The sequence below is a fragment of the Paracidovorax wautersii genome (assembly GCF_031453675.1).
In the GTDB taxonomy this organism is placed as follows: Bacteria; Pseudomonadota; Gammaproteobacteria; order Burkholderiales; family Burkholderiaceae_C; genus Paracidovorax.
Genome location: NZ_JAVIZX010000001.1, coordinates 1,753,569 through 1,809,297 on the forward strand (window position 1 = coordinate 1,753,569; position 55,729 = coordinate 1,809,297).

Below are 55,729 nucleotides of genomic sequence, written 5' to 3' on the forward strand. Positions count from 1 at the left end.
CAGCAGCTCGGGCAGCTGCGCGGTGAAGGATTCCAGGGCCAACTGGCTGGCCTTGCGGCTGGCCACGGTCTCGGCCTTAGTGTGGGCGCCGACGACGGTGTCCACGGCGGTCTGGGCGAAATGCTTGGGCAGGTCGCCGGCCATGCGGCGGGTGAACTCGGAAGCCAGTTCGGGGAAGGCGGCGGAGTAGGCGGCAAAGCGCTCATTCCACGCGGCTTCGGCGGCGGCGCCGGCGGCCTTGGCGTCCCAGTCGGCGTACACCTCGGCGGGCACTTCGAAGGGGGCGCTGTTCCAGCCGATGGCGTTGCGCGTCAGCGTGATCTCGTCGGCGCCCAGCGGTTCGCCGTGCGCCTTGGAGGTGCCGGCACGGTTGGGCGAGCCCTTGCCGATGGCCGTCTTGCAGACGATCAGCGTCGGCTTGTCGGCGCTGGTCTTCGCGCTGGCGATGGCGGCATCGACGGCGTCGGCGTCATGGCCGTCCACCGGGCCGATCACGTTCCAGCCGCTGGCGCGCAGGCGGGCAGGGGTGTCGTCCACGAACCAGGGGGCGACCTGGCCGTCGATGGAGATGCCGTTGTCGTCGTACAGCGCGATCAGCTTGTTCAGCTTCCAGGCGCCGGCCAGCGAGATCGCTTCCTGGCTGATGCCTTCCATCAGGCAGCCGTCGCCCAGGAACACGAAGGTGTGGTGGTCCACCACGGCATGGCCGTCGCGGTTGAACTCGGTCGCCAGCAGCTTTTCGGCCAGCGCGAAGCCCACGGCGTTGGTGATGCCCTGGCCCAGCGGGCCGGTAGTGGTTTCCACTCCGGGCGTGATGCCGTATTCGGGGTGGCCGGCCGTCTTGCTGTGCAGCTGGCGGAAGTTCTTCAGCTCTTCGATGGGCAGCGGGTAGCCCGTCAGGTGCAGCACCGCGTACAGCAGCATGGAGCCGTGGCCGTTGGACAGCACGAAGCGGTCGCGGTCGGCCCACAGCGGGTTGGCCGGGTTGTGCTTGAGGTGGCGGGCCCACAGCGCCACGGCCATGTCGGCCATGCCCATGGGGGCGCCGGGATGGCCGGAATTGGCCTGTTGAACTGCGTCCATTGCGAGTGCGCGGATCGCATTCGCCATTTGTTGAGAATTGGCCATCAGGGGGCTGCTCCGAGGGGCGATTGGGGGAAACCTGGCATTTTACCGGCCCCGTTCCCCGCCGCCTTTCGCGGGCCGGGGTACCCCTGCCGCGGGTTCGCGATCCGGCCGTGGCGCCTGCCGCCTGGCAAGGCGCACCGCCGCCCCCAGGCCCGGCGGCGGGCAGCCAGGCGTGGCTGCGGACCTGCGCTGCCGGCCGCTGGCACGACCGACGGCGCGCTCCTGCGATGCACTACAGTCCTGCCCCATGCAAGGCCTGCACCTCACCGCCGATCTCCATGGCTGCCGCTGCGCGCCGCACTGGCTGCTGGATGCCGACGCCCTGGGCCAGGCCTGTAACGACGCCGTCCAGGCCGCCGGCCTGCTGGCCGTGGGGCAGCTCTTCCACACCTTTCCCGCCACCGGACACGGTCCGGGCGGCGTCACCGCCACCGTGCTGCTGGCCGAGTCGCACCTCTGCGTGCACACCTGGCCCGAGCGCAGCGCCGTGACGCTGGACGTCTACGTGTGCAACTTCGGCGCGGACCATTCCCCCAAGGCCGAGGCGCTGATGGCGGCCTTGCTCGCGCTGTTCCAGCCCGCCCAGGTGCAACGCCATGCGCTGCAGCGTGGCGCCCTGCCGCAAGCGGTGGCCGCATGAGCGGGCCCCTGCCGCTGCCCGCCATGCTGTTGGCTGCCGGCCGGGGCGAACGCATGCGCCCCCTGACCGACGCCACGCCCAAGCCGCTGCTGGCCGTGCAGGGCCGCCCCCTGCTGGAATGGCACCTGGCCGCGCTGGCGGCCGCGGGCGTGGAACGCGCCGTGGTCAACACCGCCTGGCTGGGCGAGCAGATTCCGCAGCGGTTTGGCAGTGTTTTTGCCTCGCAGCCCTTGCTGGATAAGCGCAAGGCGCTATCAATTTCATACTCGCATGAAGGGCGCGACTTCGGCCATGCGCTGGAGACGGCCGGCGGCATCGCCCGCGCGCTGCCGCAGCTGGGCCCGGTGTTCTGGCTGGCGGCGGGGGACGTGTTCGCACCCGACTTCGTCTTCGACCCGGACGCGGCGCAGCGCTTCACCCACGCCGACGCGCTCGCGCACCTGTGGCTGGTGCCCAACCCGGCGCACAACGCGCGCGGCGATTTCGGCCTGGCGGAGGACGGCCGTGCGCTGAACCTGCCGGCCGACCATCCCGGCCCGCGCTACACCTACAGCACCATCGCCCTGCTGCGCGCGGCGCTGTTCACCGCGCCGTGGTGCAACATCCCGGCGGGCAACCCGGGCGGCGCGCAGGCCGCTTTGGGCCCGCTGCTGCGCCGCGCCATGGACGCCGGGCGCGTCACCGCGTCGCTCTACACCGGCCGCTGGACCGACGTGGGCACGCCGGAGCGGCTGGCCGACCTGAACCGCTGAGCCGGCCGCCGCGGTGCGCCGCTAGCGGGCGGGCGCCACCGCCACCGCCGGCGCCGCAGGCTCCACCGCGATGGCCGGGCCCGGCTCGCAGCCGCGCAGCAGCCACTGGCTGGGTCGGAAGCGCGCGGCAGGGCCGTCCGGCGGCGGCTGTCCGATCTCGGCCTGCACGTCGTAGGCGATGTGCGGCACCTCGAACACCGCGATCTGCCCGCGCTTGCAGGCCAGGGCCGGCACCGCCCGGTGGACCACCCAGGCGCGGGTGGCGGCGTCGTAGCGGTAGAGCGGGCCCAGGCGCTGGTCCTGCGCCAGTTCCACGCGCGCCGGCGTCACCTGCAGGGCACTGGCGCGCACACCGGCCACCTCCACCGGCTGCGCGAAACGTACGGCTTCCAGGCCGTGCAGGGCCAGGGGCCGGTGCGGCTCGCCACGGTCGAACGGATCGGTGCGGTTGACGAGGCTGCCGGCGGGAATGACCAGCTCGCCATACGCAAAGTCCTGCGGCAGCACGAACCGCTGGCGGCTGGCGCGCAGCGCGGCGCCGTCCTGCCAGGCCTGCTGTGCGCTGTGCGCCAGGTACAGGCGCGCGGCCAGCACGGCGTCGCAGGCCAGCGCCACGCCCCACAGCACCTGCAGCGCCCGCCGGGTGAGCACCCATTTTTGCGTCAGCGGCGCCCAGCGGGCGTAGACGGCGTAGACCAGCAGCGCCCCGGTCAGCAGCAGCCCGGTGAGCGGCAGGAGCGTGGCGACGATGAAGCGCAGCAGCGAAGAGGCAAGGCCGGACATGGAACGGGGCGGAGGGGCGGAGGGGCGGAGGGGCGGAGTCTGCCATGCGCCGGGGCTTTGCAGATGCAAGCACAATGGCGCGCATGACCGCCTCGACCGCCCTCTACGCCCAGCGCCGCGCCCGCCTTGCCTCGATGCTCGGCGAGGGCGGCATCGCCATCATTCCCACGGCCCCGGAGCGGCTGCGCAACCGCGACACCGACTACCTGTACCGGCACGACAGCTACTTCTACTACCTGACCGGCTTCACCGAGCCGGGCGCCTGCCTGGTGCTGGCGGCCGACGGCACGAGCACGCTGTTCTGCCAGCCCAAGGACCTCGAGCGCGAGATCTGGGACGGCTACCGCCTGGGACCGGACGCCGCCGTGGCCGCGCTGGGCGTGGATGCGGCGCAATCGTCCGCCCAACTGGAGTCGCAGTTGCCGCGCCTGCTGGAGAACCGCAGCCGCGTCTGGTACCCGTTCGCCATCCATGCCGGGCTGGCCGCGCGCGTGGAGGGCTGGCTCAACCAGGTGCGGGCCCGCGTGCGCTACGGCGCGCTGTGCCCGGCGCAGCAGGACGATCTGTGCACCCTGCTTGACGAGATGCGCCTGGTGAAGGACGCGCACGAGCAGGACATCATGCGCGCCGCCTCGGTCATCAGCGCGGGTGCGCACATCCGCGCGATGCAGTGCAGCGCGCGCATGCTGCGCGATGGCCAGGACGTGCGGGAGTACCACCTCGATGCCGAGCTGCAGCATGAATTCCGCCGCCACGGCTCGCAGGCCGTGGCGTACAACTCCATCGTGGCCGCAGGCGCCAACGCCTGCGTGCTGCACTACCGCGCCGACGCCGCTCCAGTGCGCGCCGGCGAGCTGGTGCTGATCGACGCCGGCTGCGAGCTGGACGGCTATGCCAGCGACATCACGCGCACCTTCCCGGCCAACGGCCAGTTCACCGGGCCGCAGCGCGCGCTGTACGACCTGGTGCTGGCCAGCCAGGAGGCCGCCGTGGCCGCCACCCGCGCCGGCGCACGCTTCAATGACCCGCACGACGCCACCGTGGCCGTGCTGGCGCAGGGCATGCTCGACCTCGGCCTGCTCGACAAGAACAAGGTGGGCTCCGCCCAGGACGTGATCGACAGCCGGGCCTACTTCCAGTTCTACATGCACCGCACCGGCCACTGGCTGGGCATGGACGTGCACGACTGCGGCAGCTACGTGGAGCCCAGCGAGCTGGGCCAGGTGAGCGAGCGGCGCGATCCGCTCTCCGGCGAGGCCATCAAGAACCGCCCGAGCCGCATCCTGCGGCCCGGCATGGTGCTGACCATCGAGCCCGGCATCTACGTGCGCCCGGCCGAGGGTGTGCCCGAGGCGTACTGGAACACCGGCATCCGCATCGAGGACGACGCCATCGTGACCGACAGCGGCTGCGAGCTCATCACGCGGGGCGTGCCCGTGAAGGCCGACGAGATCGAAGCGCTGATGCGCGCCTAAGCGCTCGTTTGCTGCCCTTCGCAAGATCGCAAGCAGGCTCTCACGCGCCACTGGGCACAGAACAGCGCGGCATACGCGCACAGTTCCGCCAGTTCCTCCAGGTTCTGCAGCGCCCATTCTTCGGTCCAGGGAATGGACAGGCCCATGTGCCCCTCTGCGGCGGTGGACAGCAGCAGGGCCGCCGCGAACAGTCCGATTTCCGCCAGCGGCAAGGCGCGCCGAAGCCACAGGGACTGCAGGGTGCGGTATTGCCGCGTGCGCACGAACACGGCCAGGCTGAAGGCCGCCAGCATGCCGACCACGGGGGCCACGGCGGGCTTGTAGTCAAGCTGCTGGGTGGAGGAGAACGTGGGCCCCGTCTGTGCAGAGAAGTCGAGCGGCGTCAGCAGGGCCGCACCCCAGCTCAGTTCCCGGCCGACCATGATGAACCAGATCGGTGCCACCATCCACCAGAAGGCGCGCAGGCGCCCGGCTTCGGACTGGGCGGCGCAGTGCAATGCGGAGACGCCGCCCCAGAACAGCAGCGCGGCCTGTGCGTTCTCGACGGGCCCGTTTTCCCAGCCGGTCCAGTGCGGCAGCAGGGGCGCCAGCAGATAGCTGGCGATCAAACCGAAGGCGATGGCGGCGAGGGCGATGGGATTCCGGGGTGATGTGGTGGGCATCGGCGACAGGCAGGGATCGGGCGTTGGCAAGGGGGCGACGGTGGATCAGTCCACCAGCACCAGCTGGCCGCGCATGGGCTCGGCGTGCGTGGGGAACGAGCAGTAGTAGGTGTAGCGCTCGCCCGCCTTCAGCCGCGACACGGGGAAGGTGACGGATGCGTGCTCGCCGCCCGACAGCATCTGCGTGGCGGCGATCACGCGTGCATCGCCCTGGGCGACCCAGGCGCGGTCCGGGCCAGCGCTCAGCCCTGCGGCGATCACGGCATCGATGTCGGCCGAGCGCGCCAGCACCCAGTTGTGGCCGGCTTCCTGCCAGGGCTTCTTGCCGGTGTGCACCAGGTGCACGGTGAAGGTGGCGCACTGGCGGCTCACGCGGATTTCCTGCGCACTGAAGCGCTTGCCGGGCTGGCCCTCGATCGAGGCTTCGCAGGCGCTGGCGGTCGGCGTGTGGCCGGCAGGGTGGGCAGGCTGGGCCTGCGCCAGGGTGGCAAGGGCGCTCAGCGCGAGGCCGCTCAGCACGGATCGGGACCAGGACAGATGGGACATGGATAACTCCTCAGGAGGTGAAAGAAAGGGGGAGAGGGGGCGGGCCGGGCGGCGTCAAGCGGCACGGAGTCCGTCCACGATGACCTGCGGCACCCCGCGCGAGCACGGCTCCACGCGCGCCTGCACGCCATACACGCGCGCCAGCAGCGCGGGGTCGATGGCCCGGGCGGGCGGGCCGTCGGCCTGCAACCGGCCGTCGCGCAGCACCAGCACGCGGTCGGCGTGGCGCAGGGCGACGCCCAGGTCGTGCAGCACCACCAGCGTGACCATCCGGTGGCGCTCGGTTTCCTCGCGCACCAGCGACATCACGTGGAACTGGTGGTTCAGGTCGAGCGCGGACAGCGGCTCGTCCAGCAGCAGCACGCGCGGCTGGCGGATCAGTGCCTGCGCCAGGCCGGCCAGCTGCGCCTGCCCGCCCGAGAGCTCGTCCAGGTGCCGCATGGCCAGGTGGGCGATGCCCAGGCGCTCCAGCAGCGTTGCGCCCTCCTGCACGGCGTCGTGCGCGCGCAGGCCGTCGCCGGTGCGGGCGTCGTGGGGCGAGGCATTGCGCGCCGCCAGCAGCGACTCGACCACGCGCAGGTGCACGGCCGCGGGCAGCGCCTGCGGCAGGTAGACGATGCGGCGCGCGCGCTCGGCCAGGCTGGCGCGCTCCAGCGCCTGGCCTTCCAGCGTCACGCGGCCCTCGGCGCGCACCAGTCCCGCCAGGGCCCGCAGCAGCGTGGACTTGCCACTGCCGTTGGGCCCCAGCACGGCGGTCACGGTGCCCGGCTGCAGCGCAGCGACGCTGAGGCCGTCGATCACGCGGCGGCGCCCGTAGGCCACGCCCAAGCGTTCGATGTGCAGGCCGGCGCTCATGCGCGCCCCCGCGTGCGCAGCACGATGGCCAGGAAGAACGGAATGCCCACCAGCGAGGTGACGATGCCCACGGGAATGACCACGCCGTTGATCAGCGTCTTGGACGCGATGGAGGCCAGCGACAGCACCAGCGCGCCCGTGAGCGCTGCGGCCGGCAGGTAGAAGCGGTGGTCGTCGCCCACCAGCCGGCGCGCGATGTGCGGCGCCACCAGGCCGATGAAGCCGATGCTGCCCACGAAGGCCACCGACAGCGCGGCCAGCAGGCTGATGCGCAGCAGCGCGCCCAGGCGCAGCCGGCGCACGTCCACGCCGAAGCTGGCAGCGCGGTCTTCGCCCAGGCGCAGGGCGGTGAGGCGCCAGGCGTTGGCGAGCGAGAACGGCACCACCACCGCGAGCGCCGCCGCCAGGGCCGCCAGCTTGGGCCAGGTGGCGCGCGACAGGCTGCCCATGGTCCAGAACACCAGGCCCTGCAGCGCCTCGGCCGTGGCCACGAACTGCAGCAGCGACACCAGCGCGTTGAAGCTGAACACCAGCGCGATGCCGAACAGCACCACGCCCGTGGCGCTCATGCCGCCCCAGCGCGCCACCAGGTCCAGCAGCAGGGCCGAGGCCATGGCGAAGAGGAAGGCATTGGCCGGCACGGCCCATGCGGCGGGCACGCCGGGCACGCTCCAGCCGAGCACGATGGCCAGCGCCGCGCCGAAGGCTGCGGCGGACGACAGGCCCAGCGTGAACGGGCTGGCCAGCGGGTTGGCGAGCACGGTCTGCATCTCCGCACCCGCCAGGCCCAGCGCCAGGCCCACGGCCACGGCCATCAGCGCGTAAGGCATGCGGATGTCCCAGACGATCACGCGCAGTGCGGGCGGTGCGTGGGCGGCATCCAGCAGCGTGTCGCGCAACTGCGCGAGGGTCAGGCCCGAGGGGCCGGTCGTGAAGTCCAGCAGCAGCGCCACGGCGATGCCGGTGGCGAGCGCTGCCAGCACCAGCAGGCGCAGCCCGGCCAGGCGGCGGTAGGCCTGTTGCAACGGTGTCTGCGGGGCGGTGGCGGACAGCGGGAGGGCGGGCGTGGTGGCCGCGTTCAACGCGCCGCTCCGCCGGGGGCGGGGCGCAGGTCGCCCCAGTACGCGCCCTGCAGCGGCAGGGCCTTCAGGAAGCGGCGGTTGATCTCGTCCTGCGTGGCTTGCGGATCGAGGTCGGTGAAACGCTCGGGATAGAACCACTTGGCCATGGCCTCGATGGCGAGGATGTTGGTCGGCGCGTCGTAGAAGTTGTGCCACAGGCCATGGGCGCGGCCCTGGCGCACGGCGGGCAGCACCTCGAAACCCGGGCGTGCGGTCAGCGCCTGCAGGCTGGCCGACAGGTCCGCAGGCGCCACGCCGGCACCGGCCTTGAGCATCAGCCGGTTGCCCTGCGGGCGGCTGCCGGTGGCGATGTAGACCGCCGGGTCCTGCGCGATCAGCGCCTCCAGGTGCAGGTCGCCGATGGCGCCCGGCACCTTGCCTTCGGCCACGTTCACGCCGCCCGCTGCGGTGATGAATTCGCCCATGTTGCCCTGGCCCACGGTGTGGCAGCAGCCGTCCCACACGCCGGCCAGCAGCTCGGCGAAGACGCGCGGGCGCTGGGCATCGGGGATGGACTGCACGCGCGAGCGCACGCGCTGCAGGTGCTCTTCATAGAAGCGCGCATAGGCCTCGGCGGCCGCTTCGCGGTGGATGGCCTGGCCCAGGATGCGCATGCTGGCCAGCGTGTGCTGCACGGGCTGGGCGCGGAAGTCGATGAACACCACGGGCACGCCGGCCTTCTCCAGCTCCTTCACCAGCCCGCTCTGGCGTCCCGGGCCGTGGCCGCCCAGGCCGAAGATGGCGATGTCGGGGCGGGTGGAGACGCTCTGCTCCGAACTCACACTGTCCTCCGACGTGCGCCCGATCACGGGAATGCGGTCGATGGCCGGAAAGCGCTTGCGGACGTCGGCATAGCCATTGGGGTCGGCGAACGGCAGCTCGCCCTGCCAGCCGGCGATGCGCGCCAGGGGCTGGCCGCCTTCGATGAGCGCCAGCGCATACAGGAACCGGCCTTCGCCGAGCAGGATGCGATCGACCTGGGCAGGGATCTCGACCGTGCGGCCGACGATGTCGACCACGGTGCGCGGCGGTGCCGCCAGCGAGGGCAGGGCGAAGGAGGCGCAGAGCGCGCCGGCGGTGCACACGCGCAGCAGGGCGCGGCGGAGAAGAGAGCGAGAGGTCATGGCACGGGCCGCGATGCGCGCGGAGGGCATCCTTAGAATGCAAATCGTTCTTGTTGAAAACGGTGCACTCTAGTGAGGCGATCGATCGAACGGGCGGTGTCCCGGGGCCCGAATGCAATGCCATGTTGCAGTGCTGGCGGCCAACATATTCCATTACAAATCCACGCCCGGAGGGGGCCGGCATGAGTGCGCCGACGGGTGCCGAGGGCGCACGCATCCTCATCGTGGACGACGACCCCGAGATCCGCGAGCTGCTGTGCGACTACCTGCGCGCGGCGGGCCTGCGCCCCACGGCCGTGGCCGACGGGGATGCGATGTGGCAATGGCTGGCGCGGCACACGGCCGATCTGGTGGTGCTCGACCTGATGCTGCCCGGCACCGACGGCCTGGCGCTGTGCCGCGCGCTGCGCGAGCGCACGCACATTCCGGTGGTCATGCTCACGGCACGGGGTGCGCTGCTCGACCGCATCCTGGGGCTGGAGATGGGCGCGGACGACTACCTGCCCAAGCCCTTCGATCCGCGCGAGCTGCTGGCCCGCATCAACGTGGTGCTGCGCCGCGCGCGGCAGTTGCCGGCGCACCTGCACGAGCCCGAGATGGCGGCCGCGCTGCAGTTTGCGGGCTGGTGCCTGGATGCACGGGCGCGCCAGCTCGTCTCGCCCGCCGGCGTGGTGGTGGCGCTGGCGCAGTCGGACTTCCGCGTGATGCAGGCGCTGGCGCAGAACCCGCACCGCACGCTCAGCCGCGACTACCTGGCCGAGCACGCCTTCGGCAAGGAACGTTCGGCGCTCGACCGCGCCGTGGACGTGTGCGTGAGCCGCCTGCGCCAGCACCTGGAGGACGACCCGCGCCAGGCGCGCCTGATCCGCACCGTGCGCAACGCGGGCTACCAGCTGGCCTGCGACGTGGTGGCGCAGCCGCAGCCATGAGCGGCGCTGCCGAATCCGCGCTGGAGCCACCGGCCGGCGGCCTGCTGCGGCGCCTGGGCCGTGCGCTGTGGCCGCAGACGCTCACCGGCCGCATCGTCGCCATCCTGGTGGCGGGCATGCTGGCCGCGCAGGCGCTCACCGGCACGATTTGGTGGGACATGCGGCGCGGCCAGTTGCTGGAGGTGCCGCTGCGCGTGGTGGCCGCGCGGGCGGCCGATTCGCTGCTGCTGCTCTCGTCCTTGCCGCCCGAGGCACGCGCCGCTGCGGCGCGCACGCTGGCCTCGGCCGACCACGGGCTGGCGCTGATCGATGACGGCACCGCCGATGCGCTGGCTGCGGCGCCGGTGGCGCCGGATGCCGTTCCCGACGCGGCCGCGCGCCAGATCGTGGCCGATGTGCTGGCGCGGCGCGCCGGGGCGCCCGTGCCGCTGCGCCTGCTGTCGGTGCAACTGCGTGGGGATGGCGGGGACAGCGCCGGCACCGGCGCGCTGCTGACGGCGCGCGAGCCCGAGGCCCAGGTGCACCTGCTGCTGGGCCTGGGCGGCGGCCAGTGGCTGCAGGTGCAGGCGCGCGAGGACGAATCGGGCTACGCCGTGCGGCCGTATTCGGCGCTGGCGGACTATGTGCTGCGCATCTACCTGCTGCGCATCGCCGTGGTGGTCGCCGTGGCGCTGCTGGCCGTGCGCATCGCCATGCGGCCGCTGGCGCGCATGGCACGCGCGGCCGACGCGCTGGGGCAGGATCTGCACAGCCCGCCGCTCGATACCACCGGCCCGCGCGAGGTGCGCCAGGCAGCGCAGGCGTTCAACGCCATGCAGCGGCGCATTGCCGACAGCGTGGCGGAACGCACGCGCTTTCTGGCCGCGGTCTCGCACGACCTGCGCTCGCCCATCACGCGGCTGCGCCTGCGCACCGAGATGCTGGAGCCCGAGGCGCTGCGCGCCAGGTTCCGCGCCGATCTGCAGGAGATGGAAAGCATGGTGGCCGCCACGCTCGACGTGCTGCGCGGCACGGAGGCGCCAGGCCCGCGCCAGAGCGTGGACATGAACGCGCTGGTGGGCGGCCTGGTGCAGGACCTGCACGAATCCACGGGCCAGACCATCGCCGTGCACGGCGCGGCGCAGGCACCTCTGGCGGGCTACGCGCAAAGCCTGCGCCGCGGCCTGCAGAACCTGCTGGAGAACGCGCTGCGCTACGCCGGCAGCGCGCAGGTGTGGATCGAGGACACGCCGCAGGCGCTGCGCATCACGGTGCGCGACGACGGCCCGGGCATCGACGCGGCGCACCTGCCACACGTGCTGGAGCCGTTCTACCGCGTGGAGGGCTCGCGCAATGCGGCCTCGGGCGGGTTCGGTCTGGGGCTGTCGATTGCAGACACCGTGGCGCGCGCCCATGGCGGGCGGCTGGAGCTGGTCAACCGCGTCGAAGGCGGGCTCGATGCACGGGTGGAACTGCCGCGGGTGCCGGCCCGGATGCCAGTATCAAAAAGATAGCTGCTTGCGCTTGCTATGTAAGGAGTTCAAATAGAAAACTATCTGAATCCCTTTGAATACGAGCGCTGACAGCTATCTTTATTGAAGTTCCCCGATCAGGGCGCCAGCACCCGGAAGGTGAGCGTGTAGTTGTGGCCGTACATCGGCGCCGCCGCCCCGACCGGTGCCGTCGCACGGTGGCGGATGAGCGCCAGGTACACGCCGGGCTGCTGCATCGCGTAGCGGATGCGGCCCTGCGCGTCGGTCTTCAGGCTCTCGGCGCTGTGCTGGCTGGCCAGGTCCATGGCCGAGCGGTAGATGTCCACCTTCTGCCCGGCCAGCGGCTGGCCGTTGAACTGCACGGTGAACTCGAAGGTCTCGCCCGCGAACAGGTCGCTCGGGTGCGTGACGGGCACGATCTCCAGGCCCTGGCCCGAAGGCGCCAGCGCAGCCTTGGTGGGCGCGCCGGCGGTCACATAGGCCTCGGAAATGGACAGCGACTGGTAGTGGCTCAGCAGCTTGGCGCCGGCCGGCACGGGCGTGGCCGGGTCGCGCGCCACCTCCACCTTGCCGTTCAGGTCCCAGCTGCGAAAGATCGCGCCCAGGCGCGGGCCCGTGCTCAGGCGGTAGGTGCCCTTGGCGCCGGGCAGCTGCTGCTCGGCCACGGTGCGCGTCTTGAACTGGCGCACATCGCCGAAGGGCAGCACGCTGCCGTCGGGTGTGGTGAGGGCAAAGCGCGTGTCGCCGAAGGCCACGTCGGGCAGGAAGAACTTCTCGGTGAAGCCCGCGTCCACGCTGATCGTCCCGGTGGGCTCGACCTCGAAGCTGGCGGGCAGCAGGTAGGGCGTGTGGGCGTGTGCCGCACCGCCGCCGAGTGCCAGCGCCAGCAAGGTTGCCAGGGCCGCCGCGGCGCGCGCAGGGAACGCAGCCCCGCTCATGGCTTCTTCTTCGCGTCGGCCGCGTCCACCACGCCGTCGCCGTTGGTGTCCGCGTTCTGGAAGGTGCGGTCGGCCATGGCCTGCTCTTCGTCGGCGGACAGGCGGCCGTCCTTGTTCTTGTCCAGCACGCCGAAGCGCACATGCGCCTGCTTCAGCGAGCCGGCATAGGCGTCGTCCGGCAGGCGCTTCTGGTCGGCGTATTGCTGCTGCAGGCGGCCTTGGAACTCGGCCACGTACTCGGCCTCGCTCAGCCAGCCGTCGCCATTGGTGTCGGCCGCCGTGTAGCGCTGCTTGCGCACGGCGTCGTACTCGGCGCGGGTGACGCGGCCGTCGTGGTTGGCGTCGTAGCCGCCGATGAAGGCCGCGTTGCCGTGGCCGCCGGCGGGGCGGGCAGGGCCGGCGGCGCCGGACGGTGCAGGTGCGGACGGTGCGGCGGAGCAGGCCGCCAGCAGGGCCGCTGCGGCCAGGCAGCCCAGGCGGGCGGACAGGGGTCGGGGATGCGTCATGGAAGGGTTCCTTGGGGTCATGGGGGTGGACGGGGAATCAACGGAGAGTTGCCAGCCTGTTCAGAACGCGACCGACATCGACACCGCGACGGTGCGGCCGGCAGAGGTCAGCAGTTCGATGTCGCGCTGGTCGCGTGCCAGCGCCGGCTGCAGGTTGCGGGCGCTGGCGTAGTCCCAGTAGCGCTTGTCGCCCAGGTTGTAGATGCCGGCCTGCAGCCGCACGCTGGGGTTGAGCTGCCAGTAGCCGCTCAGGTCGAAGGTGGCGTAGCCGGGCACGCGGAACAGTTCGGTGCTGGCGTCGCCCAGGGATGCGCCCGGGTTGTTGGTGAAGCTGTCGCGGTTGGTGGCCTCGGCCCGCTTGCCGGCCACGAAGGTGCCGGTGAGGTTCAGGCCCCAGCGGCGCATGGGCGCGTCGTAGCCCACGCCGATGATGGCCTTGCGCGGCAGCACGGAGTCGAGGTCCACCTTGCGGTCGCCGGCGTAGTTCGACCGCGACGTGCCGCGGCTCAGGCCCAGCGCCCAGGTCGTGTACAGGCCCTGGGCGGCGGGGCTCCACTGCCCGTGCTCCAGCCGGGCGCTGAGTTCGAAGCCGTAGATCGTGGCCTCGTCGCGGTTCTCTGCCTGGTAGATGGTGCCGATGTGTGCCGGCACGTTGGTGAACAGGCCCGGCGCGCTGGCGCGCGTGTAGCGCGTGTAGGCGATGAAGTCGCTGTAGCGCGTGTAGAACAGCGCGCTGTGGAGCTGCACACCGGCGGTGGGGTGGCCGGTCAGGCCCAGCTCGAAGGCGTCGCTGGTCTCTTCCTTCAGGTCGCGGTTGCCCACCAGCGCGTACTGGTTGCCGGTGGCGTAGTTGCTGGCCATGTTCCACGAGCCGAAGATCTCGCCAGGCGACGGGGCCCGCCCGGCGCGCTTGTACTGCGCGTAGCTGCGCAGGCGCGGCGCCAGGTCGTAGGTGACGGCCAGGCTGGGGCTGACGATGGTGGTCGCCGGCGGGCTGCCGTAGAGCCGCTGCACATCCTGCTCGGTGAGCACGCCGCCGACGAAGTTGGACAGGTCGCGCGTCTGGATCTTCACGCGGTCCACGCGCAGGGCGGGAATCACGGCCAGGCGCTGGCCCCCGGCGTCGAAGATGATCTCGTCCTGCACGAAGGCCCCCAGGCGGTCGGTCGTGGTGTCGGGCTGGGGCTTCATGAAGCCCTCCACCTCCCACGGGCGGTCCACGTCCTGCGTGGAGGCGTTGGCGCCGAAGCTCAGCAGATGGCGGCCGATGCGCTTGTCCGCGGTGGTGGACAGACCCCAGGTGCGCGTCCGGTTCTCGGAGCGGTTGCGCACCGCGGCGCCGGTGGCCAGCGTGGTGGTGTCGGTCAGGTCCCGGGTGGCCGTGTCCTGGTAGAACAGGCGCGTGTCCGCATGGTCCACCCAGGCGTTGCGCGGCGTCCACTGGTGCGTGAGCTGCAGGGTGTTGCGCTCGGTGTCGCTGGCCTGGCGGGAGGCTTCGGTAAGGGCCGTGCCGGCATTGTTCCAGCCGTGGAAGAAGGTGTCGTTCTGGCGCCGGTACAGGTCGGCCGACAGTTCCAGCCGGTTGCTGCCGTCCACGCGCAGGCCGCCCTTGAGCAGCAGCGCGTTCGAATGCCAGTCGTTGGGATAGCTGTCCACGCTGGGGCTGTGGTTGCGGCTGGCGTGGCCGTCGCGGCGCGAGTAGGCGATGAGGCCGTCGGCGTCGCCGCTGCGCAGCGCGCCGGTGAAGCTTTCGTTCCACGACCGGTCGGCCGAGTCGTAGCCGATCTTGGCCCCCAGGTACGAGGGCTTGTCGTCCCGCAGGTAGTCGCTGGCGGCTTTGGTGCGGAAGCTCACCGCGCCCCCGATGCCGCCTGCCGTGCGCCGTGCCGGGGTGGTGCCGGACTGGATCTGGGCCGACGAGAACATCTCGGGGTCGATGAAGTCGCGCCCCGCGCCGAAGGTGTTGACCCCCACGCGGCTCACGTAGGGGCGGGGTGGTGGCATCGGGCATCTCCACGCCGTCCACGTCCAGGCCCACGCGGTTGCCCTCGATGCCGCGGATGTTGTAGCCCGTGGTGCCCGAGCGGTCGAAGCTGCTGCGGTTGCGGCTGGTACCAGCCACCGTGCCGGGCGCAGCCACCAGCGGCTGATGGCGTACGACGTCCTTCATGCTATTGGCCCGCTCCAGCGCATCGCCGCTGACCGTGGTGAGGGTGCCGGGCTGGCGCTCTGTCTCTTCCACCACGTCCACCTGCGGCAGCTGCGCGACCTGCACCGGGAGTGCGGCCTGGGGCGCGGGCGCCTGGGCCCATGCCGGAGCGGCCAGCACGGCAAGGCAGGCGGCCCAGGCGGCGGGGCGCACGGCGTGGGAACGGGGGAAGAGGACGGAGGCCGGGAGAGCGGCGGGCCGCGGGTGCAGACGGTGAACCATGGAAGTGTCGGAAGGGGTTGTCTGCTGGATACCCCGTGCGTGGCGATCACGCGTGGCCCCGGGCGGCGCCGCCGTGCCGGGTGGTTCTCTGGCTCACCGGCCGATTGTGTCACAAATGAGAATGTATCTCATTAAGATTTTGAGGCGGGTCAAGACGGCAGCCGGGCGGATGTGCAGCCGCGGCGGCCCGCCTGCGCGGCAGCCGAACACCGCGCTGGCCCGGGGTCTCCACCAAGACGGTGTAACCGCTTTTCATGCAGAATTGAAACCCGATTACAGCCAGATGAGAGACCACACCGCCATGCAAATTCGCCGCGCCACCAAGATCGTCGCCACCCTGGGCCCCGCCTCCAGCGACCCGCAGCTGCTTGAGCAGATGATCCGCGCCGGGGTGAACGTGGTGCGGCTGAACTTCAGCCATGGCAAGGCGCAGGACCATATCGACCGTGCCACCGCCGTGCGCGAGGCCGCGCAGCGCGCGGGCCGCGAGGTGGCCATCATGGCCGACCTGCAGGGGCCGAAGATCCGCGTCGGCAAATTCGCCGACGGCAAGGTGATGCTGGTGTCCGGCTCGCCCTTCATCCTCGACGCGTCGCGCACCGAGCTGGGCGACATCAACGGCGTGGGCCTGGACTACAAGGAACTGCCGCGCGATGTGAAGGCCGGCGATGTGCTGCTGCTGAACGACGGGCTGATCGTGCTCACGGTGGACGCGGTGCGCGGCGAGGCCGTGCACACCACCGTCAAGATCGGCGGCGAGCTGTCCAACAACAAGGGCATCAACAAGCAGGGCGGCGGGCTGACGGCCCCGGCGCTGACGGCCAAGGACATGGAGGACATCAAGACCGCGATGAGCTTCCAGGCCGACTATGTGGCCGTGAGCTTCCCCAAGAACGCCACCGACATGGAAATGGCGCGCCAGCTGTGCAACGTGGCTGCGGCCGAATTCCGCCACAAGCCCGGCCTGATCGCCAAGATCGAGCGGGCCGAGGCCGTGCCGCTGCTGGAGGAGATCCTGCGCGTCTCCGACGGCATCATGGTCGCGCGCGGCGACCTGGCCGTGGAAGTGGGCAATGCCGCCGTGCCGGCGCTGCAGAAGAAGATGATCCGCATGGCGCGCGACATGGACAAGGTGGTCATCACCGCCACGCAGATGATGGAGTCGATGATCACCAACCCGGTGCCCACGCGCGCCGAGGTGAGCGACGTGGCCAATGCCGTGCTGGACGGCACCGACGCCGTGATGCTGAGCGCCGAGACGGCGGCCGGCCGCTATCCCCTGGAGACGGTGGAAGAGATGGCCAAGATCTGCGCTGCCGCCGAGGCCGCGGAAGACCCCGAGCGCGATTCCGATTTCATCGGCCAGACGCTGGGCCGCATCGACCAGTCCATCGCGATGGGTGCGCTGTTCACGGCCCACCACCTGGGCGCCAAGGCCCTGGTGGCCCTGACCGACAGCGGATCCACGGCCCTGTGGATGAGCCGCCACCGCATCCACATTCCCATCTATGCCCTGACGCCCAAGGTGGCCACCCAGCGCAAGATGGCCATGTACCGCAACGTGCGCCCGCTGCTGATGGACACCAGCGTGGACCGCGACACGGCGCTGGAGCAGGCCGAGGGCCACCTCAAGACCCGCAACATCGTGCAGCAGGGCGACCTGTACGTGATCACCTGCGGCGAGCCGATGGGCGCGCCGGGCGGCACGAACATGCTCAAGATCTGCCGGGCGAACTGAGCGCCCACTGAGCGCCCCGGCGGCAGGCCGATGCAGCCCGCCCGCCTGCGCCGTCAGTCGAAGCGGAACGACACGCCCGTCACCAGGGCGGCGTCCGTGCGCTTGAGGCCCGTGCCGGGGTCGTTGTTGTAGCGGTAGTTCACGCCGGTTGTCAGGTTCATGGTGGGCGTCATCGCCACGCTCAGGCCGACGTCGAACTGCGCTCTGTACGACGACGAATCCCGCAGGTTGGGATAGAACGTGAACTTCTGGCGCAGGCTCGTGTTGGAGGTGAGCCGGTGGTTGGATTCTTCGGCCAGCACGCCCTCGAGCCGCCCGTAGGTGGAGCGCACGGCGTCCGCCACTTCGGAAGGCTCCACGTAGCGGTCATCGCTGTAGCCCACGCCCACGGACAGGTCCAGGCTGTGGTCCTCCTCGCGGATCACATGCCGGCCCACGCCGGTCGCCACCGAGAACCGGCTGGCGATGTTGGATGGGCGGTCCCGCAGGTAGTCCGCGCTGCCGAAGCCGAAGTTCAGGGGCGAGAAGTCCCGGTTGTACTGTCCACCGGCGTTCATGCGCTGCGTGGTCTTGGCGCCATCGGAGTTGGCGTAGGCGACCTTGCCGGTCAGGCTCAGCTTGTCGTAGTCGGTGAGGCGTACGGCATCTCCCTGGGCATTCAGGTTGGCCGTGTCGCTGTTGCCCGTGGTGGCGTTGGCGCTGGCCGTGAAGAGATAGCGCCATTGGCCGTCCGGTTTCAGCGTGATCTGGCTGTGGGCCAGGCCGGGGAGGCCCAGGGCAGCGGCAAGGCCGAGCGATGCGATGAGTGGCGGGGTGCGGTGCAGCGCGGAATTCCGGGGCACAAGGGTCCTTTCGATGGGTCAAGCCTGAGCAAGATGGTGCCTGCACCCGCAGCAGAGTTCCGTGCAGCAAGCCCGTGGGTTGTAACGAGCCATTTCCCCATCGTGGTGTGGGTCCTGTCCTACAGGGCAAGGCTCCACGGGCGCAGCTTCGGGGCGCCCCACCGGCGGCATACTGCCTGCTTCACCGACTGGCGCGGGGCACCCTTTGGCCCGCGCTGCGATCGGCGCGGGGTGTCCGGATAAAATCCGCGAGTTACCAAGCGGTTACCACCGCGCCGCTTGCCGCATTTGCCGGGCCCCCGGGCCTTCACCCACCTGAAACGGATCCATCCCATGCCTCTCGTCTCGATGCGCGAAATGCTCGACCATGCCGCTGAAAACCGCTATGGCATTCCTGCCTTCAACGTCAACAACCTGGAGCAGGTGCAGGCGGTGATGGCGGCGGCCGACGAGGTCGGCGCGCCCGTGATCCTGCAGGCCAGCGCCGGCGCCCGCAAGTACGCTGGCGAGCCCTTCATCAAGCACCTCATCCTGGCCGCGGCCGAGATGTACCCCCACATTCCCCTGGTGATGCACCAGGACCACGGCACTAGCCCCGAGGTGTGCCAGGGCGCGCTGAACCTGGGTTTCGGCTCGGTGATGATGGACGGCTCCCTCATGTCCGACGGCAAGACCCCGTCCTCGTTCGACTACAACGTCGACGTCACGCAGAAGGTCGTGGCCATGGCCCACAAGGTCGGTGCCACGGTGGAAGGCGAACTGGGCTGCCTGGGCAACCTGGAAACCGGTGACGCCGGCGAGGAAGACGGCATCGGCGCCGTCGGCAAGCTGGACCACAGCCAAATGCTGACCGACCCCGAAGAGGCTGCGCAGTTCGTGCAGGCCACGCAACTCGATGCGCTGGCCATCGCCATCGGCACCAGCCACGGCGCCTACAAGTTCAGCCGCCCGCCCACGGGTGACATCCTGGCCATCAGCCGCGTCAAGGAAATCCACGCCCGCATCCCCAATACCCACCTGGTGATGCACGGTTCGTCGTCCGTCCCGCAGGACCTGCTGGCCGTCATCAACCAGTACGGCGGCAAGATGAAGGAGACCTACGGCGTGCCCGTGAAGGAAATCCAGGAAGCCATCAAGTACGGCGTGCGCAAGATCAACATCGACACCGACATCCGCCTGGCGATGACCGGCGCGGTGCGCAAGTTCCTGGCCGAGAACCCCGACAAGTTCGACGCGCGCGAATGGCTCAAGCCTGCCCGCGAAGCCGCCAAGCAGATCTGCAAGCAGCGCTACGTCGAGTTCGGCTGCGAAGGCCAGGGCGCCAAGATCAAGGGCCGCGGCCTGCAGGAAATGGCCGGCCTGTACGCCTCGGGCGCGCTGGCCCAGGTGGTGAACTGACACCGCACTGATCTGTGGGCCGCTCGGCCCGCAGGCTCACGAACCAAGGCCCGGTGGCATGCAGATGCCGCCGGGCCTTTTGCATGGATCTTCGCCTCCGCCGGGGCATGGAGTAAGCTCCCTCGCCAAACGCCGGCTCCCGTCCGGCGTTCCAGCCCTGGGGGAGACATCATGCAGATCGGTGTTCCGGCGGAGACCTTGGAGGGAGAGACCCGTGTAGCGGTGACACCGGAGACGGTGAAGAAGCTGCGCGCGCAGGGCCATGAGGTCTGCATCCAGTCCGGCGCCGGCGTGCGCGCCAGCGTCACCGACGCAGCCTACGAAGCCGTGGGCGCGCAGCTCGTCGATGCCGCCACCGCCTGGGGCTGCACCCTGGTGCTCAAGGTGCGGTCGCCGCAGACCGCGGAGTGTGCCGCCCTGCAGCCCGGTGCCACGCTCGTCGGCATGCTGGACCCCTTCGACGCCCCCGGCCTGGAGCGGCTGGCCCAGGCCGGCGTGACGGCCTTTGCCCTGGAGGCCGCCCCCCGCACCACCCGCGCCCAGAGCATGGACGTGCTCTCCAGCCAGGCCAATATCGCTGGCTACAAGGCCGTGATGGTCGCCGCCGACCGCTACCAGCGCTTCTTTCCCATGCTGATGACCGCCGCAGGCACCGTGAAGGCGGCGCGCGTGGTGGTGCTGGGCGTCGGCGTGGCGGGGCTGCAGGCCATTGCCACCGCCAAGCGCCTGGGGGCTGTGATCGAGGCCTCGGACGTGCGCCCATCGGTCAAGGACCAGGTCGAATCCCTGGGCGCGCGCTTCATCGACGTGCCGTTCGAGACCGACGAGGAGCGCGAGGCCGCCCAGGGTGTGGGGGGCTATGCCCGCCCCATGCCGGCCGGCTGGCTGGCGCGCCAGCGCGCGGAAGTGGCGCTGCGCGTGGCACAGGCCGACGTGGTGATCTGCACCGCGCTGATCCCCGGGCGCGAGGCGCCTCTGTTGATGACGGCGGAGATGGTGCAGTCCATGAAGCCGGGCTCCGTCGTCGTCGATCTCGCCGCTGGCCGCGGCGCGGCCGGGCCGCACGGTGCACCCGGCGGCAACTGCGCGCTCACGGAAGCGGGTCGCACGGTGGTGCGCCATGGTGTGACGCTGGTGGGCGAAACCAATCTGCCGGCGCTGGTCGCGGCCGATGCCTCGGCGTTGTACGCACGCAATGTGCTGGATTTCCTCAAGCTCATCCTCAATGCCGAGGGAGCCCTCCATGTGGACCTGCAGGACGATATCGTCGCCGCCTGCTTGGTCGCCCGCGACGGGGCCGTGCAGCGTGCGTGACGCTGTGTTGCCGTACCGAGCGGGCTATGCTGCCGCACCCGTGCATGCCAGCGCGCAACCCGGCGGGCTGCGCTGCACGGTTCAGCGGCTTGGCCGCCAACCGATTCAAACCAAGAGAGAGGGAAGGTCCATGGGCGTCGTTCTGCAGATTCTGGGGCTGGTCATCACGTTCACGATGGCCATGGAAGCGTTGCGGCGCTTCGGCATCGATGTGGGGTGGCTCAACCCGCTGACCTTCTTTCGTCGGCGCGCGTGGAAGAAGAAGGTGACGACCCCGCCGCTCTACACGCTGGAGCATCCGGTGGACGTCGTCGCCGTGCTGGCTCTGGCAACGGTTCAGGCGACCGGCTCCGTGAGCGCGCAGCAGAAGGCGGGCGTGCAGGCGCTGCTGGCGGAGCACCTGGGCCTGGCCGAATCCGATGCGTCGGCCCTGTGCATTGCCAGCGGGCACATGCTGCGCAACCGGCCGCTGGCGGTGTCCGAGCTGCCGGCCGTGCTCGGGCCGAGCGCGGACAAGTTCACCGATTACCACCTGCAGACCCTGCAGACCATCATGCGCGCCGCCGCGCAGATCGAGCCGCCGCAAAACGCCGCGCAGCGCGAGCTGTTGGGGGCGGTGGACAGCTACTTCGCCAAGAGGAAGGCGGCCCAGGGTCCCTGGTCCTCCAGCACCTGATTGCCACCTTAGGAGGTTCGCCATGGAAGCCGTCTCTCCCACCATCATCCACCTCATCATCTTCGTGCTGGCCATCTATGTGGGCTACCACGTCGTCTGGACGGTGACGCCCGCGCTGCACACGCCGCTGATGGCGGTGACCAATGCGATCTCGGCCATCGTCATCGTGGGAGCCATGCTGGCGGCAGCGCTCACCGAGACGGCGCTGGGCAAGACCATGGGCGTGCTGGCCGTGGCGCTGGCGGCCGTCAATGTGTTCGGCGGCTTTCTGGTCACCCGGCGCATGCTGGAGATGTTCAGGAAGAAGGACCGCAAGAAGGCCCCGTCCGCGAAGGAGCCGTCATGACCGCGGGGCGCTGGGGCGCTTGGTTTGACAACGCCTGGGATTACGGGCGCTTCGCTCTGCTGGCGGGTGCGGCGGGCGCACTGTTCGGCTCCAGCTACGGAATAGGGGTGGGCGTGGGAGTGGGCACGGCCTTCTTGGCGGCCTGCGCAGGAGTGCATGGGCTGGCGTGGAGCGCCCTTCGTGCCTCCCGGAGGTCTGGCGTACCACAGCGGCGGGTGCCGGGGAGCAACGCATGATGCTCAACATGAACACGGTGACGCTGCTGTACCTGGTGGCCAGCGTCTGCTTCATCCAGGCGCTCAAGGGCCTGTCGCATCCCACCACGTCGATCCGCGGCAACGTCTTCGGCATGGCCGGCATGGCGATCGCGGTGCTGACGACGGCGGCGCTGATCGCGCAGCTGGCCGGCGGCGTGGGCCCGGGCATGGGCTACGTGCTGGCCGGGCTGGTGGTGGGCGGCACCGCGGGCGCGGTGATGGCGCAGCGGGTGGAGATGACCAAGATGCCCGAGCTGGTGGCTTTCATGCACAGCATGATCGGGCTGGCGGCCGTGTTCATCGCGGTGGCGGCGGCCGTGGAGCCGTGGGCCTTCGGCATCACGGCCAAGGGGGCGGCGCTGCCGCACGGCAACCGGCTGGAGCTGGCACTGGGCGCGGCCATCGGTGCCATCACCTTCAGCGGGTCGGTGATCGCGTTCGGCAAGCTGTCGGGCAAATACCGGTTCCGGCTGTTCCAGGGCGCGCCCGTGACATTCCGGGGCCAGCATGGCCTGAACCTGCTGCTGGGGCTGGCGGCACTGGCGCTCATCGTCGGCTACACGGCCACCGAGGCGCGGCCGCTGCTGTGGCTGCTGCTGGCGCTGGCCTTCGTGCTGGGCGTGCTCATCATCATTCCCATCGGCGGGGCCGACATGCCGGTGGTGGTCTCCATGCTCAACAGCTACTCGGGCTGGGCGGCGGCGGGCATCGGCTTCAGCCTGAACAACAGCATGCTGATCATCGCCGGCTCGCTGGTGGGCAGCTCGGGGGCGATCCTGAGCTACATCATGTGCAAGGCCATGAACCGCTCGTTCTTCAACGTGATTCTGGGCGGCTTCGGCGGCGATGCCTCGGCCGCTGCGGCCGGCGGCGCGGCCGAGCAGCGCACGGTCCGCAGCGGCAGCGCCGACGACGCTGCCTTCATCATCGGCCAGGCGGAGTCGGTGGTGATCGTGCCGGGCTATGGCCTGGCGGTTGCGCGCGCCCAGCATGCCGTGAAGGAACTCGCGCAGAAGCTGATCGACAAGGGCATCAGCGTCAAGTACGCCATCCATCCGGTGGCGGGCCGCATGCCGGGGCACATGAACGTGCTGCTCGCCGAGGCGGAGGTGCCCTACGACCAGGTGTTCGAGATGGAGGACATCAACGGCGAATTCGGCCAGGTGGACGTGGCTATCATCCTGGGCGCCAACGATGTGGTGAACCCCGCCGCACTCACCAAGGGCAGTCCCATCTACGGCATGCCCATCCTGGAGGCCTACAAGGCCAAGACTGTGATCGTCAACAAGCGTTCCATGGCGGCCGGCTATGCAGGCCTGGACAACGAGCTGTTCTACATGGACAAGACCATGATGGTCTTCGGCGATGCCAAGAAGGTCGTCGAGGACATCGGCAAGGCTGTGGAGTGAGCGTGCCGGCTTCGACGGGCGCGCACGCACGAATGCGCATTCCCCGCAAGGGTCTAGGGAAAGTACAGACACGGCCTGCGGCACTGCGCGGACACAATGCGCAGGTTCCTTTGGTTACGAATAGAACTCTGGAGAGACAAGCATGAACGAACGCCCGTGGCTGGGTGCCTATCCGCAAGGGGTGCCGGCCGACATCGATACGACGCAGTACCCCTCCCTGGTCGCGTTGATGGAAGAAGCCTTCCGCAAGTATGCGGACCGCGTCGCCTACAGCTTCATGGGCAAGGACGTGAGCTACGCCGAGACCGACGCGCAAAGCCGCGATCTGGCCGCCTACCTGCAGGGATTGGGTCTGGCCCGGGGCGACCGCGTGGCCATCATGATGCCCAACGTGCCCCAGTACCCGGTGGCCGTGGCCGCCATCCTGCGGGCCGGCCTGGTCGTGGTGAACGTGAATCCGCTGTACACGCCGCGTGAACTGGAACACCAGCTCAAGGACTCCGGCGCCAAAGCCATCGTCATCATCGAGAACTTCGCGCATACGCTGCAGGCCTGCATCGCGCAGACGCAAGTGCAGCACGTGGTGCTGGCCACCATGGGCGATCGCCTGGGTTTCCTTAAGGGCCTGGTGGTCAACTACGTGGTGCGCAAGGTCAAGAAGCTGGTGCCCCCGTTCCAGCTGCCCGGCGCGGTGCGCTTCAACGAAGCGCTGTCGCGCGGTGCGGGCGCAACGCTCAAGGCGCCCGAGATCCACCCCGACGACGTGGCGCTGCTGCAGTACACCGGCGGCACCACGGGTGTCTCCAAGGGCGCGGTGCTCCTGCACCGCAACGTGATTGCCAACGTACTGCAGTCCGAGGCCTGGAACCAGCCGGCCATGAACAAGGTGCCGGCCGGCGAGCAGCCCACCAGCGTGTGCGCGCTGCCGCTGTACCACATCTTCGCCTTTACGGTGAACATGATGCTGTCCATGCGCACGGGCGGCAAGACCATCCTCATCCCCAACCCGCGCGATCTGGCCGGGGTGCTCAAGGAGCTTTCCAAGCACACCTTCCACAGCTTTCCGGCGGTCAACACGCTGTTCAACGGCCTGGCCAACCATCCCGATTTCAACACCGTGAACTGGAAGAACCTGGTGGTGTCGGTGGGGGGCGGCATGGCGGTGCAGGGCGCCGTGGCCAAGCTCTGGCTCGAAAAGACCGGCTGCCCCATCTGCGAGGGCTACGGCCTGTCGGAGACCAGCCCCTCGGCCAGCTGCAACCCCGTGGGATCGAAGGAGTTCACGGGCACCATCGGCGTGCCGCTTCCAAGCACCTGGATGAAGCTCATCGACGACGAGGGCCGCGACGTGACCGCCGTTGGTCAGACCGGCGAGATCGTCATCAAGGGACCGCAGGTGATGGCCGGCTACTGGCAGCGCCCGGACGAGACGGCCAAGGTCATGACGGACGACGGCTACTTCAAGTCCGGCGACATCGGCGTGATGGACGAGCGCGGCTACTTCAAGATCGTGGACCGCAAGAAGGACATGGTGCTGGTCAGCGGCTTCAACGTGTACCCGAACGAGGTCGAGGACGTCGTCGCCACGCTGCCCGGCGTGATGGAGTGCGCGGTGGTGGGCGTTCCGGACGAGAAGACCGGCGAAGCCGTCAAGCTCGTCATCGTCAAGAGGGACCCCAACCTGACCGAAGCCCAGGTGCGCGAGTTCTGCCACGACAATCTCACGGGCTACAAGCGCCCGCGCGTGATCGAGTTCCGCACCGACCTGCCCAAGACACCGGTAGGCAAGATCCTGCGGCGCGAGCTGCGCGACAAGAAGTGACCGAGGGCGCAGCCCCGGCGCAGCGCGGGCGGCTGTGGGCCTGGGGGGCCAACCACCTCGGGCAGGTGGGGGCTGGCCCCGGTGACGACCAACTCGTACCCGTGCCGGTGCCCGGTATGCCGCTGGTGCGGGCCGTGTGCGCCAATGCATCCGCGGTGCTGGCACTGGATGGCGACGGGCGTGTCTGGAGCTGGGGTTGGAACACCTGCGACATGCTCGGGCGGGGCCGCCCTGCGGACGAAAAGGCCTATTGGCTGCCTACCGTGCTGCGTGACCAGGGACATCGCAACCTGGACCCGGCGGGCAATCCCCCCGAGCCAGGCATGGTGCCCGCAGGCAATCCCGATGACGACGCAGACGCCGACGCTGCGTTCGACGCCGAACTCAAGGCGCTGCTGGCCAGCATGCCGGTGAACGTCTCGCCTGCTCCCGTGATGGAGGGCGTGTGCCCGCCGGGGCTGGTGCCGGGACTTCCGGCGGTGAGGCAGATCGCGATGGGCGCCGAAAACGGCTTCGCCCTGGACGAACAGGGCGCCGTCTGGGCCTGGGGCGCGGGCGGATGCATGGGCATTCCCCTGTCCAGGAGCCTGGCGCGGCCGCCTCCGGCGCTTACGCCCGTGCGGGTGGCCGGCCTGCCGCCGGTGGCGGCCATTGCCGCCCATCCTGCAGGGGGCACCGTCTACGCCCTCGATGCCGATGGCGTCGTGTGGTCCTGGGGCCATGGCTACGAGGGTGAACTGGGGCAGGGCAAGCGGCGCACGGACCCGGTGCCAGCGCCCATCGCCGGGCTGGCGCCGGTACGCTCCGTCCATGCCCTGGACTTCTCCGCGCTGGCCGTGCTTGCCGACGGCCGGGTGCTGGGCTGGGGGTCGGCCGAAAACGGGGTCGGCTTCGAGGCTGCGCGCAATAACACATGGCGCGTGCCTGCGCCCGTCCCTGTCCAAGGTCTCGCGGGCCCTGTGCGCGCCCTTTGGACGGGTTACGGTTTGGCGGTCTATCGGCTGGAGGATGGCTCGACCTGGGTGTGTGGCGCCGGCTTGCGTGGCATGTACCGAGGGGATTGGAACGACCCGCCCCGGGTGCCGCGCCGGCAACCGGAGCTGGACCCGTTCGTGGATTTCTTTCTTTGCGACAGCCATGGTTTTGCTCTGGACGCTGCAGGCGCGCTGCACGGTTTCGGCCGCGTCGAATCCGGCGCGCTGGGGCAGGGTGAGTGCGAGGTGGATGTGCTGCGCGACTGGGGGCCGATCACCATGCCGCAGCCAGTGCGCACCATGGCAGCCGCAGGTCACCACAGTCTTGCGGTCTGTGCGGCGGGATAATCCCCGCCGCGCCGTCACCCCTGGCCGCGGGCGCTTGCTGCGCGGCGTGCGGTGTTCTCCCGCGCCCATCCTTCCCCACCCGTTGCTCGACTCCTTCACTCCATGACCACCGCCATCCTCAGCGCCCTCCCAGAAGAACAGGCCGGGCTGGTCCACGCGCTCGCGCACCCGCAGCGCATCACCCACGCGGGCCGCGCGTTCTGGCGCGGCGAACTGCACGGCCGCTCCGTGGTGCTGGCCCTTTCGGGGATCGGCAAGGTGGCCGCAGCCACCACGGCTACGGCGCTGATCGAGCGCTTCGGCGTGGCGCGCATCGTCTTCACCGGCGTGGCCGGCGGCGTGGGCGATGGCGTGCAGGTGGGCGACGTGGTGGTCGCGCACGACTACCTGCAGCACGACATGGATGCCTCCCCGTTGTTCCCGCGCTGGGAGCTGCCCGGCTACGGCCGCACGCGCCTGGCCTGCGATGCGCAGGTGACGGACCTGTTGTCGCGGGCCGTGGACAGCTGCCTGCTCGACCTGGGCACCGGCGCTCTGGCGGCGCTGGGTGGCGCGCCTGCGGGTGCGCCCCGGCGGCATACCGGGCTGGTCGCCAGCGGGGATTGGTTCGTATCCACGGCCACCGGCGCCCGCGCCCTGCGGGAAGCCCTGCGCGCCGCCGACCACGTCGTGCTGGCCGTGGAGATGGAGGGCGCCGCCGTCGCCCAGGTCTGCGCGGATTACGGCATTCCCTTCGGCGCCGTGCGCACGGTGTCGGACCGCGCAGACGATGCCGCCCACGTGGACTTCACCCGGTTCGTCGAGACCGTGGCCGCCCGCTATGCGGACCACATCGTGGACCGTTTCATGCGAATGCTATGATTTAAATAGCTTTAAGCGCTTGTGGAATAAGCGCTGCAGGCCTATTTGGCATGAAATCTCTGCCCGGGGCCGTTGCTGTGGCGCCTGCGGCTCCGCACGGGCCCCAGCCAGCCAGCAGACGCCACGGGCGCGGCTGGCCGGTTGGTCGGCGTCGCTTCCGTCCGGGCCAAGTGCCCATATGTCAGGGGCGATCGCTGAAAGCAGCGGTGGCCGCGTGCCGCTCCAATAGGCCGCTCGGACACCTGCCGGGGTGGTTGCAGCACCTCGGCCGTCGGGTGAGCGCGCTCCGCGTTTGCCGACACCACGCCCACCGCGGCCTGTGGTGTTGCGCCCCCTGGCGGGCAGGTGCCCGCTGCATCGTCTTGCCGGACCGGGCAGGCTGAGCGCGGCACCGCTTTCAGGGTTACTTCAACCAGCCCCGCTTGCGGAAGTACCACATCGGTCCCAGGGCGCTGGCCACCATCAGGGCCAGCGCATACGGGTAGCCCAGGGACCAGTCCAGCTCGGGCATGAACTTGAAGTTCATGCCGTAGACGCTGGCGATCAGCGTGGGCGGCAGCAGCGCCACGCTGGCCACCGAGAAGATCTTGATGATCTTGTTCTGGTTGATGTTGATGAAGCCGACCGTGGCGTCCATCAGGAAGTTGATCTTGTCGAAGAGAAACGCCGTGTGGTTGTCCAGCGATTCGATGTCGCGCAGGATCTGGCGTGCCTCCTCGAACTGCTCTGCATTCAGCATCTTGCTGCGCATCATGAAGCTCACCGCGCGGCGCGTGTCCATGACGTTGCGGCGGATGCGCCCGTTCAAGTCTTCCTGGCGCGCGATGGCGCTCAGCACCTCGCCGGCGCGCGCATCGGTCACGTCGCCCGACAGCACCTGCGTGCTGACCTTCTCCAGCTCGTCGTAGATGTTCTCGAGCGTGTCGGCCGAGTATTCGGCATCGGCGTCGAACAGCTTGAGCAGCACTTCCTTGGCGTCCTCGATCAGGCCGGGCGCGCGGCGCGCACGCAGGCGCAGCAGGCGGAAGACGGGCACGTCCTCGTCGTGGATGGAGAACAGCACGCCCTTGCTCTTGAGCGTGTCGTTCACCAGGTTCAGGATGAAGGCCACGCGCACGGAGCGCGGCTGCTCGTCGTCGTCGATCAGAAAGTCGCTGCGGATGTGCAGCTCGCCGTTGTCTTCTTCGTAGAAGCGGGCGGATTCCTCGATGTCCTCGTCCATCGCATCCTCGGGGATGGACAGGCCGTAGTGCTGCTTGATCCAGCGCTTTTCTTCGAGCGAGGGGGATTCGAGGTCCACCCAGATGGGCTGGAACCGCGCGAGTTCTTCCAGGGAATCGATTTCTTCCTGGACCAGCCGGCCATTGGCCAGCGTAAAGATGTTGAGCATGGGCTCACTCCCGGTATGTGTGCGTCGTCTGCGAGGGGGCGGGGGGCGCTTTCAACCCGCGGCAGTCGGCGGCCGGGAGCTGAAAGCTACCAACTGGGGTAGGTTTCCACGGAGCTGTCTCCAAAAAATTGCAAGCGGCGGATTATGGCACCGCCCTGTGTCCGGCGCTGCCGGTCGCAGCCCGGCTCAGGCCGTGCCGGCGGCGCTGCGCACGAGCGCCAGCGCGCGGCACAGATCGGCCCAGGCGGCCGCCTTGGCATCGGGCGCGCGCAGCAGGTAGGCCGGGTCATAGCTCACCACGGCGGGCACGGCCGTGCCGTCCGGCGCGGTGATCTGGTGCACACCGGCGCGCAGCCGGCCCAGGGGTTCGCGGCTGCCCAGCACGGCGCGCGCCGCGCCCAGCCCCAGCAGCAGCACCATCGCCGGCCGTGCCGTCGCCAGGGTGTGCGCCAGCGCAGCGGCGGGCTCGGCACCCGCGGCGGCGCTGCTGCCGGGCTGCGGGCGCTCCAGCGTGGCCACCAGCGTGCGCGGATGGCGGTGCAGGCGCATGGCGCGCAGCATGTTGTCCAGCAGCTTGCCGGCGTCCCCGGCCAGGGGCTCGGCGGGCGTGGCGCTTTCCAGCACCACCAGCCAGCCCGCGCCCAGTTCGGCGGGCGTGCCGGCCGGGTCTGCGGACGGGTAGACCGCCACGGAGGAATGGAGCACCAGGTGCAGAGGTGCCGCTGACGCGACGCCGGTGCCTGCCGGTGCCGCCGCGGGCGTGTGTGCGGCTGCCGGGACCTGTGCCGGCCGGGGCTTTGCGGCTGCCGGCATGGCGGCGGGTTTCGGCGCCCCTCCGGGAGCGGTGGGTGGTTCCGCCGCGCGGGCGGTGGTCGGTGCCCCAGGGGCTGCCATCGCCGCGGCTGCAGGTGACGCCGCTACGGGTGCAGAGGAGGGGGGCGTTTCGCGGGCCACAGGCGCCCAGACGGAGATGCCCATCTCCTGCAGCATGGCGCGCTGGCGCGGGTCGAGGTCCAGGCTCATAGCTTCAGGCTCATCACGATGGCATCCTCGCGCTCGCCGTCCAGCGCCGGGTAGTAGCGCTTGCGCTCGCCGACGACGCGATAGCCATGGGTTTCATAGATCTGGCGCGCGCGCTGGTTGCTCACGCGCACCTCCAGCCACAGCCACTCGGCCCGCTGGCCGCGCGCCCACAGCGCGAGGGCGTCCAGCATCAGGTGCGCCCAGCCCTGGCGCTGGTAGGCCAGCGCCACGGTGATGTTGAGCAGGTGCACTTCGTCCACGCCTTTCATGGCGACGAAATAGCCGATCAGTTCGTCCTGCGCCATCAGCAGCTGGGCTTCGTAGCCCGCGGCCAGGGCGTCGATGAAGTTGCCCCGCGTCCAGGGGTGGGTGTAGGCACTCTCCTCCACCTGCAGCAGCATGTCCAGGCGCGGCAGGGACAGCGGCTCGAAACGGGCCTCTGCAACGGCGGTGGACTGGGGCAAGGCGCTCATGGCGTGGCGGGGAGGGCGGCCGCCCGGCGAGCGGCTTCGCGCTCGGCGGTGGTCTGCGCCACTTTATCGCGGATGTAGCGGGGCAGGGCGGCTGGGGCCGGCACGGCGGCGCCGGCGGCCAGCAGCGCCGGTGCCAGGCGCAGCAGCGCGGCGGCCGTGGGCAGGGCGTGCACGTGCGGGGCGTCCGGTGCCAGCCGCTCTCCGTACGCGGCCTGGGCGTTGCCGGCCACGGTCCAGCCGGCGGGCACGGCGACGGATTCGGGGCGGCCGAGTTCGAAGTCCGCCGGAACGGACCAGGAGCCGCTGTCCTGCCACTCGAACGGGGCCCAGTAGACCTCGTCCATGCGCGCGTCCAGCGTGGCCACCACGCGCGTGCAGCCGTGGGCGGCGCGGGCCTGCTCGGCCACGGCCAGCAGGGTGTCGACCGGCAGCACGGGTACGCCGCGGCCGGCGCGGGCGCCGAAGGCCAGGCCCTGCGCCACGGCGCAGGCCGTGCGCAGCCCCGTGAACGAGCCCGGCCCCCGGCCGAAGACGATCGCGTCCAGCCCGTCGAAACCCAGGACCGCCTGGGCCATCAGCCCGCGGATGGCGGGGATCAGCCCGGTCGAGGCCTGCGCGCCGCCGGGCGCGCTGTGCTCCCACACCGCCTCGTCCCGCTGGACGGCGATGGAGAGGGTGTCGGTGCTGGTGTCGAAGGCAAGCAGGTGCATGGAAGAGAGGAAGGCGGGGCGCCGTGGACAGGGCGGCTGGCCGGCCGGCGGAAGGCGAAGCAGGGATTATCGGCGCAGGCCCCGGGCGCGCGCGGGATGGGGCGATAGACTCGCCGGATGAGTCCGCTTTCCCTGAAGAGCCGGGCGCGCGCCGGCCGCCGTGCCGTCCTGGCGGCCCTGGCGCTGGCCATGGCCGCGCCCCTGGCCGCGCAGCCTGCAGCGGCTCCCGCCGCCCGCGTTGCTGCCGCCCCGTCGTCACCCCTGCCCCCTGCCGTGGAAGCTGCCCTGGCCCGCGCCCAGGTGCCGCGCGAGGCGCTGTCGGTGCTGGTGGCCGATGCCGAGGGCCGGCTGCCGCCGCGCCTGGCCTACCGCGCCGAGGTGGCGTCCAACCCCGCGTCGGTGATGAAGCTGGTCACCACCTATGCCGCGCTGGACCTGCTGGGCCCCGCTTTCGTCTGGGAAACGCCGGTCTACCTGGACGCCAAGCCCCAGGGCGGCAGCCTGCAGGGCAACGTGTACATCAAGGGCCAGGGCGATCCGAAGCTGGTGGTCGAGCGCCTGTGGCTGCTGATGAAGCGGCTGCGGGCGCAGGGCGTGCAGGTGATCGTGGGCGACATCGTGCTCGACCGCACCGCCTTCCAGCTGCCCGAGCACGATGCCGCGCTGTTCGACGGCGAGCCGCTGCGGCCCTACAACGCCGCGCCCGATGCGCTGCTGCTCAACTTCAAGTCGGTCGCCATGACCTTCCTGCCCGAGCCGCAAAGCGGCGTGGCGCGCGTGGCCTACGAGCCGCCGCTGGCGCCCATGCAGCTGCAGGCGACGGTGCCGCTGGCGGCGCCGGGCACCGAGTGTGGCGATTGGCGTGGCGCCCTGAAAGCCGAACTGGGCGACCCGGCCCGCATCGGCTTCCAGGGCGTGTACCCGGCGGCCTGCGGCGAGCGGCAATGGTCCGTGGCGCCGGCCGATCCGCGCGGCTATGCGGGCCCGTGCGGTGGAGGGCATGTGGCGCGAACTGGGCGGCAAGCTCACCGGCAGCGTGCGCGACGGCAAGGTGCCCGCGGGGCTGGCTCCGGCTTTCAGCACCACCTCGCCGTCGCTGGCGGAGGTGGTGCGCGACATCAACAAGTACAGCAACAACGTGATGACCCAGCAGGTCTTCCTCACGTTGGCGCTGCAGAAGACCGGCGTGGGCAGTTTCGAGGGCGCGCGCGACGTGCTCGGCCAGTGGTGGCGCCAGCGCTTCGGCCCGGCCGAGCCGCCGGTGGCCGACAACGGCGCGGGCCTGAGCCGCGGGGCGCGCATCAGCGCCCAGTCGCTCGCGCGCATGCTGCAGGTGGCGTGGGTGTCGCCGCTGATGCCCGAACTGGCAGCCTCGCTGCCCATCGCGGGCGTGGACGGCACGCTGCGGCGCACGCAAGGCCGCGCCACGGGCAGTGCCCACCTCAAGACCGGCACGCTGCGCGACGTGTCCGCCATGGCCGGCTATGTGCATGCGGCCAGCGGCCGGCGCTATGTCTTCGTGGCCATCGCCAACCATCCCAATGCACCGGCTGCCCGGCCGGCCATTGAGGCGCTGGTCGAATGGACCGCGCGAGATCAGTAACCAATAGCACGCTTCAAAAATGAGAGCGCCATGCGCTCGCTGTATCTGGCATCTGAAGTCTTTACATTTGTAAGTCGTCTCCGCGCCTGCGCTGATTGCTCCTTAAATGAGAGCTAACCTCCCGCGCCGGCTGTCGCGCGGTCCGCGTTGCCGTGGCGGGGGCGGGCCCGGCGGGACACCGCAGCGTCGGTGTTTACCCGCACTCCCGGGGCGTTTCAGAGCCCCTACCATGGGCACTCCAAAAAAAGAACGGTCGTTCTAATTCATAACAGGAGAATGCCTATGCAACGATGCTCATCTTGGGCGCTGGCGGTCGTGGCCGCTGCAGCGCTGTCCGCCTGCGGCGGCGGCGGCGCCGACACCACCCCGGCCGTTCAGGTCACGTCCGTCAAGGTCGCAGGCGACAGCCTGGCCGACAGCGGCACCTTCGGCTTCAAGTTCACCGTGCAGGGCACGGCACCCACCGGCGCCGGCTCCACGCCCATCTGGCCCGAGCGCGCAGCCGCCAGCTATGGCCTGTCGCTGTGCCCCCGCTACGTGGCCACCAGCACCACCACGTTCACCGCCAATCCCAGCCCAGGCTGTACCAACTACGCCATCGGCGGCGGCCGCATCAACAACCCGACGGCGCCGACCTCGCCCGTTTCCATCCAGAAGCAGCTGCAGGACATGGGCGCGGCCGGCTTCGGCGCCGGTGATCTGGTGCTGGTCGACGGCGGCGGCAACGACGCGGCGGATCTGATCGGCGCCTACCTGCGTGTGCGCACCGATGGCGGCGCCACTTACCTGACGCTGCTGGGCACCCAGCTGGACGCCGCCACGGTCAACGCCGCGGCCGCCGCGGGTGCCAACGGCCTGGCCGCTGCGGGCGCCACGTACATGAAGGCGCTCGCCACGCAGTTCGCGACCAGCATCCGCGCCCAGACCGTGGCCCGGGGCGCGCCCCGCGTGGCCGTGCTGAACATGCCCGGCATCACGCTCACGCCCCGCTTCCGCACGGTGCTGGCTTCGATCGCCGCCAGCAGCGGCACGGCCGCCGCAGCGTCTGCCGAGGCGCTGTTCGACGGCTGGATCCAGGCCTTCAATGCCCAGCTGGCGACCAGCCTGGCCGGTGATGCGCGCATCGTCGTGGTGGACTTCTACACCTCGTTCAAGGACCAGTCCACCAACCCGGCGCAGTACCAGTACACCAACGTCACCACGCCCGCCTGCCCCGCCACCGGCGTCGGCAGCGACGGCCTGCCGACCTACACCTTCCCGACCTGCACGGCCGCCGCCCTGTCGGCGGCACCGCCCGCGGGCGCCACCGGCGGCGCGGACTGGTGGAAGTCGTACGCCTTCGCCGACAGCTTCCACCCCACGCCCTACGCGCACCAGCAGATCGGACAGCTGCTGTCCCGTTCCCTGGCCACCGCCGGCTGGCTCTGAGCGGCCCGCAACCCCATCACAGGAACAATTTCCATGGTATTCCTCAAGCAGACCGGCGCCGCGGCGCTGGTCCTGGTGGCCTGCGCCACCACCGCCCACGCCCAGGTCGCGGGTTCGTTCTCGGTGCGCGCCGGCGCCACCCACATCGCGCCCCAGATGCGCAGCGGCCACCTGTCGGCGCCCAGCTTTCCGGATACGCGCATCGACGTGAAATCGGACACGGCGCTCACCGGTGGCCTCACCTACATGGTGACCGACCACTGGGCGCTGGACCTGCCCGTGGGCCTGCCGTTCAAGCACAACTTCGTGGGCGACGGTGCCATCGCCCGCACCGGCAAGCTCGGCGAGACCAAGGTGCTGCCCCTGACGCTGTTCGCGCAGTACCGCTTCGGCGAGGCGAACGCCTCCTTCCGCCCCTACGTGGGGCTGGGCGTGACCTATGCCAAGTTCTTCAAGGAGCGCACCACCGCGGCGCTGACGGGCCTGACGGGCGGCACGCTGGCCAACCCCACGACCGCCTCCATCGACGACAAATGGGGCGTCACCCCGCAGGTCGGGTTCGTGTGGGCCTTCAACGAGCGCTGGTTCCTCGACGCCGCCCTCTACAAGAGCTATCTCAAGACCACCGCGCACCTGTCGAGCGGCCAGAGCATCGACATGCGGCTCAACCCGTACGTGGTGGCCGTGGGCGTGGGCTACCGGTTCTGAGCGCTGGGGCCGCGCGGCCCCGCCCGGCCATGAAAAAAGCCGACCTGCGGGTCGGCTTTTGCTTGGGGCGGTGGGCGGCCTGGCCGCCCGGTCTGCCGGCTTACCAGCGGTTGCGCAGGCGGTCGTAGGCCCAGTCGCCGAACTGGCGGTGCGCAGAGGGCGCCGGGTACACGTTGTCCGCGAACACGAACCGGTTGGAGTCGGCAGCGGGCAGCAGCGTGGAAGGCGTGCAGCGGGCCGAGTTGACCTGGCCGGCGCCGGTGCCGATGCCGTTGCCGGGGTCGACCGAGGTGCAGACGGCCGCGGTGCTGTTGTCCATGCTGAAGTTGCCCGGGCTGAACGTCATGTCGTTGAAGTAGGACTCGGCGTCCACGATCAGCACGTTCTTGCCCAGGGATTCGATACGGATCTTCAAGGCATCATTGAACGCGCGGGTGGCTGCATTCAGCGTATTGGTCTGGCCGATGGTGATGGCCCAGGGCGTACGGCCCAGATTGTAGGTGTTGGTTACCAGCACGTACTGCGCGCCGGCGGCCACCAGGCGCTCCACCTGCGCGCCCAGTTCGCGGCCCGCGGTGGTGGCGGCGGCGTTGAACTGGTCCACCGTCGAGGTGCCGGCCGTCACGGCCGTCATGCCGACGATCAGGTCGCTGATGCCGCCGTTGACGATCACCAGGTCCTCGGCGCTGAAGCGGCCGGTATTCAGGAAGCTGGTGATCTGGGCCTCGATGGACGGCGCGGTGCCGCCCGCGGCGTCGGTCGTGGCGGTCACGCGGGCATTGCCTTGCGCAAAGCCCGCACCGCCGCTGACCTGCGGCGTGATCGTGCGCCCGTAGCGGGAGGCCAGCTGGTTGGCCCAGTTGTCCACCGCGCCGGTGCCGTTGACCGTATAGCGCGAGCCGGTCTGCCCCATGTCCGTGAAACCGTCCCCGAACGTGACGAACCGCGAGGGCGAGATGGCCGATTCGGTCGTGCTCGATCCGCAGGCCGCCAGCAGGGTGGCCGATGCGCATGCGGCGACCACCAAGGTGCGGCGCATCCAATTTGCTGCCATGTGTTTCTCCAGAAAAAGTGGATGGGAGTTTAACGACTGTGCCGCCGGCGGGTGCAACAGGGCGGATACACGCGGCGGCGCAGCCGGCTCAGGCCGCGGCGGCCCGCTGCAGACGGTCGCGCACGCCTTCCCAGTCGGGCGTGGCGGGCGGGGTTTCGATCCAGATCAGCTTCACGCCCTCGTCGTCGAAGCTGCGCAGTGCCGCGAACAGTTGCTGGGCCGCGGCAGCGGCGTCGTCGGGCATGCGGCGCAGCACGATCTTGCTGGAGCGCATGCGCAGCGCCGTACGGGCATAGACGGCCAGGTGGGCCGCGTCGGCGCCCAGCACGTCCAGCCCGGCCTGCAGCGCCTGCGCGTCCATCAGGCGCACCTTGGCAGTGGGCGCATAGTGCGCCTCCAGCGTGCCCGAGGCGCGCGGTGTCTGCGCGGGCAGCTCCTCTTTCGAGAGCGGCGCGATGCCGCAGGCGGCAGCGATCTGGTCGCGGCCGATGGCGCCGGGGCGCAGCAGCACGGGCACGCCGCGGGTGCAGTCCACGATGGTGCTTTCGATGCCCACCTCGCAGGCGCCCCCGTCCAGGGTGAGCAGCGCGTCGCCGAACTCGTCCTGCACGTGCTGCGCCGTGGTCGGGCTCACGCGGCCGAAGCGGTTGGCGCTGGGCGCGGCCAGGCCGTGCACGGGCGCGCCACCCAGGTCCGGATCATCGGCGGCGCAGGCACGCAGCACGGCCTGGGCGACCGGGTGCGCGGGGCAGCGCAGGCCCACGCTGTCCTGTCCGCCCGTGGCCGCCGTGGCGCGGCCGGGGAGGCGCGGCAGGATGAGCGTGAGCGGGCCGGGCCAGAAGGCGTCGGCCAGCGCTTGGGCGAAGGCCGGCACCTCGCCGGCGAAGTGGGCCAGGCCGGCCGCATCCGCCACGTGGACGATCAGCGGGTGGTCGCTGGGCCGGCCCTTGGCGGTGAAGATCTGCGCCACGGCCGCGTCGCTGGCGGCATCGGCGGCCAGGCCGTACACCGTCTCGGTGGGCAGGCCCAGCAGGCCGCTAGTGCGCAGCACGCGTGCGGCGGCGTCGATGGAGGTGGCCAGGCGGCCGTCGAGGATCATGGCGTGCCTTGCGCGCTCAGAAGGGCGCGATGCCCAGCAGCGCCGCAGCCTGCAGCGCGGTGGCGCGTGCGGCTTCGGCCGTGGGGGCGGTGATGTTCAGGTGCCCCATCTTGCGTCCGGGCTTGGCCTGGGCCTTGCCGTACAGGTGCAGGTGGGTGCCGGGCAGGGCCAGGACGGCGTCCCAGGGCGGCGTCTGGGGCTGCGTGCCGCCGCGAGCGAACCACAGGTCGCCCAGCAGGTTGAGCATGACGGCCGGGCTGTGCAGGCGCGGCTGCGTGAGCGGCAGGCCGGCCAGGGTGCGCACCTGCAGCTCGAACTGCGACACGTCGCAGGCGTTCTGGCTGTAGTGGCCGCTGTTGTGGGGGCGCGGAGCGATCTCATTGACCACCAGCGTGCCGCCCTCCAGTACGAAGAACTCTACGCACAGCACGCCCACGTACTGCAGGCCTTCTGCTACCGATTTCGCAGCGGCTACCGCTTGCTGCGCAAGCGCTGCGGGCACATTTCCTTCATAAACCTCGGTCACGGCGAGGATGCCCTCGCGGTGCAGGTTGCGCTGCACCGGCAGGTGCACGCAGGCACCGTCGGCGCCGCGCGCCACGATCACCGAGCATTCCAGCGCTAGCGGCAGCCTCTTTTCGAGCACGCAGGGCACCTGGCCCATGGATTGCCAGGCAGCGGCCAGCTCCTCTGGCGTCTTCACGCGGGCCTGGCCCTTGCCGTCGTAGCCCAGGCGGGCCGTCTTGAGGATGCCCGGCAGCAGGGCGGCGGCATCCACCGCGGCCAGCTGGGCGGCCGTTTCGATCACCGCGTAGGGCGCGCAGGGCACGCCGCAGCGCACGAAGTGGGCCTTTTCCTGCGCACGGTCCTGCGCGATGGCGACGGCGCTGGCAGCGGGCGCCACGGGGCGCTCGGCGCCCAGGGTGCGCAGCGCCTGCGCGGGCACGTTCTCGAACTCGGTGGTGATGGCGTCGCTCAGGCCGGCCAAACGGGCCAGGCCCTCGGGGTCTTCGTAGGCGGTCTGGACGTGGTGGTGGCTGACCAGCCCGGCGGGGCTGTCGGCGTCCGCATCGAGCACGGCGGTGAAGTAGCCCATGGCCTGCGCGGCGTGCACGAACATGCGGCCCAGCTGGCCACCACCCAGCACGCCCAGCGTGGCACCGGGGAGCAATGAGGTCCCCACGCTCCCCGAGGGGGCCTTCGCGCCCTGGGACGGCACGGCGGCGCTCATGTCGGGCTGCACGCTCATGCGGCCACCGGGGGCAGGGTCATGGCGCGGGCGACCTCGGTCTGCTCGGCGCGGAAGGCTTCGAGCTTGGCGCGCAGCGCCGGGTCTTCGTTCGCCAGCAGGGCCACGGCGAACAGCGCGGCGTTGGCCGCCCCGGCCGCGCCGATGGCGAAGGTCGCCACTGGAATGCCCTTGGGCATCTGCACGATGCTGTGCAGCGAGTCCACGCCCTGCAGGTGGCGGCTGGCCACGGGCACGCCGAGCACCGGCACCGTCGTCTTGGCGGCGATCATGCCGGGCAGGTGGGCCGCGCCGCCCGCGCCGGCGATGATGGCCTTGATCCCCAGGCCGGCAGCGGCCTCGGCGTAGGCGAACATGTCGTCGGGCATGCGGTGGGCCGAGACCACGCGCGCCTCGTGGGCGATGCCGAATTGCTGGAGAATCTGCACTGCGTGCTGCATGGTGTCCCAGTCGCTGCTGGAGCCCATGACCACACCGATCTGGATGGGTTTCATGTGGAGTGGGGCGCCGCAGGTGCTCCCTGCCCGCCGAAGTGGAACCCGCGATTTTACTTTTTGTGCACGCGCCCCGCGTGCGCACCCCCAACGGGCCTGAACCAATGATCGATGTCACCGTAGAAAATTTTGAAGCCGAAGTCGTCGCCGCGTCGATGCAGATGCCCGTGCTGGTGGACTTCTGGGCGCCCTGGTGCGGCCCGTGCAAGACGCTCGGCCCCATCCTGGAGAAGCTGGAGACCGAGTACGCCGGCCGCTTCAGGCTGGTGAAGATCGACTCGGACCAGGAGCAGCAGATCGCCGGCATGTTCGGCATCCGCAGCATTCCCACCTGCGTGCTGATGGTGAACGGCCAGCCCGTGGACGGCTTCATGGGCGCGCAGCCCGAGGGCCAGGTGCGCGCCTTCCTCGACAAGCACGTGCCGCCGGCGGACGCGGTGGCTCCCGAAGAAGACGACGTGCTGCCGGAAGCGGCGCCCGAGGAGGCCGATCCCGAGGCCGCGCTGGAGACGCTCCAGCACGCCGTTGCCACCGATCCTGCCAACGACGATGCCCGCTTCGACTACATCAAGCTCCTGCTGCAGCGGGGCCGCGACGACGATGCCAAGGTGGCCTTCGCACCCGTCATCGCCAAGGCCGGGCTGTCGCGCAAGCTCGGCGCTCTGAAGCTGTGGATGGATGCTATTGATTCGGTAGCTGGTAGCGCAGATGCAGCAAGCGCTGAGGCCGGTTTTGATGCCAAGATCGCCGCCAACAAGCGCGACTTCGACGCCCGCTACGGCCGCGCGCTGGCCCTGATCGCCTCGCAGCGCTGGACGGATGCGATGGACGAGCTGCTGGAGATCCTCATGCGCGACAAGGCGTGGAACGACGAGGCCGCGCGCAAGGCCTACGTCGGCGTGCTGGAGCTGATCGAGCAGCCGAAGGTGAAGGTGGCCGATGGCCAGATTCCGCCCGAAGACCCGGTGGTGGCGACCTACCGCCGCCGGCTTTCCAGCGTGGTGCTGAGCTGAGCGCGCCGCTGCAGGCTTGCATGCGGGTAGGCAGCCGCCCCTGAACGGGGGCGCTTCCATGAAAAACGGCCCCGAAGGGCCGTTTTTTGTTCCCGCGAGGCCGCCTGTTCAGGCCGCCGTCAGGCGCTCCAGCGCCTCGCGGTACTTGGCGGCCGTCTTCTCCACCACCTCGCGCGGCAGGCGCGGTGCGGGGGCGGTCTTGTTCCAGGGCTTGCCGTTCACCTGGGCCTGTTCCAGCCAGTCGCGCACGAACTGCTTGTCGTAGCTGGGCGGGTTCTGTCCGGCAGCCAGGGCGGCCTCGTAGCCTTCCACGGGCCAGTAGCGCGAGCTGTCGGGGGTGAGCACTTCGTCCATCAGCACCAGTTGGCCGTCGGGCGTGAGGCCGAACTCGAACTTGGTGTCGGCGATGATCATGCCCTTGGTCAGGGCGATTTCCGCAGCCGCTTCGTACAGGGCGATGCTGATGTCGCGGATGCGCGTGGCCAGATCGATGCCGATCATCTCCACCGTGCGCTCGAAGGTGATGTTCTCGTCGTGCTCGCCCATGGCCGCCTTGGCCGCGGGCGTGTAGATGGACTGGGGCAGCTTGGCCGCGTTGGTCAGCCCTTCGGGCAACTGCACGCCGCACACCGCGCGCGACTCCTGGTACTCCTTCCAGCCGCTGCCGGCCAGATACCCGCGCACCACGGCCTCGACCGGGATCGGCTGCAGGCGCTGGACCAGCATGGAGCGGCCCTGCACCTGGGGCACCTCGGCCGGGGTGACCACGCTCTCGGGCGCATCGCCTGTCAAATGGTTGGGGACGATGTGGCCGAGCTTGTCGAACCAGAACAGCGCCATCTTGGTCAGCAGCTCGCCTTTCCCGGGGATGGGCTCGCCCATGATCACGTCGAAGGCCGAAAGCCGGTCGCTGGCCACCATCAGGATGCGGTCCTCGCCCACGGCATAGTTGTCGCGCACCTTGCCGCGGGCCAGCAGGGGCAGCGACGTCAGGGTGGAAGTGTGCAGGGCGGCGGGGCTGGGCTGGGTCATGGAAATAGGAGCTGGGAGCGGTATCGGAAGGCGGGCGGGGCAGCGCGCTGGAAGGCGGATTCTAGCGGGGAGGCCGCTGGGCGACCCCACGCCAACCCCGGGGTGGGCCGGGCCGGGAAACTGGCTGGGAGGTGGGCTGGAGGGCGGGGCGCCAGAACAGGGGCCCGCGGGGAACTCAGCCATTGTGATGGTTTTTTGACCGGATGGCACCTCGCGCCCAGAACCCGCGCGCCCATGGCGGGTACGTTTGCTTTTCCACGGGGTGGCGCGCATAGTGAATCCAACGCGTGAATGCATTCAGGTTCGTCGGACGCTCCCACCCGGTACGGAGCGGCTTTTTTCAACTGTGACTCACAGGAGACCTGTCTATGAACTTGACGATCAGCGGTCATCATCTGGATGTGACCCCCGCCTTGCGCAGCTACGTGACCTCCAAGCTGGACCGGATCACGCGCCACTTCGACCAAGTGGTGGATGTCAAGGTGCTACTGACCGTGGAGAACCAGAAGGAGAAGGAGAAGCGGCAGCGCGCCGAATGCAATATCCATGTGAAGGGCAGCGACCTTTTCGCCGAATGCGCCCACTCCGACCTGTACGCTGCCGTCGATGAGCTGGTCGACAAGCTGGACCGCCAGGTGGTGCGGCACAAGGATCGGCTGCAGAGCCACCACCGCCCTGCCATGAAGCGCGCCCCCGAGGCCATGGGAGCCTCGGCCTGATTGGCACGAGTACCGCGACGCAGCAGCCGCCACGGTCATTCTTAGATGTTACGGCTGACGGCCGCCCGAGAGGGCGGCTTTTTGTTGCTTGTACTTACACTTCGAGGGTTTTGCCGGGCTTGATCGTTGCACGTGCATAATCGTTTTTCTCACTATGAATCGTCTTGCCTCCATACTGCCGCCCGCTCAAGTGCTCGTGAGCGTCGACGCCACCAGCAAAAAGCGCGCTTTCGAAGAAGCTGGGCTGCTGTTCGAGAGCGAGCACGGACTCTCCCGCGCCCTGATCACGGACAGCCTCTTTGCGCGCGAGCGCCTGGGCTCCACCGGGTTGGGCCACGGCGTGGCCATCCCCCATGGCCGCATCAAGGGGCTGAAGTCGCCCATGGCTGCGGTGTTTCAGCTGGCGCATCCGATCGGTTTCGATGCGCCCGATGAGCAACCCGTGGGCCTGCTGATTTTTCTGCTGGTGCCGGAAGCGGCCACGCAGAAACACCTGGAGATCCTCTCCGAGATCGCCGAACTGCTCAGCGACAGCGCGCTGCGCGAGCGGATCAAGTCCAGCACCGATGCCGCCCAGCTGCACGGCCTGATTGCCAACTGGCAGTCTGCGCAGACCGCCGCCTGACGCGCCCTCTTTTTCGCTGCCCGAACGCACTCCAGCGCCGACCCCGTGAAGCCCAACGTCATCAGCGCCGATGTCCTGTTCGAGGAGTTCCGCGGTCCGTTGAAGTGGGAATGGGTGGCCGGCCTCGGCGCCTCCGAGCGGCGCTTCGACGAAGTGGCCGTGCGCTCGGCCCGCTCGGGCGCAGACCTGGTGGGCTATCTCAACTACATCCATCCCTACCGCCTGCAGATTCTGGGCGAGCGGGAAATCGCCTACCTCTCCAACGCCACGCCCGAGGACTGCAAGCGCCGCATCGCCCGCATCGTGACGCTCGAGCCGCCGATGCTGGTGCTGGCCGACGGCCAGGTGCCGCCCGATGCGCTGCTGTCCATGTGCGAGCGCGCGCAGATCCCGATGTTCGCCACCCGCGAATCGTCGGCCTTCGTCATCGACGTATTGCGCGCCTACCTCTCCAAGCACTTCGCCGACCGCACGACGATGCATGGCGTGTTCATGGACATCCTGGGCCTGGGCGTGCTCATCACCGGTGAATCCGGCCTGGGCAAGAGCGAACTAGGGCTGGAGCTGATCTCCCGCGGCAACGGCCTGGTGGCGGATGATGCGGTGGACCTGTTCCGCATCAACCAGACCACCATCGAGGGCAAGTGCCCCGAGCTGCTGCAGAACCTGCTGGAGGTGCGCGGCATCGGCCTGCTGGACATCCGCGCGATCTTTGGCGAGACGGCCGTGCGCCGCAAGATGCGGCTCAAGCTCATCGTGCACCTGGTACGCAAGGAAACGCTGGAGCGGGAATACGAGCGCCTGCCTTATGAGCCTCTGACGCAGGACGTGCTGGGGGTGCCGGTGCTCAAGGTGGTGATCCAGGTGGTGGCCGGCCGCAACATCGCCGTGCTCGTCGAGGCGGCCGTGCGCAACACCATCCTCAACCTGCGCGGGATCGACACCTACCAGGAATTCGTGGAGCGCCACCGGCGCGCCATGGAGCGCGACAGCTCCTGAAAGAAAAGAGGCTCCACGTCGGAGCCTCGTATTCCTGTGGGATCGCCGTTCAGGCCGCCGCCCGCGGCGGCAAGATCAGCGGGCCGTTTTGGCGCAGGCTGCGCACTGGCCGTACAGCGCCATGGAATGGTCTTGCACCACCCAGCCCTTGGACTTGGCCACGATCTGCTGGCGCTTTTCGATCTCGGGGTCGTAGAACTCCTCGACCTTGCCGCAGATCGTGCAGATGAAGTGGTCGTGGTGCTGGCCTTCGTTGAGCTCGTACACCGCCTTGCCGCTCTCGAAGTTGCTGCGGATCAGGATGCCGGCCTGCTCGAACTGCGTGAGCACGCGGTACACGGTCGCCAGTCCGATGTCGGAGCGCTCTTCCAGCAGCACGCGGAAAACGTCTTCGGCCGTCATGTGACGCAGGGCACCCTTCTGGAAGATCTCCAGGATCTTGAGCCGGGGCAGGGTGGCCTTCAGTCCGGTGCTTTTGAGTTCGTCGATATTCGTCATGACAAGGTCTTTCGTGTGCCGCAAGGCGCGTCAAGGCCCGGAGGAACCAGCCGCTACAATGGGTCGATCATATCCTTATGGCTATATCCATGTCTGCTCCCGTCTCTTGCGGCGCCCGTTGGGGCGCCATCGTGTTGATCGGTGCCAGCCTGTCCGCCTGCGGCAGCTTTGACAGCGCCAGCAACCGGGTGGCCAGCATGGTGACTCCGTACAAGGTGGACGTGGTCCAGGGCAACTTCGTGTCGCGGGAGCAGGTCGAGGCGCTGAAGCCCGGCATGGGCCGGCAGCAGGTTCGGGAAGTCCTGGGCACGCCGCTCACGACCAGTCTGTTCCATGCCGACCGCTGGGAGTACGTCTTCACGCTCAAGCGCCCCGACGTGGAGATCCAGACCCGCAAGCTGACCGTGTTCTTCAAGGGCGATCAGCTCGACCGCTACGAAGGCGACGAGATGCCCACCGAGTCCGAGTTCGTGGCGACCCTGGGATCCAAAGCCACCAAGAACAAGGTGCCGCAGCTGGAAGCCACCGAGGCGCAGCTCGCCAAGTTTCCCAAGCCCGCGCCGGTGAAGGATTCCGAAGCCGACGCCCCCACGGCACCGCTGCCCTCCAGCTACCCTCCGCTGGAATCCTCCGCCCGTTGATGCCCGCTGCCGGGCCGCCTGCGCCCGGTACGGCCCGCCCCACCTTGTCTGCCTTCCTGAATCCATGACCGCTGCTGCTTCTTCCGCACCCTGCCGCGTGGCCGTCGCCGGCGCCTCCGGCCGCATGGGCCACATGCTGATCGAGGCGTTGCGCGCCACGGACGACTGCGTGCTGGCCGGCGCGCTGGACCAGCCTTCCAGCCCGGGCATCGGCCTCGATGCCTCCGCGTTCCTGGGGCACGCCAGCGGCGTGACCATCACCTCCGACCTGCGCGAGGGGCTGAAGAACGCCGAGGTGCTGATCGACTTCACCCGTCCCGAAGGCACCCTGGCCCATCTGGCCGTCTGCGCGGAACTGGGCGTGAAAGTCGTCATCGGCACCACCGGCTTCTCCGATGCGCAGAAGGCCGAGATCGCCCGATACGCCGAGAAGACTGCGGTGGTCTTCGCGCCCAACATGAGCGTGGGGGTGAACGTCACCTTCAAGCTGCTGCAAATGGCCGCCAAGGCTTTGTCCACCGGCTACGACATCGAGATCCTGGAGGCGCACCACCGGCACAAGGTGGATGCGCCGTCCGGCACGGCGCTCAAGATGGGCGAGGTGATTGCCGAGGCCCTGGGCCGCGATCTGAAGGAATGCGCCGTGTACGCCCGCGAAGGCGTCACCGGCGAGCGCGATCCTTCTTCCATCGGCTTTGCCGCCATCCGTGGCGGCGACATCGTGGGCGACCACACGGTGCTGTTTGCGGGGACCGGCGAGCGCATCGAGATCTCGCACAAGGCGTCCAGCCGTGCGGGCTACGCGCAGGGCAGCCTGCGCGCGGTGCGCTTCCTGGCGGCGCAACGCACGGGCCTGTTCGACATGTTCGACGTGCTCGGCCTCAACGACTGACGGTACGTCAGCAGTCCATGGACAGCCTCCACTGGTTGCGGCAAGGCGATGCCGTCACGCAGGGCACGGCCCTGGTGCTGCTGGGGATGTCGGTGGCCAGCTGGGTCGTGGTGTTCTGGAAACTGCGCTTCCTGCGCCAGGCCACCGTGGACTTGGCCCGCTGCACGGCGGCCTTTTGGCAGGCACCCTCGCTGCAGGAGGCACAGGACCGCCTAGCCGCCTTTGACCGCCAGGGCGTGGTGACGCCGCTAGTGGCCGCGGTGCGCCCCGTGGTGGATGCCGCCGGCGGCGGCACCCTCGCCACGCGGGGCGGACTGTCGCAGCAACTCACCCGGGCCTTGCGCGATGCGCTGCATCGCTCCGTCGGCAGATTGCATTTCGGCCAGGTGTTGCTGGCCACGGTGGGGTCCACGGCGCCTTTCGTCGGGCTGCTGGGCACCGTATGGGGCATTTACCATGCCCTCACCGCCATGGCCGGCGCCGGTCAGATCTCCATCGACCGCGTGGCCGGTCCGGTGGGCGAGGCCCTGATCATGACCGCCGCGGGGCTGGCCGTGGCCTTGCCGGCCGTGCTGGCCTACAACGTGTTCGGCCGCTTCATCGGCCGGGTCGAGGCGGAGCTGGAAGGCTTCGCCCGGGATGTGCGCGACATGCTGCTCGACGATGCCGGCGTGGCGCCGGCCGCGCGTGCCGCCGACTGACGGCGCATCTTTTTCGCAGGCAGCCGTCCCATGGCATTCGGCCGACTCGAACGTACCTCCGGGCCTCGGCCCTTCAGCGACATCAACGTGACGCCGTTGGTCGATGTAATGCTGGTGCTGGTGGTCATCTTCATCCTCACGGCGCCCCTGCTGTCCAGTGCGATCCGGCTGGACCTGCCGCAGGCTGCGGGCACCGCGCCGGGTGCTCCGGTGCAGCCCGTCCGGCTGGCGCTGGACCGCGCGGGCCAAGCCTACCTCGACGACGAACCGCTGCCGGACGACGCGCTCGCCCGACGGCTGGCGCAGGCGGCGCAGCAGCGCCCCGATGCCGAGGTGCAGTTGCGCGCGGACGCGGCCGTGCCTTATGGCCGCGTGGTCGAAGTGATGGGCGCGGCGCAGGCTGCAGGGCTGCGCCGCATCGGCTTCGTGGCCGAGCCGTCGGATCGCGCGAACGCTCGTTGAGGCCCGCAGCCCGTCCGCGGGCCTTGCACAACCCCGGCGTCGTCGCCGCCGCCGCTCAGGACGCCAGGCTTTCCGGAACAGCAAGACCCGCGCGCAGCCCCAGCAGGCCTTCGCGGATATCGTTGCCGGACGGGCTCTGGTATGCCCGCAGACCAAACTCCGGCAGGATCGCCAGCAGGTGGTCGAAGATGTCGCCCTGGATGGCCTCGTACTCCACCCACGCCGTCGTCGCGGTGAAGCAGTACAGCTCCACCGGGGCGCCCTCGGGCGTGGGCTCCAGGGTGCGCACCATCAGCGCCATCTCCTGGTGGATGCCGGGGTGGGCGCGCAGGTAGGCATCCACATAGGCGCGGAAGGTGCCGATGTTGGTCAGGCGCCGCTGGTTGGCCGGCTCGGCCGCCTGTGGGCCCAGTCGCATCTCCAAAGCGGCATGTGTCTGCGTGATGTCCCGGCGCTTGCCTTCCAGGTACGGCTGCAGCAGCGCGATGCGGGACAGGCGGTCCACCTCCGCGGCTTCCAGGAAATGGACGGAGGCCGTATCCAGCCGCAGCGTGCGCTTGATGCGCCGCCCGCCCGAGCCGAACATGCCGCGCCAGTTGCGGTAGCTCTCGGACATCAGGCGCCAGGTCGGCACGGTGGTGATGGTCTTGTCCCAGTTCTGCACCTTCACCGTGTGCAGCGCGATGTCGATCACGAAGCCGTCCGCGCCCACCTGCGGCATCTCGATCCAGTCGCCCACGCGCAGCATGTCGTTGGTGGACAGCAGCAGGCCGGCGGTGAAGGACAGCAGCGTGTCCTTGAACACCAGCATGAGCACCGCGGACATGGCGCCCAGGCCGGACAGCAGGATCAGCGGAGACCGATCCACCAGCGCGGCCACGATCACGATGGCGCCCACCAGGCCGAGCAGCAGCTTGCCCAGCTGCACGTAGCTCTTGATGGAGCGCCCGGTCGGCTGCTGCGCCGCCTCCTCGCGCTGCTGCTGCTCCAGCGCGGCGTCGAGCAACGCGTGGAGCGTGCGCACCGCATGCAGCACGGTCAGGGCCACCGCGACGTTGCGGATCACCTCGGCGGCGGCGCCCGGCAGGTGCGGTACGGCGGCGATCCCGATCTGGACGGCGAGCGACGGCACGATCTGCGCGGCCCGGCGCAGCACCTTGGGGTGCAGCAGCACACGGGCCCAGCGTGTCGGGGCGCTGCCTTGTTGGGGGCCGCGCAGGCGGCACAGCAGGCTTTGCGCGATGGCGCGCGCCAGGAGCGCCACCAGCGCCAGCACGGCGAGCCCGCAGGCGGTCTGGACCCACGGGTCCCAATCGGAAGGCAACGGCAGAACCACGGAAAGGCATCCTTTCAGTCAAGAGAAAAGGGTAGGAGGGAGGCGGGCAACCGCACAGTGGATTCACGCCGCGGGCAGGCCGGGGCGGGGGGAGCCCCACGGCGCGCGATGGCGCCGGTCATGGGAGCGGCCCGCTGCCCAGAGGTTCCCTGGCGGCGCACCGAGGGCGCCGCCTGCCCTGCGGACGCGCTGACGGCGCAGGGCGTAGCCGCGGCGGCATGCATCCCGCCTAAAATCGCCGCTGACCCGTAGACACCCATCGGGGCCGCATCCGCGCGGCCCGTCCATCCATGCAAGACAAATACATCCACTCCGAAGTCGAGCGCGCCGCCCACAGCCATTGGGCGGCTGCCGATGCCTACCGTGTGAACGAGGACGCGCGCGACGCGCGGGGTGAGCCCAAGAAGAAGTTCTACGCCTGCTCCATGCTGCCCTACCCCAGCGGCAAGCTGCACATGGGACACGTGCGCAACTACACGATCAACGACATGCTCACGCGCTACCTGCGCATGAACGGCCACAACGTGCTGATGCCCATGGGCTGGGACGCCTTCGGCCTGCCGGCCGAGAACGCCGCGCTGAAGAACGGCGTGCCGCCTGCGAAGTGGACGTACGAGAACATCGCGTACATGAAGAAGCAGATGCAGGCCATGGGCCTGGCCATCGACTGGAGCCGTGAGGTCGCCACCTGCGACCCCGAGTACTACCAATGGAACCAGTGGCTGTTCCTCAAGATGCTGGAGAAGGGCATCGCCTACCGCAAGACCCAGGTCGTGAACTGGGATCCGGTGGACCAGACCGTGCTGGCCAACGAGCAGGTCATCGACGGCAAGGGCTGGCGCACGGGCGCCGTGGTCGAGAAGCGCGAGATCCCCGGCTACTACCTCAAGATCACCGACTACGCCGAAGAGCTGCTCGACTTCGTGACCGGCGACAAGCTGCCCGGCTGGCCGGAGCGCGTCAAGCTGATGCAGGAGAACTGGATCGGCAAGAGCGAAGGCGTGCGCTTTGCCTTCACCCACGACATCCAGGGCGATGACGGCAAGCTGATCGGCGACGGCAGGATGTACGTGTTCACCACGCGCGCCGACACCATCATGGGCGTGACCTTCTGCGCCGTGGCGCCCGAGCACCCGCTGGCTGCGCACGCTGCGCGCAGCAACCCCGAGCTGGCTGCCTTCATCGAGGAATGCAAGACCGGCGGCACCACCGAGGCCGAGCTGGCCACGCAGGAAAAGAAGGGCATGCGCACGGGCCTGACCGTGACCCATCCGCTCACCGAAGAACCGGTGGAGGTGTGGGTGGGCAACTACGTGCTGATGGGCTATGGCGACGGCGCCGTGATGGGTGTGCCGGCGCACGACGAGCGTGACTTCGCCTTCGCGCTCAAGTACGGCCTGGAGATCAAGCAGGTGGTGCTGGTCGACGGCGAGACCTTCGACTACCACCGCTGGCAGGACTGGTACGGCGACAAGGTCCAGGGCGTCACCATCAACTCCGACAATTTCAGCGGCCTGTCATACAAGGAAGCCGTGGCCGCCGTGGCCCATGCGCTGCACGAGAAGGGCCTGGGCGAACTCAAGACCACCTGGCGCCTGCGCGACTGGGGCGTCAGCCGCCAGCGCTACTGGGGCACGCCGATCCCCATCATCCATTGCGACGAGCACGGCGCCGTGCCGGTCCCCGAGAAGGATCTGCCCGTGGTGCTGCCGCAGGACTGCATCCCCGACGGCTCGGGCAACCCGCTGCACAAGCACGAGGGCTTCCATGCCGGCGTGACCTGCCCGGTCTGCGGCAAGGCCGCGCGCCGCGAAACCGACACCATGGACACCTTCGTGGATTCGTCGTGGTACTTCATGCGCTACTGCGACCCGAAGAACAGCGAGGCCATGGTGGCCGAAGGCGCCAAGTACTGGATGCCGATGGACCAGTACATCGGCGGCATCGAGCACGCCATCCTGCACCTGCTGTACGCGCGCTTCTGGACCAAGGTCATGCGCGACCTGGGGCTGGTGGCCGTGGACGAGCCTTTCACCAAGCTGCTCACCCAGGGCATGGTGCTCAACCACATCTACAGCCGCCGCACCGCCAAGGGCGGCAAGGATTACTTCTGGCCGCACGATGTGGAGCATGTGCTCGATGAAGGCGGCAAGATCATCGGCGCCAAGCTCAAGAACGAGGCCACGAGCGGCGACGGCCTGCTGCCCGTGGGCACGCCCATCGACTACGAGGGCGTGGGCACCATGTCCAAGTCCAAGAACAACGGCGTCGATCCGCAGGACCTGATCGAGAAGTACGGCGCCGACACGGCCCGCCTGTACACCATGTTCACCGCCCCGCCCGAGGCCACGCTGGAATGGAACGACGCGGCGGTGGAAGGCAGCTACCGCTTTCTGCGCCGCGTGTGGAACTTCGGCGTCAAGCTGTCCGCTATGGATATGGGAGCGGCTACCGCAAGCGTGGCAAGCGCCGGCAGCCTGAAGGACGTGGAGTTCAGCAAGGAGGCCAAGGCCCTGCGGCTGGAGATCCACACCGTGCTCAAGCAGGTGGACTACGACTACCAGCGCATGCAGTACAACACCGTGGTGTCCGGCGCGATGAAGATGATCAACGCGCTGGAAGACTTCAAGGCGACGGACAGCGCGGGCGCGCAGGTCGCACTGATCGAAGGCTTCGGCATCCTGCTGCGGGCGCTGTACCCGGCCACGCCGCACATCGCGCACAGCCTGTGGAACGGGCTGGGCTATGCCGGCGCGCTCGGTGATCTGCTGGACGCTCCCTGGCCCCAGGTGGATGCCGCGGCGTTGGTGCAGGACGAGCTGCAGCTGATGCTGCAGGTCAACGGCAAGCTGCGCGGCGCCATCCTGGTGCCCGCCTCGGCCGACAAGGCCGAGATCGAGCGCATCGCGCTGGCCAGCCCCGACTTCCAGGCCTTCGCCAACGGCGCGGCGCCCAAGAAGGTCATCGTGGTGCCGGGCCGGCTGGTGAACGTCGTCGTCTGACCGTGGCCCGTCTACCAAACCCGTCCGGCCACCGCCACCAGGAACCGTCCATGCACAAACGCACCCTTCTGATCGCGCTGGCCGCCACGCCGTTGGCCGCCTGCGGCTTCCGCCTGCGTGGCGCGCCGGAATTCGGTTTCGCCACGCTGTACGTGCCCGGCACGTCGGCCTTCGTGCGCGAACTGCGCCGACAACTGCAAGCCTCCGGCGGCAAGCTGACGGTTCTGACCGAGCCCGCGCAGCAAGCGCAGGCCGAGGCCACCGTCGATATCCTCTCCGAGCGGCAGGAGCGCGTGGTGGTAGGCCAGAACGCATCCGGTCAGGTACGCGAGCTGCAACTGCGCCTGCGCGTGCGCTTCCGCCTGCGCGGTCCGCAGGGGGACGAATGGATTCCCGACACAGAACTCCTCCAGCAACGCGACATCACCTACAACGAAACCATCGCGCTGTCCAAAGAGGGTGAAGAGGCCATGCTCTTCCGGGACATGCAGAGCGACCTGGTGATGCAGCTCATGCGGCGACTCGCCGCTATCAAGCCGCCGGCACGGCCTTGAGAGGGGCGTCCGCGCTGGAGACGGTGCATTCCTGTTTTGATAGCTGCAGACGCTTGATGCATAAGCGCTGATGGCTTTTTTGCCTCACCACCCATGCAACTTGCACTGAACCAGCTGCCGGCCCAATTGAGCAAGGGCGTGCGGTCGCTCTACACCCTGCACGGCGACGAGCCGCTGCTGCAGCAGGAGGCGGCCGACGCCATCCGCGCCGCGGCGCGCGCGCAGGGCTACACCGAGCGCAGCAGCTACACGGTGGCGGGGGCGCACTTCGACTGGAGCGCCGTGCTGGCCGCCGGCGGCTCGCTGTCCCTTTTCGCCGACAAACAGATCGTCGAGATCCGCATTCCCTCGGGCAAGCCGGGCAAGGACGGCAGCGTCGCCCTGCAGCAGATCGCCGAAAGCGCGCAGGGCAACGACAGCACGCTCACCCTGGTGATGCTGCCGCGCCTGGACAAGGCGACCCGCACCGGCGCCTGGTTCAGCGCGCTGGACGGCCACGGTGTCAGCGTGCAGATCGACCCGGTGGAGCGCGGCGCGCTGCCGCAATGGATCGCCCAGCGCCTGGGCGCGCAGGGCCAGCGCGTGGCGCCGGGCGAAGAAGGCCAGCGCACGCTGCAGTTCTTTGCCGACCGCGTGGAAGGCAACCTGCTGGCCGCGCACCAGGAGATCCAGAAACTCGCGCTGCTGCACCCGCCGGGCGAGCTGTCGTGGAGCCAAGTCGAATCCGCCGTGCTCAACGTGGCGCGCTACGACGTGTTCAAGCTGTCCGAGGCGGTGCTCTCCGGCCAGGTGCTGCGCGTGCAGCGCATGCTCGACGGCCTGCAGGCCGAAGGCGAGGCCGAGGTGCTGGTGCACTGGGCGCTGGCCGAGGACATCCGCGCACTGAAGCGCGTGAAGGACGCCATGAACGCCGGCAAGCCCCTGCCCATGGCCCTGCGCGAGAACCGCGTCTGGGGCCCCAAGGAACGGCTGTTCGAGCGCGTGCTGCCGCGCCTGAACGACGCCACCGCGGCGCGCCTGCTGCAGTCCGCCCACACGGTGGACGGCATCGTCAAAGGCCTCAAGGTCCCCGACTGGCCGGCCGACGGCTGGCAGGCCCTGCAGCGGCTGGCGCTGCAGCTGTGCAAGGCCTGCGTGGCCCGGTGAGCCGCCCCCCGCCGCGCACGCTGCGCGCCCCACAGCACGATACCGACAACGGCTGGTCCGCCATCCTGCCGGCACGCACGCCGCGCCATGCCTTGGCGGGCGACGTCCGCGCCGACTGGCTGGTGCTGGGCGCGGGCTACGCCGGCCTGGCGGCGGCGCGGCGCCTGGCCGAGCTGCGCCCGCACGCGCACATCGCGCTGGTGGAGGCGGGCACCGTGGGCGACAACGCCTCGGGCCGCAATTCCGGCTTCGCCATCGACGTGCCGCACAACGTCGGCAGCTCGATGGAGGAACTGCGCCAGGCCGCGCATTACCAGCGCCTGCTGGACGCCGGCATGGCCGACCTGGAGCGGCTGGTGGCCGCGCACGCCACCGACTGCCAGTGGCGGCGTGCCGGCAAGTACCACTGCGCCGTCTCGCCCGCGGCAGAACGCACGCTGGCGCACCATGTCGAAGCACTGCGCCGGCACGGCCAGCCGCAGGAGCTTCTCGACCGCAGCGGCCTGGCGGCGCGGCTGGGCACGGACTACTTTCGGGTCGGCCTTTACACGCCGGGCACGGTGCTGCTGAACCCCGCCGCGCTGTGCCGCGGGCTGGCGGATGCGCTGCCGGGCAGCGTCACGCTGTACGAGCGCTCGCCGGTGGCGTCCCTCGACCTGTCCGGCAACCATGTGGTGGCGCGCACGGCGGGCGGCAGCGTCACCGCGCCGCAACTGCTGCTGGCCACGAACGGCTTCGCGCAGCAGCTGGGGCTGTTCCGCGGCGAGACCTTTCCGCTCGCCACCTTTGCATCGCTCACCGAGCCGCTCACGCCCGCGCAGCGCGCGCGGCTCGGAGCGCCTGCGGGCTGGGGCGTGACGCCGGTGAACGCCATCACCGGCGCCACGCTGCGCTACACGGACGACCACCGCATCCTGGTACGCCAGGGCGTGGAATATGCGTCTGGCTTCCGCGTGCCGGCGACCGTGCGCGAGCGGGTGCGGCGCACGCACGCGGCCGTGTTCGCTGCGCGCTTTCCGTCACTGGCCGACGAGGTGCCACTGGCGCACTTCTGGGAGGGGGCCATCGCCATGACGCGCAATGGCGCGCCGCGCTGGGGACGCTTTGCGCCGCAGGTGCACGGCGTGGCCGGCTGCAACGGGGCCGGCGTGGTCAAGCACACGGTACTGGGCGCGCTGGCGGCCGACCTGGCGCTGGGCCAGGACCATCCGCTGATCGCCGATGCCCTGGCCGTGGGCCGCCCCACGCGCATGCCGCCGGAGCCTTTCAGGGGCCTGGGCGTGCGGGCCTACCTCGCCAAGGAAAAGTGGGCGGGGCGGGCGGAGTCGTAGCGCGCGTCAGCCCTGCGGCGGCAGAGCGGCCCCCGCCTTGTCGAGCCACATTTGCAGGCTGTCGATCAGGTCCTTCTGGCTGAAGGAGCAGCTCTCTTCGGAAAACAGCGCGCCGGACTCCAGCCGGTCGAGCAGGCCATGCAGCACCTCGGCGTAGCGGGCGGGCAGCGCGGCCAGCAGGGGGGCGGTGTCCCGGGCGCGGGCACTGAAGGCATGGGCGGTGAGTTCGCCTCGGCGCAGGCGCGCCAGATCGGCATGCAGCGACGGCAGGGCATCGGTGGCAGAGAGGGGCATGGCAGGGCGGGAGGGGCCGTGGAGGAAGTCGCCAAGCGTAACGCCCTCGCGGTCTGCAGGATTTTCGAGGTGTTTTGGGCTTGCACGCCAGACAGGTAAAGCGCCAGCAGCTATGAATACAGAAGCAAGCCCTGCCGGGCTGGAGGCCGGATCGGCCCAAGGCGGCGCGGGACAGGGCATCTGCGCCACAATCGGGCCCCATGAACGCGCTCAACATCGCCGAATACACCCAGACGCTTGGCTTGCAGGCAAAAACGGCCTCTGCGCAGGTGGCGCGGGCGCCGGCAGCTATCAAAAACAAAGCGCTGCTGGCCCTGGCCCGCCTGCTGCGCGAGAACGTGCAAGCCCTGCAGGCCGACAACGCCAAGGATCTGGAACGCGCCGTGGCGAACGGCCTGTCCGATCCCATGGTGGACCGCCTGCGCCTGACCCCCAAGGTGCTGGAAACCTGCGCCCTGGGCTGCGAGCAGCTGGCCGCCATGCCGGACATCATCGGCGAGATCATCGGCATGAAGCAGCAGCCCAGCGGCATCCGCGTGGGGCAGATGCGCGTGCCGATCGGCGTGTTCGGCATGGTCTACGAGAGCCGGCCCAACGTGACCATCGAGGCTGCCAGCCTGAGCATCAAGAGCGGCAACGCCTGCATCCTGCGCGGCGGCTCCGAGGCCATCGACTCCAACAAGGCGCTGGCCCGCCTGGTGCAGCAGGCCCTGGCCGAGGCCGGCCTGCCCGAAGACGCTGTGCAACTGGTGCAGACCACCGACCGCGAGGCCGTGGGCCAGCTGATCGCCATGCCGCAGTACGTGGATGTGATCATTCCGCGCGGCGGCAAGGGCCTGATCGAGCGCATCAGCCGCGAGGCCAAGGTGCCCGTCATCAAGCACCTGGACGGCAACTGCCACACCTACGTGGACTCGCCCGTGGACGTGGCCATGGCCGTGAAGGTGGCCGACAACGCCAAGACGAACAAGTACAGCCCCTGCAACGCCAGCGAAGGCCTGCTGGTGGCGCGGGGTGTGGCGGCCGAGTTCCTGCCGCAGATCGGCGTGGTGTACGCCGCCAAGGGCGTGGAGATGCGCGGCTGCCCCGAGTCGGTGGCGCTGCTGGCGGACGTGCCCGGCGCGCTGGTCGTGCCCGCCACCGAGCAGGACTGGAGCGAGGAATACCTGGCGCCCATCATCAGCATCAAGGTGGTGGACGGCATCGACGAAGCCATCGCGCACATCAACCGCTATTCGAGCCACCACACCGACGCGATCCTCACGCGCGACCACATGCACGCGCAGCGCTTTCTGCGCGAGGTGGATTCCGCCAGCGTGATGGTCAACGCCAGCACCCGCTTTGCGGACGGCTTCGAGTACGGCCTGGGCGCCGAGATCGGCATCAGCACCGACAAATTCCACGCCCGCGGCCCGGTGGGCATCGAGGGGCTCACCTCCCTCAAGTACGTGGTGCTGGGGGACGGCGAGATCCGCGCGTGATCGCGTCACTCCTGTTTCGATAGCTGACTGCGCTTGTCCCTGTTGGGCTAGAGGCCGATTTCACCATGAAGATCATCATCCTCGGCGCCGGGCGCGTGGGCTACAGCGTGGCCGACAGCCTGGTGTCCGAGAAGAACGACATCACCGTCATCGACACCGACGCCGAGCGCCTGCGCGACCTGGAGGCACGGTTCGACCTGCGGGGCGTGGTGGGCAACGGCATCGACCCGGCCGTGCTGGCCGAGGCCGGGGCGCGCGACACCGACCTGCTGATCGCCTGCGCCGCGCAGGACGAGACCAACTTGGTCTGCTGCAAGGTGGCGCAGCTGCTGTTCAGCATCCCCACCCGCATCGCCCGCGTGCGCTCCTCCGGCTTCGACCTGGAAGAGCACAGCGCGCTGCTGGGCAAGGACGGCTTCGGCGTG

At 69.7% G+C, this 55,729-nt stretch carries 53 protein-coding genes and 1 pseudogene (2 of these 54 only partly in view); 31 read left to right on the plus strand and 23 right to left on the minus strand.

Annotated elements, in window-relative coordinates:
- On the minus strand, positions 1-1,128 hold the 5' portion of the coding sequence (gene tkt, locus QE399_RS07985; RefSeq protein ID WP_309827811.1) for a transketolase. The gene continues 963 nt to the left of window position 1, outside the view; the window shows 1,128 of its 2,091 coding nt (coding positions 1-1,128); the start codon lies at positions 1,126-1,128; its stop codon lies off the left edge, out of view.
- Positions 1,129-1,375: 247 nt separating this feature from the next.
- On the opposite strand from tkt, the gene speD reads away from it, so the two are divergent.
- A complete protein-coding gene (gene speD / locus QE399_RS07990; RefSeq protein WP_309827813.1) occupies positions 1,376-1,768 on the plus strand; it encodes an adenosylmethionine decarboxylase in 393 nt (130 codons plus the stop codon).
- Positions 1,765-2,520: a nucleotidyltransferase family protein gene (locus QE399_RS07995; protein ID WP_309827815.1), complete on the plus strand. Its 756-nt coding sequence runs from the start codon at positions 1,765-1,767 to the stop codon at positions 2,518-2,520. Before speD ends, QE399_RS07995 begins: the two co-directional genes overlap by 4 nt.
- Positions 2,521-2,541: 21 nt before the next feature.
- Here the strand turns inward: QE399_RS07995 and QE399_RS08000 are convergent, their stop codons facing one another.
- Positions 2,542-3,303 (minus strand): hypothetical protein, encoded by a 762-nt coding sequence (locus QE399_RS08000; RefSeq protein WP_309827817.1) that lies wholly within the window; start codon positions 3,301-3,303, stop codon positions 2,542-2,544.
- Positions 3,304-3,386: 83 nt separating this feature from the next.
- Here QE399_RS08000 and QE399_RS08005 point away from each other — a divergent pair, with 83 nt between their 5' ends.
- The gene (locus QE399_RS08005) at positions 3,387-4,778 is read left to right on the plus strand and encodes an aminopeptidase P N-terminal domain-containing protein (RefSeq protein ID WP_309827818.1); all 1,392 of its coding nucleotides are present in this window, start codon (positions 3,387-3,389) and stop codon (positions 4,776-4,778) included.
- Here the strand turns inward: QE399_RS08005 and QE399_RS08010 are convergent.
- From QE399_RS08010 to QE399_RS08030, 5 genes are read right to left on the minus strand one after another with little or no spacing between them, the layout of a single operon-like run.
- On the minus strand, positions 4,775-5,440 hold the full coding sequence (locus QE399_RS08010) for a hypothetical protein (protein ID WP_309827820.1): 666 nt from the start codon (positions 5,438-5,440) through the stop codon (positions 4,775-4,777). The genes QE399_RS08005 and QE399_RS08010 overlap by 4 nt on opposite strands.
- Before the next feature lie 45 nt (positions 5,441-5,485).
- Entirely contained in the window at positions 5,486-5,986 is a 501-nt protein-coding gene (gene azu / locus QE399_RS08015; protein ID WP_309827822.1) for an azurin, read from the minus strand.
- Positions 5,987-6,040: 54 nt separating this feature from the next.
- The gene (locus tag QE399_RS08020) at positions 6,041-6,841 is read right to left on the minus strand and encodes an ABC transporter ATP-binding protein (protein WP_309827823.1); all 801 of its coding nucleotides are present in this window, start codon (positions 6,839-6,841) and stop codon (positions 6,041-6,043) included.
- On the minus strand, positions 6,838-7,923 hold the full coding sequence (locus tag QE399_RS08025; RefSeq protein WP_405043352.1) for a FecCD family ABC transporter permease: 1,086 nt from the start codon (positions 7,921-7,923) through the stop codon (positions 6,838-6,840). Before QE399_RS08025 ends, QE399_RS08020 begins: the two co-directional genes overlap by 4 nt.
- Positions 7,920-9,086: an ABC transporter substrate-binding protein gene (locus QE399_RS08030; RefSeq protein ID WP_309827825.1), complete on the minus strand. Its 1,167-nt coding sequence runs from the start codon at positions 9,084-9,086 to the stop codon at positions 7,920-7,922. The genes QE399_RS08025 and QE399_RS08030 overlap by 4 nt, the downstream gene beginning before the upstream one ends.
- A gap of 182 nt (positions 9,087-9,268) precedes the next feature.
- Here QE399_RS08030 and QE399_RS08035 point away from each other — a divergent pair, with 182 nt between their 5' ends.
- Positions 9,269-10,015 (plus strand): response regulator, encoded by a 747-nt coding sequence (locus tag QE399_RS08035; RefSeq protein WP_309827827.1) that lies wholly within the window; start codon positions 9,269-9,271, stop codon positions 10,013-10,015.
- Complete coding sequence (locus tag QE399_RS08040) at positions 10,012-11,508, plus strand: ATP-binding protein (RefSeq protein WP_309827828.1); 1,497 nt, start codon at positions 10,012-10,014, stop codon at positions 11,506-11,508. Before QE399_RS08035 ends, QE399_RS08040 begins: the two co-directional genes overlap by 4 nt.
- A 95-nt stretch (positions 11,509-11,603) precedes the next feature.
- Here QE399_RS08040 and QE399_RS08045 read toward each other — a convergent pair whose 3' ends face one another.
- The 3 genes from QE399_RS08045 to QE399_RS08055 are packed head-to-tail and all read right to left on the minus strand — an operon-like array spanning position 11,604 to position 14,935.
- Positions 11,604-12,425 carry a DUF4198 domain-containing protein gene (locus QE399_RS08045; protein WP_309827830.1) on the minus strand — a complete coding sequence of 274 codons (822 nt, stop codon included), beginning with the start codon at positions 12,423-12,425 and terminating at the stop codon, positions 11,604-11,606.
- Positions 12,422-12,931: an EF-hand domain-containing protein gene (locus QE399_RS08050; RefSeq protein ID WP_309827831.1), complete on the minus strand. Its 510-nt coding sequence runs from the start codon at positions 12,929-12,931 to the stop codon at positions 12,422-12,424. The genes QE399_RS08045 and QE399_RS08050 overlap by 4 nt, the downstream gene beginning before the upstream one ends.
- 60 nt (positions 12,932-12,991) lie before the next feature.
- Positions 12,992-14,935, minus strand: coding sequence for a TonB-dependent receptor domain-containing protein (locus QE399_RS08055; RefSeq protein ID WP_309827832.1), 1,944 nt, complete (start codon positions 14,933-14,935; stop codon positions 12,992-12,994).
- A gap of 728 nt (positions 14,936-15,663) precedes the next feature.
- Between QE399_RS08055 and pyk the strand changes: the two genes are divergently transcribed.
- Positions 15,664-17,100 (plus strand): pyruvate kinase, encoded by a 1,437-nt coding sequence (gene pyk, locus QE399_RS08060; RefSeq protein WP_309827833.1) that lies wholly within the window; start codon positions 15,664-15,666, stop codon positions 17,098-17,100.
- 53 nt (positions 17,101-17,153) lie between these two features.
- On the opposite strand, the gene QE399_RS08065 is transcribed toward pyk, so the two are convergent.
- On the minus strand, positions 17,154-17,942 hold the full coding sequence (locus QE399_RS08065; protein WP_309827834.1) for a DUF481 domain-containing protein: 789 nt from the start codon (positions 17,940-17,942) through the stop codon (positions 17,154-17,156).
- 333 nt (positions 17,943-18,275) lie between these two features.
- Here QE399_RS08065 and fba point away from each other — a divergent pair, with 333 nt between their 5' ends.
- From fba to QE399_RS08105, 8 genes are all read left to right on the plus strand, one after another.
- Positions 18,276-19,340, plus strand: coding sequence for a class II fructose-bisphosphate aldolase (fba, locus tag QE399_RS08070; RefSeq protein WP_309827836.1), 1,065 nt, complete (start codon positions 18,276-18,278; stop codon positions 19,338-19,340).
- Between the two features lie 171 nt (positions 19,341-19,511).
- Positions 19,512-20,654, plus strand: a complete 1,143-nt coding sequence (locus QE399_RS08075; RefSeq protein WP_309827837.1) for a Re/Si-specific NAD(P)(+) transhydrogenase subunit alpha — start codon at positions 19,512-19,514, stop codon at positions 20,652-20,654.
- Positions 20,655-20,784: 130 nt separating this feature from the next.
- Complete coding sequence (locus tag QE399_RS08080; RefSeq protein ID WP_309827838.1) at positions 20,785-21,330, plus strand: phenylacetic acid degradation protein; 546 nt, start codon at positions 20,785-20,787, stop codon at positions 21,328-21,330.
- Positions 21,331-21,352: 22 nt separating this feature from the next.
- Positions 21,353-21,676 (plus strand): NAD(P) transhydrogenase subunit alpha part 2, encoded by a 324-nt coding sequence (locus tag QE399_RS08085; RefSeq protein ID WP_309827840.1) that lies wholly within the window; start codon positions 21,353-21,355, stop codon positions 21,674-21,676.
- A gap of 235 nt (positions 21,677-21,911) precedes the next feature.
- Positions 21,912-23,342, plus strand: coding sequence for an NAD(P)(+) transhydrogenase (Re/Si-specific) subunit beta (locus QE399_RS08090; protein ID WP_309831971.1), 1,431 nt, complete (start codon positions 21,912-21,914; stop codon positions 23,340-23,342).
- 142 nt (positions 23,343-23,484) lie between these two features.
- Positions 23,485-25,164, plus strand: a complete 1,680-nt coding sequence (locus QE399_RS08095) for a long-chain-fatty-acid--CoA ligase (protein ID WP_309827842.1) — start codon at positions 23,485-23,487, stop codon at positions 25,162-25,164.
- Positions 25,161-26,486, plus strand: a complete 1,326-nt coding sequence (locus tag QE399_RS08100) for an RCC1 domain-containing protein (protein WP_309827844.1) — start codon at positions 25,161-25,163, stop codon at positions 26,484-26,486. The genes QE399_RS08095 and QE399_RS08100 overlap by 4 nt, the downstream gene beginning before the upstream one ends.
- A gap of 102 nt (positions 26,487-26,588) precedes the next feature.
- Complete coding sequence (locus QE399_RS08105; RefSeq protein ID WP_309827846.1) at positions 26,589-27,347, plus strand: 5'-methylthioadenosine/adenosylhomocysteine nucleosidase; 759 nt, start codon at positions 26,589-26,591, stop codon at positions 27,345-27,347.
- Positions 27,348-27,750: 403 nt separating this feature from the next.
- On the opposite strand, the gene corA is transcribed toward QE399_RS08105, so the two are convergent.
- The 4 genes from corA to tsaB all read right to left on the minus strand — a co-directional run bounded on the left by corA (position 27,751) and on the right by tsaB (position 30,943).
- Positions 27,751-28,737, minus strand: a complete 987-nt coding sequence (gene corA / locus QE399_RS08110) for a magnesium/cobalt transporter CorA (protein WP_309827847.1) — start codon at positions 28,735-28,737, stop codon at positions 27,751-27,753.
- Positions 28,738-28,923: 186 nt separating this feature from the next.
- The gene (locus QE399_RS08115) at positions 28,924-29,442 is read right to left on the minus strand and encodes a uracil-DNA glycosylase family protein (protein WP_309827849.1); all 519 of its coding nucleotides are present in this window, start codon (positions 29,440-29,442) and stop codon (positions 28,924-28,926) included.
- Positions 29,443-29,756: 314 nt separating this feature from the next.
- Positions 29,757-30,233, minus strand: a complete 477-nt coding sequence (gene rimI / locus QE399_RS08120; RefSeq protein WP_309827851.1) for a ribosomal protein S18-alanine N-acetyltransferase — start codon at positions 30,231-30,233, stop codon at positions 29,757-29,759.
- Positions 30,230-30,943, minus strand: coding sequence for a tRNA (adenosine(37)-N6)-threonylcarbamoyltransferase complex dimerization subunit type 1 TsaB (gene tsaB, locus QE399_RS08125; protein ID WP_309827853.1), 714 nt, complete (start codon positions 30,941-30,943; stop codon positions 30,230-30,232). Before tsaB ends, rimI begins: the two co-directional genes overlap by 4 nt.
- A gap of 117 nt (positions 30,944-31,060) precedes the next feature.
- Between tsaB and dacB the strand changes: the two are divergent.
- The 3 genes and pseudogenes from dacB (at position 31,061) to QE399_RS08140 (ending at position 34,682) form a co-directional block, all read left to right on the plus strand.
- Positions 31,061-32,546, plus strand: a pseudogene (dacB, locus tag QE399_RS08130) (D-alanyl-D-alanine carboxypeptidase/D-alanyl-D-alanine endopeptidase).
- Positions 32,547-32,822: 276 nt separating this feature from the next.
- The gene (locus QE399_RS08135; protein WP_309827854.1) at positions 32,823-33,974 is read left to right on the plus strand and encodes an SGNH/GDSL hydrolase family protein; all 1,152 of its coding nucleotides are present in this window, start codon (positions 32,823-32,825) and stop codon (positions 33,972-33,974) included.
- 33 nt (positions 33,975-34,007) lie between these two features.
- Entirely contained in the window at positions 34,008-34,682 is a 675-nt protein-coding gene (locus QE399_RS08140) for an OmpW/AlkL family protein (RefSeq protein WP_309827857.1), read from the plus strand.
- A 100-nt stretch (positions 34,683-34,782) separates the two neighbouring features.
- Here the strand turns inward: QE399_RS08140 and QE399_RS08145 are convergent, their stop codons facing one another.
- The 4 genes from QE399_RS08145 to purE all read right to left on the minus strand — a co-directional run bounded on the left by QE399_RS08145 (position 34,783) and on the right by purE (position 38,578).
- Entirely contained in the window at positions 34,783-35,736 is a 954-nt protein-coding gene (locus tag QE399_RS08145; RefSeq protein ID WP_309827859.1) for an SGNH/GDSL hydrolase family protein, read from the minus strand.
- Between the two features lie 88 nt (positions 35,737-35,824).
- Positions 35,825-36,835, minus strand: a complete 1,011-nt coding sequence (locus QE399_RS08150; RefSeq protein ID WP_309827860.1) for an L-threonylcarbamoyladenylate synthase — start codon at positions 36,833-36,835, stop codon at positions 35,825-35,827.
- Between the two features lie 16 nt (positions 36,836-36,851).
- Positions 36,852-38,066 carry a 5-(carboxyamino)imidazole ribonucleotide synthase gene (locus QE399_RS08155; RefSeq protein ID WP_309831974.1) on the minus strand — a complete coding sequence of 405 codons (1,215 nt, stop codon included), beginning with the start codon at positions 38,064-38,066 and terminating at the stop codon, positions 36,852-36,854.
- Positions 38,067-38,080: 14 nt separating this feature from the next.
- Positions 38,081-38,578, minus strand: coding sequence for a 5-(carboxyamino)imidazole ribonucleotide mutase (gene purE / locus QE399_RS08160; protein WP_309827862.1), 498 nt, complete (start codon positions 38,576-38,578; stop codon positions 38,081-38,083).
- A 104-nt stretch (positions 38,579-38,682) separates the two neighbouring features.
- Between purE and trxA the strand changes: the two genes are divergently transcribed.
- The gene (gene trxA / locus QE399_RS08165; protein ID WP_309827864.1) at positions 38,683-39,591 is read left to right on the plus strand and encodes a thioredoxin; all 909 of its coding nucleotides are present in this window, start codon (positions 38,683-38,685) and stop codon (positions 39,589-39,591) included.
- A gap of 108 nt (positions 39,592-39,699) precedes the next feature.
- Here the strand turns inward: trxA and QE399_RS08170 are convergent, their stop codons facing one another.
- Complete coding sequence (locus tag QE399_RS08170; protein ID WP_309827866.1) at positions 39,700-40,623, minus strand: phosphoribosylaminoimidazolesuccinocarboxamide synthase; 924 nt, start codon at positions 40,621-40,623, stop codon at positions 39,700-39,702.
- Between the two features lie 368 nt (positions 40,624-40,991).
- Here QE399_RS08170 and hpf point away from each other — a divergent pair, with 368 nt between their 5' ends.
- The 3 genes from hpf (at position 40,992) to hprK (ending at position 42,966) form a co-directional block, all read left to right on the plus strand.
- Complete coding sequence (gene hpf, locus QE399_RS08175) at positions 40,992-41,342, plus strand: ribosome hibernation-promoting factor, HPF/YfiA family (RefSeq protein ID WP_309827867.1); 351 nt, start codon at positions 40,992-40,994, stop codon at positions 41,340-41,342.
- Positions 41,343-41,496: 154 nt separating this feature from the next.
- Entirely contained in the window at positions 41,497-41,967 is a 471-nt protein-coding gene (locus tag QE399_RS08180) for a PTS sugar transporter subunit IIA (RefSeq protein ID WP_309827869.1), read from the plus strand.
- Positions 41,968-42,012: 45 nt separating this feature from the next.
- On the plus strand, positions 42,013-42,966 hold the full coding sequence (gene hprK / locus QE399_RS08185; protein ID WP_309827871.1) for an HPr(Ser) kinase/phosphatase: 954 nt from the start codon (positions 42,013-42,015) through the stop codon (positions 42,964-42,966).
- Positions 42,967-43,041: 75 nt separating this feature from the next.
- On the opposite strand, the gene fur is transcribed toward hprK, so the two are convergent.
- Complete coding sequence (gene fur / locus QE399_RS08190; protein WP_309827873.1) at positions 43,042-43,464, minus strand: ferric iron uptake transcriptional regulator; 423 nt, start codon at positions 43,462-43,464, stop codon at positions 43,042-43,044.
- A gap of 89 nt (positions 43,465-43,553) precedes the next feature.
- On the opposite strand from fur, the gene QE399_RS08195 reads away from it, so the two are divergent.
- The 4 genes from QE399_RS08195 (at position 43,554) to QE399_RS08210 (ending at position 46,160) form a co-directional block, all read left to right on the plus strand.
- Positions 43,554-44,105, plus strand: a complete 552-nt coding sequence (locus QE399_RS08195) for an outer membrane protein assembly factor BamE (protein ID WP_309827874.1) — start codon at positions 43,554-43,556, stop codon at positions 44,103-44,105.
- A gap of 64 nt (positions 44,106-44,169) precedes the next feature.
- Complete coding sequence (gene dapB, locus QE399_RS08200; protein ID WP_309827876.1) at positions 44,170-44,997, plus strand: 4-hydroxy-tetrahydrodipicolinate reductase; 828 nt, start codon at positions 44,170-44,172, stop codon at positions 44,995-44,997.
- A gap of 17 nt (positions 44,998-45,014) precedes the next feature.
- A complete protein-coding gene (locus QE399_RS08205; protein ID WP_309827878.1) occupies positions 45,015-45,698 on the plus strand; it encodes a MotA/TolQ/ExbB proton channel family protein in 684 nt (227 codons plus the stop codon).
- 30 nt (positions 45,699-45,728) lie between these two features.
- Positions 45,729-46,160, plus strand: coding sequence for an ExbD/TolR family protein (locus QE399_RS08210; RefSeq protein WP_309827880.1), 432 nt, complete (start codon positions 45,729-45,731; stop codon positions 46,158-46,160).
- 55 nt (positions 46,161-46,215) lie between these two features.
- Here the strand turns inward: QE399_RS08210 and QE399_RS08215 are convergent, their stop codons facing one another.
- Entirely contained in the window at positions 46,216-47,496 is a 1,281-nt protein-coding gene (locus QE399_RS08215; protein WP_309827882.1) for a mechanosensitive ion channel family protein, read from the minus strand.
- Between the two features lie 290 nt (positions 47,497-47,786).
- Here QE399_RS08215 and leuS point away from each other — a divergent pair, with 290 nt between their 5' ends.
- From leuS to QE399_RS08235, 4 genes are all read left to right on the plus strand, one after another.
- Entirely contained in the window at positions 47,787-50,498 is a 2,712-nt protein-coding gene (gene leuS / locus QE399_RS08220; protein ID WP_309827883.1) for a leucine--tRNA ligase, read from the plus strand.
- Positions 50,499-50,548: 50 nt separating this feature from the next.
- A complete protein-coding gene (locus tag QE399_RS08225) occupies positions 50,549-51,052 on the plus strand; it encodes an LPS-assembly lipoprotein LptE (RefSeq protein WP_309827884.1) in 504 nt (167 codons plus the stop codon).
- Positions 51,053-51,145: 93 nt separating this feature from the next.
- A complete protein-coding gene (gene holA, locus QE399_RS08230) occupies positions 51,146-52,198 on the plus strand; it encodes a DNA polymerase III subunit delta (protein WP_309827885.1) in 1,053 nt (350 codons plus the stop codon).
- Positions 52,195-53,529, plus strand: a complete 1,335-nt coding sequence (locus QE399_RS08235) for an NAD(P)/FAD-dependent oxidoreductase (protein ID WP_309827886.1) — start codon at positions 52,195-52,197, stop codon at positions 53,527-53,529. Before holA ends, QE399_RS08235 begins: the two co-directional genes overlap by 4 nt.
- 6 nt (positions 53,530-53,535) lie before the next feature.
- On the opposite strand, the gene QE399_RS08240 is transcribed toward QE399_RS08235, so the two are convergent.
- Positions 53,536-53,823: a hypothetical protein gene (locus QE399_RS08240; protein ID WP_309827887.1), complete on the minus strand. Its 288-nt coding sequence runs from the start codon at positions 53,821-53,823 to the stop codon at positions 53,536-53,538.
- 200 nt (positions 53,824-54,023) lie between these two features.
- Here QE399_RS08240 and QE399_RS08245 point away from each other — a divergent pair, with 200 nt between their 5' ends.
- Positions 54,024-55,304: a glutamate-5-semialdehyde dehydrogenase gene (locus tag QE399_RS08245; RefSeq protein WP_309827888.1), complete on the plus strand. Its 1,281-nt coding sequence runs from the start codon at positions 54,024-54,026 to the stop codon at positions 55,302-55,304.
- Between the two features lie 65 nt (positions 55,305-55,369).
- Positions 55,370-55,729 carry the start of a Trk system potassium transporter TrkA gene (gene trkA / locus QE399_RS08250; RefSeq protein ID WP_309827890.1) on the plus strand. 1,128 nt of this gene lie beyond the right edge of the window, so 360 of the gene's 1,488 nt are visible here — the first part of the coding sequence; its start codon is at positions 55,370-55,372; its stop codon lies beyond the right edge, outside the window.

Coding starts and splice junctions, on each gene's coding strand:
- QE399_RS08245 (WP_309827888.1), top strand. CDS start 54,024: ATGAACGCGCTCAACATCGCCGAATACACCCAGACGCTTGGCTTGCAG.
- QE399_RS08075 (WP_309827837.1), top strand. CDS start 19,512: ATGCAGATCGGTGTTCCGGCGGAGACCTTGGAGGGAGAGACCCGTGTA.
- rimI (WP_309827851.1), bottom strand. CDS start 30,233: ATGAGCGCCTTGCCCCAGTCCACCGCCGTTGCAGAGGCCCGTTTCGAG.
- leuS (WP_309827883.1), top strand. CDS start 47,787: ATGCAAGACAAATACATCCACTCCGAAGTCGAGCGCGCCGCCCACAGC.
- fba (WP_309827836.1), top strand. CDS start 18,276: ATGCCTCTCGTCTCGATGCGCGAAATGCTCGACCATGCCGCTGAAAAC.
- QE399_RS08090 (WP_309831971.1), top strand. CDS start 21,912: ATGCTCAACATGAACACGGTGACGCTGCTGTACCTGGTGGCCAGCGTC.
- QE399_RS08105 (WP_309827846.1), top strand. CDS start 26,589: ATGACCACCGCCATCCTCAGCGCCCTCCCAGAAGAACAGGCCGGGCTG.
- QE399_RS08225 (WP_309827884.1), top strand. CDS start 50,549: ATGCACAAACGCACCCTTCTGATCGCGCTGGCCGCCACGCCGTTGGCC.
- trxA (WP_309827864.1), top strand. CDS start 38,683: ATGATCGATGTCACCGTAGAAAATTTTGAAGCCGAAGTCGTCGCCGCG.
- fur (WP_309827873.1), bottom strand. CDS start 43,464: ATGACGAATATCGACGAACTCAAAAGCACCGGACTGAAGGCCACCCTG.
- QE399_RS08080 (WP_309827838.1), top strand. CDS start 20,785: ATGGGCGTCGTTCTGCAGATTCTGGGGCTGGTCATCACGTTCACGATG.
- holA (WP_309827885.1), top strand. CDS start 51,146: ATGCAACTTGCACTGAACCAGCTGCCGGCCCAATTGAGCAAGGGCGTG.
- QE399_RS08240 (WP_309827887.1), bottom strand. CDS start 53,823: ATGCCCCTCTCTGCCACCGATGCCCTGCCGTCGCTGCATGCCGATCTG.
- QE399_RS08195 (WP_309827874.1), top strand. CDS start 43,554: ATGTCTGCTCCCGTCTCTTGCGGCGCCCGTTGGGGCGCCATCGTGTTG.
- QE399_RS08095 (WP_309827842.1), top strand. CDS start 23,485: ATGAACGAACGCCCGTGGCTGGGTGCCTATCCGCAAGGGGTGCCGGCC.
- QE399_RS08180 (WP_309827869.1), top strand. CDS start 41,497: ATGAATCGTCTTGCCTCCATACTGCCGCCCGCTCAAGTGCTCGTGAGC.
- QE399_RS08145 (WP_309827859.1), bottom strand. CDS start 35,736: ATGGCAGCAAATTGGATGCGCCGCACCTTGGTGGTCGCCGCATGCGCA.
- QE399_RS08055 (WP_309827832.1), bottom strand. CDS start 14,935: ATGCCACCACCCCGCCCCTACGTGAGCCGCGTGGGGGTCAACACCTTC.
- QE399_RS08030 (WP_309827825.1), bottom strand. CDS start 9,086: ATGACCTCTCGCTCTCTTCTCCGCCGCGCCCTGCTGCGCGTGTGCACC.
- QE399_RS08010 (WP_309827820.1), bottom strand. CDS start 5,440: ATGCCCACCACATCACCCCGGAATCCCATCGCCCTCGCCGCCATCGCC.
- corA (WP_309827847.1), bottom strand. CDS start 28,737: ATGCTCAACATCTTTACGCTGGCCAATGGCCGGCTGGTCCAGGAAGAA.
- QE399_RS08085 (WP_309827840.1), top strand. CDS start 21,353: ATGGAAGCCGTCTCTCCCACCATCATCCACCTCATCATCTTCGTGCTG.
- QE399_RS08040 (WP_309827828.1), top strand. CDS start 10,012: ATGAGCGGCGCTGCCGAATCCGCGCTGGAGCCACCGGCCGGCGGCCTG.
- dapB (WP_309827876.1), top strand. CDS start 44,170: ATGACCGCTGCTGCTTCTTCCGCACCCTGCCGCGTGGCCGTCGCCGGC.
- QE399_RS08150 (WP_309827860.1), bottom strand. CDS start 36,835: ATGATCCTCGACGGCCGCCTGGCCACCTCCATCGACGCCGCCGCACGC.
- QE399_RS08155 (WP_309831974.1), bottom strand. CDS start 38,066: ATGAGCGCCGCCGTGCCGTCCCAGGGCGCGAAGGCCCCCTCGGGGAGC.
- QE399_RS08135 (WP_309827854.1), top strand. CDS start 32,823: ATGCCTATGCAACGATGCTCATCTTGGGCGCTGGCGGTCGTGGCCGCT.
- QE399_RS08205 (WP_309827878.1), top strand. CDS start 45,015: ATGGACAGCCTCCACTGGTTGCGGCAAGGCGATGCCGTCACGCAGGGC.
- QE399_RS08210 (WP_309827880.1), top strand. CDS start 45,729: ATGGCATTCGGCCGACTCGAACGTACCTCCGGGCCTCGGCCCTTCAGC.
- QE399_RS08140 (WP_309827857.1), top strand. CDS start 34,008: ATGGTATTCCTCAAGCAGACCGGCGCCGCGGCGCTGGTCCTGGTGGCC.
- QE399_RS08045 (WP_309827830.1), bottom strand. CDS start 12,425: ATGAGCGGGGCTGCGTTCCCTGCGCGCGCCGCGGCGGCCCTGGCAACC.
- speD (WP_309827813.1), top strand. CDS start 1,376: ATGCAAGGCCTGCACCTCACCGCCGATCTCCATGGCTGCCGCTGCGCG.
- QE399_RS07995 (WP_309827815.1), top strand. CDS start 1,765: ATGAGCGGGCCCCTGCCGCTGCCCGCCATGCTGTTGGCTGCCGGCCGG.
- QE399_RS08000 (WP_309827817.1), bottom strand. CDS start 3,303: ATGTCCGGCCTTGCCTCTTCGCTGCTGCGCTTCATCGTCGCCACGCTC.
- tsaB (WP_309827853.1), bottom strand. CDS start 30,943: ATGCACCTGCTTGCCTTCGACACCAGCACCGACACCCTCTCCATCGCC.
- QE399_RS08050 (WP_309827831.1), bottom strand. CDS start 12,931: ATGACGCATCCCCGACCCCTGTCCGCCCGCCTGGGCTGCCTGGCCGCA.
- hpf (WP_309827867.1), top strand. CDS start 40,992: ATGAACTTGACGATCAGCGGTCATCATCTGGATGTGACCCCCGCCTTG.
- QE399_RS08035 (WP_309827827.1), top strand. CDS start 9,269: ATGAGTGCGCCGACGGGTGCCGAGGGCGCACGCATCCTCATCGTGGAC.
- QE399_RS08020 (WP_309827823.1), bottom strand. CDS start 6,841: ATGAGCGCCGGCCTGCACATCGAACGCTTGGGCGTGGCCTACGGGCGC.
- azu (WP_309827822.1), bottom strand. CDS start 5,986: ATGTCCCATCTGTCCTGGTCCCGATCCGTGCTGAGCGGCCTCGCGCTG.
- QE399_RS08005 (WP_309827818.1), top strand. CDS start 3,387: ATGACCGCCTCGACCGCCCTCTACGCCCAGCGCCGCGCCCGCCTTGCC.
- QE399_RS08170 (WP_309827866.1), bottom strand. CDS start 40,623: ATGACCCAGCCCAGCCCCGCCGCCCTGCACACTTCCACCCTGACGTCG.
- purE (WP_309827862.1), bottom strand. CDS start 38,578: ATGAAACCCATCCAGATCGGTGTGGTCATGGGCTCCAGCAGCGACTGG.
- pyk (WP_309827833.1), top strand. CDS start 15,664: ATGCAAATTCGCCGCGCCACCAAGATCGTCGCCACCCTGGGCCCCGCC.